Source organism: Bacillus salitolerans (assembly GCF_042680805.1).
GTDB classification, from domain to species: domain Bacteria; phylum Bacillota; class Bacilli; order Bacillales; family SA4; genus Bacillus_CJ; species Bacillus_CJ salitolerans.
In genome coordinates, this window is the sequence record NZ_JBHUEM010000055.1 from 139,977 (window position 1) to 196,167 (window position 56,191).

General features: G+C 36.5%; 67 protein-coding genes, 1 pseudogene and 1 riboswitch (1 of these 69 running past the window's edge). Of the genes and pseudogenes, 47 read left to right on the plus strand and 21 right to left on the minus strand.

Annotated elements, in window-relative coordinates; translation table 11 throughout:
* The 13 genes and pseudogenes from ACFSCX_RS23980 to ACFSCX_RS24035 all read left to right on the plus strand — a co-directional run.
* Positions 1 to 850: peptidoglycan-binding protein (locus ACFSCX_RS23980; protein ID WP_377930784.1), on the plus strand; the 850-nt coding region annotated here is incomplete at its 5' end.
* Between the two features lie 9 nt (positions 851 to 859).
* A complete protein-coding gene (locus tag ACFSCX_RS23985) occupies positions 860 to 1,090 on the plus strand; it encodes an Imm74 family immunity protein (RefSeq protein ID WP_377930785.1) in 231 nt (76 codons plus the stop codon).
* 503 nt (positions 1,091 to 1,593) lie between these two features.
* Positions 1,594 to 1,827, plus strand: a complete 234-nt coding sequence (locus ACFSCX_RS23990) for an SMI1/KNR4 family protein (protein WP_377930786.1) — start codon at positions 1,594 to 1,596, stop codon at positions 1,825 to 1,827.
* Positions 1,824 to 2,003, plus strand: a complete 180-nt coding sequence (locus ACFSCX_RS23995; RefSeq protein ID WP_377930787.1) for an SMI1/KNR4 family protein — start codon at positions 1,824 to 1,826, stop codon at positions 2,001 to 2,003. The genes ACFSCX_RS23990 and ACFSCX_RS23995 overlap by 4 nt, the downstream gene beginning before the upstream one ends.
* 164 nt (positions 2,004 to 2,167) lie before the next feature.
* A pseudogene (locus ACFSCX_RS25755) lies at positions 2,168 to 2,347 on the plus strand (DUF7957 family protein); the annotation flags it as partial.
* Positions 2,348 to 2,407: 60 nt separating this feature from the next.
* Positions 2,408 to 2,572 carry a hypothetical protein gene (locus ACFSCX_RS24000; protein WP_377930788.1) on the plus strand — a complete coding sequence of 55 codons (165 nt, stop codon included), beginning with the start codon at positions 2,408 to 2,410 and terminating at the stop codon, positions 2,570 to 2,572.
* Between the two features lie 78 nt (positions 2,573 to 2,650).
* Complete coding sequence (locus ACFSCX_RS24005) at positions 2,651 to 3,481, plus strand: hypothetical protein (protein WP_377930789.1); 831 nt, start codon at positions 2,651 to 2,653, stop codon at positions 3,479 to 3,481.
* Complete coding sequence (locus ACFSCX_RS24010) at positions 3,482 to 3,817, plus strand: DUF7957 family protein (protein ID WP_377930790.1); 336 nt, start codon at positions 3,482 to 3,484, stop codon at positions 3,815 to 3,817. It abuts the gene before it with no gap.
* A gap of 117 nt (positions 3,818 to 3,934) precedes the next feature.
* Positions 3,935 to 4,123, plus strand: a complete 189-nt coding sequence (locus ACFSCX_RS24015) for a hypothetical protein (RefSeq protein ID WP_377930791.1) — start codon at positions 3,935 to 3,937, stop codon at positions 4,121 to 4,123.
* A gap of 19 nt (positions 4,124 to 4,142) precedes the next feature.
* Entirely contained in the window at positions 4,143 to 4,472 is a 330-nt protein-coding gene (locus ACFSCX_RS24020; RefSeq protein ID WP_377930792.1) for a hypothetical protein, read from the plus strand.
* Positions 4,473 to 4,629: 157 nt separating this feature from the next.
* Complete coding sequence (locus ACFSCX_RS24025; RefSeq protein ID WP_377930793.1) at positions 4,630 to 4,842, plus strand: peptidoglycan-binding domain-containing protein; 213 nt, start codon at positions 4,630 to 4,632, stop codon at positions 4,840 to 4,842.
* A complete protein-coding gene (locus ACFSCX_RS24030; protein ID WP_377930795.1) occupies positions 4,826 to 5,335 on the plus strand; it encodes a hypothetical protein in 510 nt (169 codons plus the stop codon). The genes ACFSCX_RS24025 and ACFSCX_RS24030 overlap by 17 nt, the downstream gene beginning before the upstream one ends.
* A gap of 92 nt (positions 5,336 to 5,427) precedes the next feature.
* On the plus strand, positions 5,428 to 5,799 hold the full coding sequence (locus ACFSCX_RS24035) for a hypothetical protein (RefSeq protein ID WP_377930796.1): 372 nt from the start codon (positions 5,428 to 5,430) through the stop codon (positions 5,797 to 5,799).
* A 262-nt stretch (positions 5,800 to 6,061) separates the two neighbouring features.
* Here ACFSCX_RS24035 and ACFSCX_RS24040 read toward each other — a convergent pair whose 3' ends face one another.
* A complete protein-coding gene (locus ACFSCX_RS24040; protein WP_377930797.1) occupies positions 6,062 to 6,937 on the minus strand; it encodes a helix-turn-helix domain-containing protein in 876 nt (291 codons plus the stop codon).
* 122 nt (positions 6,938 to 7,059) lie between these two features.
* On the opposite strand from ACFSCX_RS24040, the gene ACFSCX_RS24045 reads away from it, so the two are divergent.
* Positions 7,060 to 7,182 (plus strand): hypothetical protein, encoded by a 123-nt coding sequence (locus ACFSCX_RS24045; RefSeq protein WP_377930798.1) that lies wholly within the window; start codon positions 7,060 to 7,062, stop codon positions 7,180 to 7,182.
* 406 nt (positions 7,183 to 7,588) lie between these two features.
* Complete coding sequence (locus tag ACFSCX_RS24050) at positions 7,589 to 8,824, plus strand: MFS transporter (protein WP_377930799.1); 1,236 nt, start codon at positions 7,589 to 7,591, stop codon at positions 8,822 to 8,824.
* Positions 8,825 to 9,186: 362 nt separating this feature from the next.
* Here the strand turns inward: ACFSCX_RS24050 and ACFSCX_RS24055 are convergent, their stop codons facing one another.
* The gene (locus ACFSCX_RS24055; protein ID WP_377930800.1) at positions 9,187 to 9,738 is read right to left on the minus strand and encodes a GNAT family N-acetyltransferase; all 552 of its coding nucleotides are present in this window, start codon (positions 9,736 to 9,738) and stop codon (positions 9,187 to 9,189) included.
* Positions 9,739 to 9,788: 50 nt separating this feature from the next.
* On the minus strand, positions 9,789 to 10,154 hold the full coding sequence (locus tag ACFSCX_RS24060; RefSeq protein ID WP_377930801.1) for a VOC family protein: 366 nt from the start codon (positions 10,152 to 10,154) through the stop codon (positions 9,789 to 9,791).
* 98 nt (positions 10,155 to 10,252) lie between these two features.
* Here ACFSCX_RS24060 and ACFSCX_RS24065 point away from each other — a divergent pair, with 98 nt between their 5' ends.
* Positions 10,253 to 10,813: a DUF1697 domain-containing protein gene (locus tag ACFSCX_RS24065; RefSeq protein ID WP_377930802.1), complete on the plus strand. Its 561-nt coding sequence runs from the start codon at positions 10,253 to 10,255 to the stop codon at positions 10,811 to 10,813.
* A gap of 172 nt (positions 10,814 to 10,985) precedes the next feature.
* Positions 10,986 to 12,020 carry an alpha/beta fold hydrolase gene (locus ACFSCX_RS24070; RefSeq protein WP_377930954.1) on the plus strand — a complete coding sequence of 345 codons (1,035 nt, stop codon included), beginning with the start codon at positions 10,986 to 10,988 and terminating at the stop codon, positions 12,018 to 12,020.
* A gap of 241 nt (positions 12,021 to 12,261) precedes the next feature.
* Here the strand turns inward: ACFSCX_RS24070 and ACFSCX_RS24075 are convergent, their stop codons facing one another.
* The gene (locus tag ACFSCX_RS24075) at positions 12,262 to 12,906 is read right to left on the minus strand and encodes a 2OG-Fe(II) oxygenase (RefSeq protein ID WP_377930803.1); all 645 of its coding nucleotides are present in this window, start codon (positions 12,904 to 12,906) and stop codon (positions 12,262 to 12,264) included.
* A gap of 240 nt (positions 12,907 to 13,146) precedes the next feature.
* Positions 13,147 to 15,315 (minus strand): HIRAN domain-containing protein, encoded by a 2,169-nt coding sequence (locus tag ACFSCX_RS24080; RefSeq protein ID WP_377930804.1) that lies wholly within the window; start codon positions 15,313 to 15,315, stop codon positions 13,147 to 13,149.
* 114 nt (positions 15,316 to 15,429) lie between these two features.
* Here ACFSCX_RS24080 and ACFSCX_RS24085 point away from each other — a divergent pair, with 114 nt between their 5' ends.
* The 7 genes from ACFSCX_RS24085 to ACFSCX_RS24115 all read left to right on the plus strand — a co-directional run bounded on the left by ACFSCX_RS24085 (position 15,430) and on the right by ACFSCX_RS24115 (position 26,505).
* The gene (locus ACFSCX_RS24085) at positions 15,430 to 17,514 is read left to right on the plus strand and encodes an ATP-dependent helicase (RefSeq protein WP_377930805.1); all 2,085 of its coding nucleotides are present in this window, start codon (positions 15,430 to 15,432) and stop codon (positions 17,512 to 17,514) included.
* A 57-nt stretch (positions 17,515 to 17,571) separates the two neighbouring features.
* A complete protein-coding gene (locus tag ACFSCX_RS24090) occupies positions 17,572 to 17,853 on the plus strand; it encodes a hypothetical protein (RefSeq protein WP_377930806.1) in 282 nt (93 codons plus the stop codon).
* A gap of 194 nt (positions 17,854 to 18,047) precedes the next feature.
* Complete coding sequence (locus ACFSCX_RS24095) at positions 18,048 to 18,515, plus strand: hypothetical protein (protein ID WP_377930807.1); 468 nt, start codon at positions 18,048 to 18,050, stop codon at positions 18,513 to 18,515.
* A 514-nt stretch (positions 18,516 to 19,029) separates the two neighbouring features.
* Positions 19,030 to 21,147 (plus strand): peptidase M6, encoded by a 2,118-nt coding sequence (locus ACFSCX_RS24100; protein WP_377930808.1) that lies wholly within the window; start codon positions 19,030 to 19,032, stop codon positions 21,145 to 21,147.
* A gap of 641 nt (positions 21,148 to 21,788) precedes the next feature.
* Positions 21,789 to 23,219, plus strand: a complete 1,431-nt coding sequence (locus ACFSCX_RS24105; protein ID WP_377930809.1) for an alanine/glycine:cation symporter family protein — start codon at positions 21,789 to 21,791, stop codon at positions 23,217 to 23,219.
* A gap of 447 nt (positions 23,220 to 23,666) precedes the next feature.
* The gene (locus ACFSCX_RS24110) at positions 23,667 to 25,565 is read left to right on the plus strand and encodes a bifunctional diguanylate cyclase/phosphodiesterase (RefSeq protein ID WP_377930810.1); all 1,899 of its coding nucleotides are present in this window, start codon (positions 23,667 to 23,669) and stop codon (positions 25,563 to 25,565) included.
* Positions 25,566 to 25,926: 361 nt separating this feature from the next.
* On the plus strand, positions 25,927 to 26,505 hold the full coding sequence (locus ACFSCX_RS24115) for a CBO0543 family protein (RefSeq protein ID WP_377930811.1): 579 nt from the start codon (positions 25,927 to 25,929) through the stop codon (positions 26,503 to 26,505).
* Between the two features lie 187 nt (positions 26,506 to 26,692).
* Here the strand turns inward: ACFSCX_RS24115 and ACFSCX_RS24120 are convergent, their stop codons facing one another.
* The 7 genes from ACFSCX_RS24120 to ACFSCX_RS24150 all read right to left on the minus strand — a co-directional run bounded on the left by ACFSCX_RS24120 (position 26,693) and on the right by ACFSCX_RS24150 (position 31,390).
* Positions 26,693 to 28,093, minus strand: a complete 1,401-nt coding sequence (locus ACFSCX_RS24120; RefSeq protein ID WP_377930812.1) for a bifunctional metallophosphatase/5'-nucleotidase — start codon at positions 28,091 to 28,093, stop codon at positions 26,693 to 26,695.
* Positions 28,094 to 28,222: 129 nt separating this feature from the next.
* Positions 28,223 to 28,522: a spore coat protein gene (locus ACFSCX_RS24125; RefSeq protein WP_377930813.1), complete on the minus strand. Its 300-nt coding sequence runs from the start codon at positions 28,520 to 28,522 to the stop codon at positions 28,223 to 28,225.
* Positions 28,523 to 28,536: 14 nt separating this feature from the next.
* Positions 28,537 to 28,734 carry a hypothetical protein gene (locus ACFSCX_RS24130; RefSeq protein WP_377930814.1) on the minus strand — a complete coding sequence of 66 codons (198 nt, stop codon included), beginning with the start codon at positions 28,732 to 28,734 and terminating at the stop codon, positions 28,537 to 28,539.
* 17 nt (positions 28,735 to 28,751) lie between these two features.
* Positions 28,752 to 29,888, minus strand: coding sequence for a zinc-dependent alcohol dehydrogenase (locus ACFSCX_RS24135; RefSeq protein WP_377930815.1), 1,137 nt, complete (start codon positions 29,886 to 29,888; stop codon positions 28,752 to 28,754).
* A 17-nt stretch (positions 29,889 to 29,905) separates the two neighbouring features.
* Positions 29,906 to 30,274, minus strand: coding sequence for a spore coat protein (locus tag ACFSCX_RS24140; RefSeq protein ID WP_377930816.1), 369 nt, complete (start codon positions 30,272 to 30,274; stop codon positions 29,906 to 29,908).
* Positions 30,275 to 30,288: 14 nt separating this feature from the next.
* Entirely contained in the window at positions 30,289 to 30,534 is a 246-nt protein-coding gene (locus ACFSCX_RS24145) for a spore gernimation protein GerQ (protein WP_377930818.1), read from the minus strand.
* A gap of 235 nt (positions 30,535 to 30,769) precedes the next feature.
* Positions 30,770 to 31,390, minus strand: coding sequence for a CBO0543 family protein (locus ACFSCX_RS24150; RefSeq protein WP_377930819.1), 621 nt, complete (start codon positions 31,388 to 31,390; stop codon positions 30,770 to 30,772).
* 499 nt (positions 31,391 to 31,889) lie between these two features.
* On the opposite strand from ACFSCX_RS24150, the gene ACFSCX_RS24155 reads away from it, so the two are divergent.
* The 9 genes from ACFSCX_RS24155 (at position 31,890) to ACFSCX_RS24195 (ending at position 37,750) form a co-directional block, all read left to right on the plus strand.
* Positions 31,890 to 32,348, plus strand: coding sequence for a DinB family protein (locus ACFSCX_RS24155; RefSeq protein ID WP_377930955.1), 459 nt, complete (start codon positions 31,890 to 31,892; stop codon positions 32,346 to 32,348).
* Positions 32,349 to 32,492: 144 nt separating this feature from the next.
* Complete coding sequence (locus ACFSCX_RS24160) at positions 32,493 to 32,696, plus strand: DUF2975 domain-containing protein (protein WP_377930820.1); 204 nt, start codon at positions 32,493 to 32,495, stop codon at positions 32,694 to 32,696.
* 246 nt (positions 32,697 to 32,942) lie between these two features.
* On the plus strand, positions 32,943 to 33,266 hold the full coding sequence (locus ACFSCX_RS24165; RefSeq protein ID WP_377930821.1) for a PadR family transcriptional regulator: 324 nt from the start codon (positions 32,943 to 32,945) through the stop codon (positions 33,264 to 33,266).
* Entirely contained in the window at positions 33,259 to 33,825 is a 567-nt protein-coding gene (locus tag ACFSCX_RS24170) for an HAAS signaling domain-containing protein (RefSeq protein ID WP_377930822.1), read from the plus strand. Before ACFSCX_RS24165 ends, ACFSCX_RS24170 begins: the two co-directional genes overlap by 8 nt.
* Positions 33,812 to 34,612 (plus strand): DUF4097 family beta strand repeat-containing protein, encoded by an 801-nt coding sequence (locus ACFSCX_RS24175; protein ID WP_377930823.1) that lies wholly within the window; start codon positions 33,812 to 33,814, stop codon positions 34,610 to 34,612. The genes ACFSCX_RS24170 and ACFSCX_RS24175 overlap by 14 nt, the downstream gene beginning before the upstream one ends.
* A 33-nt stretch (positions 34,613 to 34,645) precedes the next feature.
* Positions 34,646 to 35,053, plus strand: coding sequence for a DUF6220 domain-containing protein (locus ACFSCX_RS24180; RefSeq protein ID WP_377930824.1), 408 nt, complete (start codon positions 34,646 to 34,648; stop codon positions 35,051 to 35,053).
* 1 nt (position 35,054) lies between these two features.
* A complete protein-coding gene (locus ACFSCX_RS24185; RefSeq protein WP_377930825.1) occupies positions 35,055 to 36,119 on the plus strand; it encodes an ABC transporter permease in 1,065 nt (354 codons plus the stop codon).
* Positions 36,120 to 36,122: 3 nt separating this feature from the next.
* Complete coding sequence (locus ACFSCX_RS24190) at positions 36,123 to 36,845, plus strand: ABC transporter ATP-binding protein (RefSeq protein WP_377930826.1); 723 nt, start codon at positions 36,123 to 36,125, stop codon at positions 36,843 to 36,845.
* Positions 36,846 to 37,060: 215 nt separating this feature from the next.
* On the plus strand, positions 37,061 to 37,750 hold the full coding sequence (locus tag ACFSCX_RS24195) for a GNAT family N-acetyltransferase (RefSeq protein WP_377930827.1): 690 nt from the start codon (positions 37,061 to 37,063) through the stop codon (positions 37,748 to 37,750).
* 75 nt (positions 37,751 to 37,825) lie between these two features.
* Here the strand turns inward: ACFSCX_RS24195 and ACFSCX_RS24200 are convergent, their stop codons facing one another.
* From ACFSCX_RS24200 to ACFSCX_RS24215, 4 genes are all read right to left on the minus strand, one after another.
* Positions 37,826 to 38,317, minus strand: a complete 492-nt coding sequence (locus ACFSCX_RS24200; RefSeq protein ID WP_377930828.1) for a hypothetical protein — start codon at positions 38,315 to 38,317, stop codon at positions 37,826 to 37,828.
* Entirely contained in the window at positions 38,314 to 38,787 is a 474-nt protein-coding gene (locus ACFSCX_RS24205) for a hypothetical protein (RefSeq protein ID WP_377930829.1), read from the minus strand. Before ACFSCX_RS24205 ends, ACFSCX_RS24200 begins: the two co-directional genes overlap by 4 nt.
* 125 nt (positions 38,788 to 38,912) lie before the next feature.
* Positions 38,913 to 39,965 (minus strand): sensor histidine kinase, encoded by a 1,053-nt coding sequence (locus ACFSCX_RS24210; RefSeq protein ID WP_377930830.1) that lies wholly within the window; start codon positions 39,963 to 39,965, stop codon positions 38,913 to 38,915.
* The gene (locus ACFSCX_RS24215) at positions 39,962 to 40,654 is read right to left on the minus strand and encodes a response regulator transcription factor (protein WP_377930831.1); all 693 of its coding nucleotides are present in this window, start codon (positions 40,652 to 40,654) and stop codon (positions 39,962 to 39,964) included. Before ACFSCX_RS24215 ends, ACFSCX_RS24210 begins: the two co-directional genes overlap by 4 nt.
* Positions 40,655 to 41,035: 381 nt before the next feature.
* Here ACFSCX_RS24215 and ACFSCX_RS24220 point away from each other — a divergent pair, with 381 nt between their 5' ends.
* The 4 genes from ACFSCX_RS24220 (at position 41,036) to ACFSCX_RS24235 (ending at position 42,888) form a co-directional block, all read left to right on the plus strand.
* Positions 41,036 to 41,308: a hypothetical protein gene (locus ACFSCX_RS24220; RefSeq protein WP_377930832.1), complete on the plus strand. Its 273-nt coding sequence runs from the start codon at positions 41,036 to 41,038 to the stop codon at positions 41,306 to 41,308.
* A complete protein-coding gene (locus ACFSCX_RS24225; protein WP_377930833.1) occupies positions 41,305 to 41,811 on the plus strand; it encodes a DUF2269 domain-containing protein in 507 nt (168 codons plus the stop codon). Before ACFSCX_RS24220 ends, ACFSCX_RS24225 begins: the two co-directional genes overlap by 4 nt.
* A 460-nt stretch (positions 41,812 to 42,271) precedes the next feature.
* The gene (locus ACFSCX_RS24230) at positions 42,272 to 42,673 is read left to right on the plus strand and encodes a hypothetical protein (RefSeq protein ID WP_377930834.1); all 402 of its coding nucleotides are present in this window, start codon (positions 42,272 to 42,274) and stop codon (positions 42,671 to 42,673) included.
* Positions 42,670 to 42,888, plus strand: coding sequence for a hypothetical protein (locus ACFSCX_RS24235; RefSeq protein ID WP_377930835.1), 219 nt, complete (start codon positions 42,670 to 42,672; stop codon positions 42,886 to 42,888). Before ACFSCX_RS24230 ends, ACFSCX_RS24235 begins: the two co-directional genes overlap by 4 nt.
* A 66-nt stretch (positions 42,889 to 42,954) precedes the next feature.
* On the opposite strand, the gene ACFSCX_RS24240 is transcribed toward ACFSCX_RS24235, so the two are convergent.
* On the minus strand, positions 42,955 to 43,188 hold the full coding sequence (locus ACFSCX_RS24240; protein ID WP_377930836.1) for a hypothetical protein: 234 nt from the start codon (positions 43,186 to 43,188) through the stop codon (positions 42,955 to 42,957).
* A gap of 175 nt (positions 43,189 to 43,363) precedes the next feature.
* Between ACFSCX_RS24240 and ACFSCX_RS24245 the strand changes: the two genes are divergently transcribed.
* Together ACFSCX_RS24245 and ACFSCX_RS24250 are read left to right on the plus strand one after the other, a co-directional pair.
* Positions 43,364 to 43,864, plus strand: coding sequence for a hypothetical protein (locus ACFSCX_RS24245; protein ID WP_377930837.1), 501 nt, complete (start codon positions 43,364 to 43,366; stop codon positions 43,862 to 43,864).
* A gap of 38 nt (positions 43,865 to 43,902) precedes the next feature.
* Positions 43,903 to 44,373, plus strand: coding sequence for a hypothetical protein (locus ACFSCX_RS24250; RefSeq protein ID WP_377930838.1), 471 nt, complete (start codon positions 43,903 to 43,905; stop codon positions 44,371 to 44,373).
* A 131-nt stretch (positions 44,374 to 44,504) separates the two neighbouring features.
* Here the strand turns inward: ACFSCX_RS24250 and ACFSCX_RS24255 are convergent, their stop codons facing one another.
* On the minus strand, positions 44,505 to 45,050 hold the full coding sequence (locus tag ACFSCX_RS24255) for a GNAT family N-acetyltransferase (protein WP_377930840.1): 546 nt from the start codon (positions 45,048 to 45,050) through the stop codon (positions 44,505 to 44,507).
* A gap of 334 nt (positions 45,051 to 45,384) precedes the next feature.
* Between ACFSCX_RS24255 and ACFSCX_RS24260 the strand changes: the two genes are divergently transcribed.
* The 3 genes from ACFSCX_RS24260 (at position 45,385) to ACFSCX_RS24270 (ending at position 47,588) form a co-directional block, all read left to right on the plus strand.
* Positions 45,385 to 46,149, plus strand: a complete 765-nt coding sequence (locus ACFSCX_RS24260; RefSeq protein WP_377930841.1) for a MerR family transcriptional regulator — start codon at positions 45,385 to 45,387, stop codon at positions 46,147 to 46,149.
* 349 nt (positions 46,150 to 46,498) lie between these two features.
* Positions 46,499 to 46,873, plus strand: coding sequence for a hypothetical protein (locus tag ACFSCX_RS24265; RefSeq protein WP_377930842.1), 375 nt, complete (start codon positions 46,499 to 46,501; stop codon positions 46,871 to 46,873).
* 292 nt (positions 46,874 to 47,165) lie between these two features.
* Complete coding sequence (locus tag ACFSCX_RS24270) at positions 47,166 to 47,588, plus strand: hypothetical protein (RefSeq protein ID WP_377930843.1); 423 nt, start codon at positions 47,166 to 47,168, stop codon at positions 47,586 to 47,588.
* Positions 47,589 to 47,860: 272 nt separating this feature from the next.
* Here the strand turns inward: ACFSCX_RS24270 and ACFSCX_RS24275 are convergent, their stop codons facing one another.
* Positions 47,861 to 48,751: an AraC family transcriptional regulator gene (locus tag ACFSCX_RS24275; protein ID WP_377930845.1), complete on the minus strand. Its 891-nt coding sequence runs from the start codon at positions 48,749 to 48,751 to the stop codon at positions 47,861 to 47,863.
* A gap of 179 nt (positions 48,752 to 48,930) precedes the next feature.
* On the opposite strand from ACFSCX_RS24275, the gene ACFSCX_RS24280 reads away from it, so the two are divergent.
* On the plus strand, positions 48,931 to 49,458 hold the full coding sequence (locus ACFSCX_RS24280; protein ID WP_377930846.1) for a histidine phosphatase family protein: 528 nt from the start codon (positions 48,931 to 48,933) through the stop codon (positions 49,456 to 49,458).
* Between the two features lie 164 nt (positions 49,459 to 49,622).
* Positions 49,623 to 50,216, plus strand: a complete 594-nt coding sequence (locus tag ACFSCX_RS24285; protein ID WP_377930847.1) for a kinase — start codon at positions 49,623 to 49,625, stop codon at positions 50,214 to 50,216.
* 214 nt (positions 50,217 to 50,430) lie between these two features.
* Here the strand turns inward: ACFSCX_RS24285 and ACFSCX_RS24290 are convergent, their stop codons facing one another.
* Positions 50,431 to 51,879 carry a S8 family serine peptidase gene (locus ACFSCX_RS24290; protein WP_377930848.1) on the minus strand — a complete coding sequence of 483 codons (1,449 nt, stop codon included), beginning with the start codon at positions 51,877 to 51,879 and terminating at the stop codon, positions 50,431 to 50,433.
* Between the two features lie 395 nt (positions 51,880 to 52,274).
* On the opposite strand from ACFSCX_RS24290, the gene ACFSCX_RS24295 reads away from it, so the two are divergent.
* The 3 genes from ACFSCX_RS24295 to ACFSCX_RS24305 all read left to right on the plus strand — a co-directional run bounded on the left by ACFSCX_RS24295 (position 52,275) and on the right by ACFSCX_RS24305 (position 55,710).
* The gene (locus tag ACFSCX_RS24295; RefSeq protein WP_377930849.1) at positions 52,275 to 52,853 is read left to right on the plus strand and encodes a WxL domain-containing protein; all 579 of its coding nucleotides are present in this window, start codon (positions 52,275 to 52,277) and stop codon (positions 52,851 to 52,853) included.
* 69 nt (positions 52,854 to 52,922) lie between these two features.
* Positions 52,923 to 53,987 (plus strand): WxL protein host-binding domain-containing protein, encoded by a 1,065-nt coding sequence (locus ACFSCX_RS24300; RefSeq protein ID WP_377930850.1) that lies wholly within the window; start codon positions 52,923 to 52,925, stop codon positions 53,985 to 53,987.
* 133 nt (positions 53,988 to 54,120) lie between these two features.
* Positions 54,121 to 54,203: riboswitch (cyclic di-GMP riboswitch) on the plus strand.
* A 79-nt stretch (positions 54,204 to 54,282) separates the two neighbouring features.
* Positions 54,283 to 55,710: a DUF5667 domain-containing protein gene (locus ACFSCX_RS24305; protein ID WP_377930851.1), complete on the plus strand. Its 1,428-nt coding sequence runs from the start codon at positions 54,283 to 54,285 to the stop codon at positions 55,708 to 55,710.
* A 140-nt stretch (positions 55,711 to 55,850) separates the two neighbouring features.
* Here ACFSCX_RS24305 and ACFSCX_RS24310 read toward each other — a convergent pair whose 3' ends face one another.
* Positions 55,851 to 56,191: the 3' portion of a hypothetical protein gene (locus tag ACFSCX_RS24310; protein WP_377930852.1), read on the minus strand. It continues 202 nt past the right edge of the window; the window shows 341 of its 543 coding nt (coding positions 203-543); the start codon falls outside the window, past its right edge — the gene reads right to left on this strand; it ends in the stop codon at positions 55,851 to 55,853.

The window sequence follows — 56,191 nt, forward strand, 5'->3', positions numbered from 1 at the left end:
ACAGGTTCAAACCTTACAAGCACTTTTAAAATCAATCGGGTTTGACAATGTTGAGGTGAATGGGAAGTTTGATAAGAAGACGGAGGATGCGGTTAAAGCCTTCGAGGATAGTTATGGCTATACACCTGATGGAATAGCGGGAAGTAAAATTAGAGAGAAACTTCAAGCCACAAAAGAGTATAATAAACTTGCAGACGTTGTACAATCCGAAGAATCTACATGGGATAAAGTATCAGATGCCCTAGTAAAAATGGGTAAAATGGGATTCGATTTTATCATAGGGGACGATATTAAGACTTTATTAGATGAAGATGCTAGTACACTAGATAAGGTGATTGCTGGCCTAGGTTTTGTACCAGGTGGAAAACTAGTTAACACAGGGTTAAAGCTAGCTAAGATTGGTGATAAGGTAGTTTTAGGTTTGAAGACTGGTAAGGCATCTGATAAAGGGATAGATATTTCTAAATTATCACCTTTAGTTAAAACAGAACCCAATACAGCATTTTTTTGGTCAGGGAAAAGTAATGGTATTGGAGGAGCGGAGAAAGCATTAGAGATAGCGAAGGCAAAAGGTGGTACGACCCTTGAAGGAATGATTGATTCAAAAGGTATAATAATGCCAAAATGGGATATTAACGATCCATCGTCGATTAAAGCATGGCAAGATATCTCTAGTGAGTATGCAAATCAAGTATCAGGAGAAGTGCGAGCAGTAGTTGGAAATAGTTTAAGACCAGGTAACATATGGGAGAATGTTGAGCTGCCAAGTTTAATGGAGAATCCGAATGTCACAAAAATAACTACAATCGACCCTGAAACGTTAGTCGAAAAAGTTATATTCGAAAGGTGATGTCAAACAATGAAAATTACAGGAACTTCGTCGTACATTAAAGTTGATGATTTTGAAGGTAAAAGCATGGTTATTGAAGGTGAATTGATTGTTAACGGCTTTGTTGCTTACAAGAGTTCGATGACTCATTGGGAAGGGCCTAATAGACATTTAATTGTCTCAGACGAAGATAGGGACAGATTAATCAAGGCTATTGTTGAGGAAAGTAAGAACAAAGGATTCAGCATAGAATTTGAATAAATAAAACTTGATTTAATGTTGAACTGCCCCCCAATTGTTAGACACCATCTAACAATTGGAGGTGCAGTTTTTATATGGCCAAATTTACTGCAGAAGATAAATTGCAAGCATGTTCACCACTTCTTAGAAGGAAACGAGAGTTCATATTAGAGAGCTAGCCTCATTTCCCTTAAACTGGCCTTTAAAATCGATAAAAGAGATACATGTCGTTCCAAGTAAATATATTGTGAAAAGAGTTTGTTAGTGTGGGTAAATATGTTAAGGATTTAATAAATCAAGTTGGGTTAGGGATGTGATAACTATAATTATTGATAAGTTAGAAGGTTTCGAACGTTTGACTGTTGCAGAAACAATTATTGGGAGATTAAGCATAAGCCACGAAGTGGACTCATTTTTCATGCTTTTCAATTAGAAGATGAGGACCTAGCTAAGGAGTTTATTAAAATTACATATGATTTTATTACTCTTGAAATAAAGGATAGTAGGGAAGTTGGAGGACCATAATGACAGTCGAATTAATAAATGGTATATCCATTGATATGAAAATCGTAAAAGAATTAGAAAGTAAGCTTCAAGTATCCTTTCCTAACGAATATGTAGAGTTCATTACAAACAATAATGGTGCTTATGTGTTTCCTAATGCATTTAGAGTAGGAGATATCATAGAAAGAATAATTAATTTCTATGATGTAGAAAAAACATCCCAATCTCTTGATGAAAGACTCCCAGAGGTGTGATACCGATTGCACGTGTTGCTGGCGATAATCAGCTTTGTTTAGATTTAAGAACAACTGGCTCTGCACCAAACCTATTCTGGGACTATGAAATTGAATATATAGAAAAGGGTTCCTTGTCTTTTGTTGCAGACTCTTTGTTAGACTTCTTAAATAGTTTGTTTGTATCTGAAGAATAAAGGATTATGTTGTTGATATCATTAAAGCTACAACAAATTTCAACTTTTAAATTGAAGCCAACAACTTGATGTACAAAAGTTAATGAAAGGGATGAGATGGGAAAAATTGGGACTAGTAAACTCTTTTATGTCCAAAGCCTTAGGGAGAGTCTAGAATACTGACCATAGTATTTGCTAAACAAGGAAATCAATTAATCATCAATAATCAAAGTATTAAATTTGAATACCCAATACGGTTTGTAAAAGAGGTATCAGATACACTCATTGTTCTACTTGAGATACCTAGCAATGTAACGTATCTAAATAATGTCTTCGGAATTTCTAGTACAGGTGAAATAAAGTGGAGGAAAGACACGGGGAAAGACACGGGGACAGGTACATTGTCTTTTTATCATGGAGGTATCATGAGGGTAGTATTCTCGGACTATGGAATCGGGATCAGTGAAGAAGATGGACGGTATTTCTTAAATTTTGATGAAGAGACACGGGGACAGGTACATTGTCTTTTGAAGCCTATTCTGGATACAATGCTGATGGTATTGTGGGATGGCGCATCAAAAAAGATTTAGAAGGATTTTTAACGAAACGAAAATATAACAGAAGACGAAGGCAACTTTAAGGTCTCTGGAATTAATGCGATTGGAATCATGCATGGAATTGCAGAAGAACTATGGTCATCTGTAAAAGAATCCTTTGCTCTTATACATTCATTTGACGATATGATCTATCAAACTGCTAAGCTAACAAGCAGTATTGTTTCTGGTGAAATTACAATTCAAGATATACAAGATGGATTAAAGGAATCTTTAAAAGAAGAATTTGTAGAGCCATTTGAGTATATTAAGAAACACGGAAAAGATCTTGACTCAGCTACCTATAAAGAATCGAAAGAGTTTGGTCATCACCTGACAAAAGCAATATTTACAATCGGGGCCGTCCTAACCGCGGGTGTTGGCTCAGCTGCCTTGTTGGCGAAGTTAGGTACAAAATTAGGCGGCACGCTTAAGGATATTGCTGATATTGGTAGTGAGAAAGTGTTGGATGATATAGGGAAGGGAATTGCTAATAATATAAAGAGTATAGGTAAAGACATTAAGCATGTTTCTGCAAACGATGTAAATGCTAAATACCCAGATGGTTATGAACCTCCTTATAAATCCGGTACTTTTGTAGCAGAATTTACAACGACAACTGATATACGATTTGTAAGAGTACATGGTTCAAATAATAGAGAGCGTTCATGGGTTATGAAAATGGAAGAGATTGAAGGACTTACTCCAGAACAAATTAAGGAAAAATTTGCTCTACCTGAAACCCCACACTATATAACAGATGTGTATATTCCTAAAGGTACGCGGATGAGAGTAGGTATAGCTGGTGAAAACAAGTTTGGACCAGGTGGAGGTATTCAATATGAATTATTACAAAGACTAGATGATCCTTCAATATGGCAGAACACAAGGAAGTTGAGTGATTAAATGAGTATAAATTATGATGGAAATCAGCTATTTATTTACGGAAAATCATTAAGTTTTAATGATCCAATAAGGTCTATAAAAGAATATAAAAATCTTGTGTTAGTTCTTCTTGCTGTACCTTCTGGGAAGATCAATAACAGAAATGTTTATGCAATAAATAGAGAAGATACGGACATTTACTGGCAAATTGAAGAACCAGATTTAATCTATGAAGATTGCCCATATACTAATTTTATAGAAAATAATAATCAAATAATAATTGGCAACTGGAATGGTATAACATATCTTATTGACGAAAAGAACGGTAAGAGAATTGGGGCAATTCAAACAAAATAAATATTACAACATAAATTGGAGTAAACAGGATCCAGATTCATATATTGCTAGAGCAGGTAAAAATTCAACATATTTTGACCTCGGGACAGAATTTGAAAAAATAAAAAGCAATACGATTTGTCAAACGATGATATTTTAGAATTATTTAATAAACCTTTTCTTGAGGAAGGAATCAAACAAGGAAAGAAATTTGTATTCTCTCATAATCCAATTAATGACCGTGGTTTTCTGGGGAGGGAATTAGATTACTTGGAATCAAAAGGGTATTATTTTGATGTTGAAACAATGAGTGCTAGCAAATACTAAAATATATGGAGGAGCCCATATGGATATTAGGGACTTATTGAAAATAATAGAAAGCTTTTTTGGTAAAAAAGCTAAGCAATATATGATAGAAAGTGAAAAAAGAGAGATCTCTTGTTTATTATATGATTCATTCCAATTTAAGTGTGGATTTGAAGGTCAATACGGAAATTTTAATGGCGGAATAATTGTTGGAGATAGTTATGTAGTAACTAAGTTTTTTGGAGAATTTTTATCCTTAAATAATGATGAAGAATCTATAATAAAGAGTTTAGAAAAAGTTGATCAATATTGTAGGTTAAGGTTACCTGATAAGTTTTTAAATGCATATGAGGAAGCATATTTAACTTAAACTAATACTTATAAATATATATTGAGTTATTAAGAGCTCATAGTTTACTGAATGTGAGGACTGTAACTAACTAATAAATTTTATCTACAAAAAATGTCGAAAGACACGAGGACAGGTGCATTGTCTTCCACTTAGTTGAATTATATTTTTCAAATGGTTGAGACTTCAGCGCATTCTCAATAAACTAGGATTTAATGCAGGTGCAGAAGACGGAGCTTTTGGAGCAGATATGAAAGACGCCGTTCTGCTGTTTGAGCAGTTCATGGGAAAAGCTCAGACAGAGTTGACGATAAAGGTTTATTTTATGAATAAAAAAAAATCTACACATTATTTTCCATGTGGTAACAATCCACATGGATTTTTTGTATAAAATAGACATGGGGAAACTAGCAGACATTGTACAATCCGAAGAATCTACATGGGATAAAGTATCAGATGCCCTAGTAAAAATGGGTAAAATGGGATTCGATTTTATCATAGGGGACGATATTAAGACTCTATTAGATGAAGATGCTAGTACACTAGATAGGGTGATTGCTGGTCTTGGATTGACGCCAGGTGGAAAACTAGTTAATACAGTGTTAAAGCTAGCTAAGATGGGTGATAAGGTAGTTTTAGGTTTGATGTCTGGTAAGGGTAAGGTTAATTTAAATGTTACATCATCAATAGATAAAGACCCTAGATTAGTAAAAGCAGCTGAGCAGATGGGGAAGAATACAAGATTACAAAAAGAAGCTGATGATTTAGTTTCTAGACTACAACAAGGCAATCTTAATCCAGGTAAAGGAAATAATTCTTTAGGATTTGGGGGTATACATGAATTAAGAGGAGCTAATGGAGCTAGAGTTTATTTCCGAAGTTGAGATATTGGCAAAGTCGTCAAAAGATAATCAGGACACAGTTATCATAGTACTAAGGGAATTATACGGAAAATAGTTGTGAGGGGGAAATTCTAATGAAGATTATTGAAATAAAGTATCCAACATATTTTGATGAATTAGATAAATATAATGGTAACCTTGATGTCTTTGTAACTTTGGAAGATGGAATGACTTATACAATGGTGGTTACTACTCCCAACAATTATTATTGGTATATGGATAAAGAAGAGATAGACTATATACCTGCTTCTCCTCCAGACATTATTGTTAGAACGTTAACAAAAGAGAATATACAAAAAGCAATAGAATCATATGTGGGAGATAATGCTTATTGGTTAAAATTGTATTTTCTGGCAGGGAAAGAAGACGGTGTTTTTCAACAGGAAGAAATGGATAAAATGATAAAGAAAATAATGAAAGAAATTGACGAGATTAAAAAGCTTTAACTATTCTTGGAAACCCTAGGTATACACTGGGGTTTCTTTCTTTAATGGGCTATCCAGTGCCGAATAAACGAACTACCCCATCATCCAAAGACACGGGGACAGGTACATTGTCTTTAGGTAGAGCTAAAAAATAATAGTTTCTCTTTTATAAAAAGTGCGAACCAAAATTTTACAAACCCTAAATAAAAGTTCACTCAAAACAGGTGATCTTTTATTAGGGTTTTTTTCATAAGATTTAGTTCATATCCCCCACTTTTGCTAATTAGTCAATTAAATACTGCCCTTTTTTATCTAAAACCATCTGAATAAAATTCTCACGATTTAAAAGCTTAAAAAACAAATAAGATTTCTTATAACACTCTTTTATATCATTCTCATAATTTAATCTTTCAAAACATAGTCCCTGCTGAAAGTATAATTGACCCAGTGAAGACATATCTTCATTTTCTAAGGAAATTTTTATTCCTTCTTTTACATGATAAAGAGATTCTGAATAATAATCCTTTAAAAAATATAGTTTAGAGATATTATAATGGACTTTTATATAAAACTTAGGTTGATGGTATAAGAAATCCTTAAATGATAGAATTTCATTATATTCTTTTAAACTCTTATCATACTCCTTTTTTTCTGCATAAATAATGGCGATACTATTCTTAATTCTCATATCTTCAAAGTCTTGACCGAATAATGGATGTGACTGGTCTATAAGGTTATTTAACCCAATAATACATTGTTCCCAGTCCATTTTTTTTAAGTTATAACTTGTAACAATATATGTCCATTTAATTAGCTGATCAAATCTGTAACCTAGATTTCTACTCTTTTGCTTTAATTCAAAAGAACTTATATCAAATGCATCTTGATAATCCAAGTTCTTCATTAGGTGCTCAATATGGTTAACAGTTTCTTCTATATAGTGTTGTGTTTCATTTAACAAAATTTTTATAAAATAGTCTAGGTTTACTTTAAGCCTTAGAGATATAGAATATAAAATGTCTAAACTAGGATAAACTTTTCCTGCTTCTACACCGCTAATAGTAGGTTGTGTACAGATTCCATCTGCCAATTGCTTTTGAGATATTTTATGTTTTTTTCTGAGTCTTTTAATTTCCTTTCCCAATAGAATAGTATCCATTTTACCCTCCCAAATATAAGAAGCTTTATATTATATTGTTAATTACTATGACAATGTAACAAAAAATGCTATAATTCGCCCTATTTAGAATTAGAGTCCAAATTCATATTGGAGGAGTTAAAGTGAAGAAGGTTTTTAAATCTGTATTAATAATCATGGCTATCCTAGTAATTTCTCAGTATTCAGACATAAGCTCGAATATAGTTAACTTAGCTGAGGATGAAGGACTGCCATTTATAAATTAAAGTAACTAAACAAATTTTACCATATAACTACCAATTTTGGGACCCTATGGATTGGAAATCAGTCTTTTTAAGAAAGTAACTAAAGAAAAAATAAAGACCTCCGAGAGCAAATTGAGCTCAGGATTCCTGATAAGTTCTTAATGTATTATGGATGGAAATAGCAAAGCCTTGCCTAAATACGAGCTATATAGAGCTTGCTTTTAACCACTTCGAAAATAATGATGGAAATAACAATAATAGAGGAATAATATGTAAGTAAGAAAAAGTCTAAAAAAGAGGTGACTTACATGTCAGTACAAAATAAAGGTAGCTGTTAATCTAGAGCTAGCACGACTGATCAGGCTAGACCTCCTCCCTAAAGGTTGTTAGTGAGAAAAGTAAACTAACATCATGGAGGAGAAGGAATATGTTGTACGCTCGCTTAAACAGAAACATTAGCAAAATATTTTTGATTGTAGGTTGCCAGTCCTTTATTCTGGCATATGTAATTGAGAGGATATTTGCGCTTGAGAGAGGATTAAGCATTCTAGAAATGCAGTATATTTTGATTATCTATTCCACCACCAGTTTAATTCTTGAGGTTCCGTTTGGCGTGCTGGCTGATAAGTGGAAGAAGAAATATGTGTTATCTCTAGGGATATTCTTTTGTTGCTTTGAATTTTTCATTAGTATCTATGCATACAGCTTTACGGTATTCAGTCTTGCCTTTTTATTAGCAGCGATTGGTGGAAGTCTCAAGTCAGGGATTATGGACAGTATTTTATTTGAGACGCTAAAAGGAATAAAGAGAGAATCGGAGTTTGAAAAGTTTAAAGGGTATGTCAACCTTTTAAAGTATATGACGTCAGGGATAGCTGGGATTGTTGGAGGATATGTTGCTTATTACTACGGTCTTGAATATAGCTATTGGTTTTCCTTATTCGGTCTTATTCTAGCCGCACTAGTGAGCCTTACTCTTTATGAACCGGTTGCCCTATCAAATAAGCCAACTGAAGATGAGGGCTCAAAGCTAAACAGCTTTATCCTTCATATTATGACTTCAGTAAAAATTGTTCGAAGCAAGCCTGGGTTATTTCAGGTTATGATATACGGAAGTATAATAGGAGCCATTCTCTATGGTCAGCTCCATGAAATGAGCTCGATTATTTATCCAGACATCGGGATACCACTTAGCCACTTTGGTTATATAAGCTTGACGATTACTCTATTTGGCGGATTAGCTGGGGTATGGGCTTATAAGGTAAGAGAAAAATTAGGCTACGTGACTACTTTTGGGATGATTCTCGGCATCTCCATTATTAGCATATATCTGTATAGCGAAGCTACAATGTGGTGGCATGTTGTATATCTTGTAGTTGCTATTTTTATGATGGAGTTGGTCTCACCTTTAACGGCAGGCTACGTTCATCATCGAATTGAAGATCAGTATCGTGTAACGATTAGCTCGCTTGATTCATTTTTAATCAATGCACTGACAATCTTAGTCAGCTTATTGTTTGGTTATGTAGCCGAGCAGTGGTCAATCTATGTAGCCTATAAGATGATGGCAATGATCCTAATGGTATACGGAGTGTTCATCGTCATGTTAAAGATCAAATCGAGGGTACGTGGCGGAGCATCAAGTGTTAGGCAGGGTGTTTAGGGTTTGAATAGGTAGGGGGACGGTTATTGGGACCGTCCCCTAATTTTTTATTATGCAGCAAATAGTTATTGGAATAGGTTTTAGCTACCTTATAAATCAGATAGATATATCTCGGACTTTTCATCTGTTAATAAGACTATTATATTTCCAAGAGAAGTGCCGTCTGGGACATTTTGGTTGATAATCTGACTTAAAATGTCTGAGAGAAGAGGTATCAGAGACATTTGACGCGGAAATCCGCCTTGAAATGTCTGAGAGAGCTGCCGTCATAAATATTTTTTTATAAATGTAGTACACCCTCAAATAGAAAAAGGACGAACCTTCTCCTTCTAAATAGGAGGTCAGAATTCGTCCTTTCACGATCACGCTTTTCCGATAAGATCCTTTTCAAGCAAAGAATACATAATATGGTCTTCCCATGTGTCGTGAATTTTTAAATACTCACGAGCAATACCTTCTCTAACAAATCCAACTTTTTCTAGTACTTTAGCAGATCCGATGTTTCGTGGCATTACTCCAGCCTCAATTCGATGAGCACCTATTTGCTTAAAAGCAAACTTTACCATCAACTGGACTGCCTCGGTCATATATCCTTTTCCATACAGATCCCTATCCAAAGAATATCCTAAGACATATTTATCACCTGGAACAAATTTATAAAGTCCAATACTACCGATCAGCTGATTCGTATTGTTTATAAATATTCCAAAAGTAATTCGTGATTTCTCTTCGTAATCTTTACTCCACTTTTCAACCATCTGCTCATGATTTTCCAATGTATAATAGCTGTCTGTATATACCATTGGAGATATGGCTTCAAACTCAACTCGATTCTTTCGATTTAGGTCTAGTAAATTTTGTGCATCTGATAACTGAAATTGTCTTAGATGAATGTTAGTCGATTGAAGATTCATAGGAATTCACCTCGATGAATGATTTTTATGGAAGTAGAACAGATTCACCTTTATTTAATCTGCGTAAACGCCCATTGATGCCCGTCTGGGTCTACTAATTCAAATTCAACATCTCCCCAAGGGCGCTCGACTGGTGCATCGATTCGTTTGCTGTCTTGCTGATGATCAAGGGGTTCTAGTCCCTGGCTTACAACATGCTGAAACATTTCTTCCACGTTATGTACGCCAGCATGAATAGCCGTCATGCCTGGATTCGTTGTATCAGATGGATGCAGCATGATGTATGTACCGCCAAGCTTAAACCAATGCATTCCATCAAACCCATTTACATATGTAAACCCTACCTTCTCATACCATTCCTTTGATAGTTCAGTTTCCTTACAAAATAGAACAATGTGATGAATACTTTCTAGCATATGGCCCCACTCCTTATATGATAACTTATACTATTAGATTCTATATTTTTTGAGAAATACCTTTTATACTATAGATAAAAGAATGGAAGGAGATTCCAATGACAATTTACATTGCACTACTACGTGGGATTAATGTTGGTGGAAAAAATAAAATGAAGATGGATGAATTGAGGAAATTGCTCGAATCGCTTGGCTTAAAGAGTGTTCAAACGTATATTCAAAGCGGAAATGTGGTGTTTGAATCAGAGGAAGATGCCGATGCGCTTCAAGAGAAGTTAGAGAGTGAAATCCTTCGCGTGTTTGGGTTTTCGGTACCTGTAATCATCAGAACGGCAAACGAGCTTGCGTTAGTAAAGGTAGGCTGTCCATTTTCTGAAGAGGAGATTTCAGAAGCTGATTTATCGTCAGTAGGAGAGAGTCTGTACGTAGCCTTTTTAGAGGATGTTCCTAATCAAGTAGATGTTGATCGACTGGATGCCTTCAAAAGTGAATATGAATCCTATCATCTTGCCGGCAGGGACATCTACCTGTTATTTGGCCAGAGCATTCGGAATTCCAAGCTGGCAACCAATCTACAAAAGCTAAGTGTAGCAGCAACAGTGCGAAACTGGAAAACGGTTAATAAGATTGCGTCGATGGTAGAGGGGATAAAGGAATAGTCGTAAACCATAGAGGGGGCTTGAGTGTAGAGTCCTCTTTTTTATTTTCAAAAATACTCATGAATGGAAATAGATGTTAAAATCAATGTATCTACCATCTTACTAAGAGAAAATTTAAAGGAGTCTTATCTTGACTACAAAAATACGAAGGTTGATTAAAATTAATTTAATCATGCTCACCCTATTAATCTTACTAGGATTCGTGCTTCCAACCTGGACCCCAAGTATAGAAGGGGAATATAGTGTAAGTACATTAGAGCAGGCCGAGATTAACGGTACGGAGCTTGAAGTCATGATAAGAGGAGTTGATCGTCGTAATCCGATTATCGTCTTTGTCCACGGGGGACCAGGTTGTTCTGAGATTCCATATGTAAGAAAGTATCAAGATTTGCTTGAAGAGCATTTCACGATTGTTCATTATGATCAGCGGGGAAGTGGGAAGTCGTATCACTTTTTCGAGGATTACACTGGCATCACAACCGCTCAACATGTCGAGGATTTACTGGCCATAACCGATTATGTGACAAATATGTTTTCACAAGAAAAGGTAGTACTCATTGGTCATTCATTCGGTACTTATATCGGCATGAAGGCAGCAGCAGTAGCACCGGAAAAATTTGTTGCTTATATTGGAATCGGCCAGGTTTCGGATAAAGTTCAAAGTGAAGTTGACAGCTTAGAATATACACTGAGACAGGCAACGCTTGCAGGTAACGAGAAAGATGTGGAAAAGCTTAAGAATCTGAGGGACTCCATTGAAGGTGGTGAACGCATAACCCCTAGACACGTAGTCCGTAAATATGGTGGTGGTGCTAGATTAATAGATGATAACTTGGATTACTATACAGGATTCCTATTCAATCCTGAATACAATTTACTGGATGTTGTTCGTTATGTAAGAGGAGTTTCGCAAACTCAAGGAATTTTAATGGATGAAGAGAAGCGTCATAATCTGCCATCACTTGTTGATGAACTAGAAATACCGACCTTTTTTGTGATGGGTAAGTACGATTATATGACCTCTACAAATCAAGCAAAAGAGTACTTCGATGAACTTAAAGCACCGGTAAAGGAATTTGTTCTTTTTGAAAAATCAGCTCATTATCCACAATTTGAGCAAGAAGAAGAATTTAAAGAGTGGCTGGTGACAGTCACCACCCGTATTTTCTTGTTTCACAAGAATGTTTCACGAACACAAACTGATTAAACAAGTATCACAATAAAGCGTGATATAATACGCTTCAAGTCGCAGGATGTGGGAGAAGGCCACTAGAACTGATAAGGAATTTGAAAAATATAAGAGAAGAAATAGTTAAGGTTGCATAATACCTTAACAAACCATCCTCTGTTATTTCCTCGAAAAAATACTCTACAAATCATTCAACCCAATAAACAAAAAGAGAGACTTATCACTTCTTTTCAAAAAGAAAGTGAAACGTCTCTCAGTTTTATTTATATCGTTTTCTCCTCATCCATTGTGTTGCTGCCCATTTATCTCCGATGACAACAGGTGCTCCGCCATGCAATGTTAGGTCGTTTAACGCCTGATCCTCATAGAAGTATTCGAAATACACCGCCATCCCTTTTTGAGGGGACACTGCCAATTTTAGGTGAGGAAAATATGTTTCTCCGCCATACTCGACGTCATTGAGGTACATGACGAGTGTGCTAATTCGAGGATTATTTACTACATTACTCTTGGATGTAAAGAAATCATAATGCGCTTTATACTCTTGGTTGATTTGATAATTCAAAACCTGTAGCCCTTCACCATGTTCAACTGGGATATTCATAATTTGAGAGATACGTTTTTCCACTCTTGTTACAACATCACTTTCTCCCTCTGGCAAGAAGGTACTACTACTTGTTCTTAGTTCGTTTTCCTCCCGAACGGAACCAATCTTGGAACGCTTCATTCTGTCTTGCGATAATCGAATGAGCTCATCACATTCTTCATCGCTTAGTACATTTCCTAAAACAACAATCAGTGGTTCTTCCATTCTAACAATAATTTGTATGTCACGATCCTCTGTCTTTATCTTGTTACCCGAGTGGTTAAAAATCGTGAGCTCCTTTGTTGTTTCTACTGTCAATTTTCATCAGCCTCTTTAATATTTTTAAATTTCTGAAAAAAGAGAAGAGATTTGGTTAAAAGATAGTATGAGTGATTTGCTTTGTATCCAGGGAATCTGGATTTAACTTTACAACTACCTCCATTAAATTGACGGTTTCGATGAATCATTTTCCTTTCAATTTTAATCTGTGTAAGCTGTAATTTCTACAATTTTTTGATGGAAAAAGGACGGTGCTTCAGAAAGCACCGTCCCTTTTTACTAGACTGTCAGTTGGATTTCAACGAACATTGAATAATCGTCACAACGAACCTCTGTTAGTTTACTTGAAATAGTAAGTCCATTATCTACCTCAGGTGATAAAAAGACGGCGACTTCTCTTGGGATCCATCCAATAGAATTACCAGTAGATGTATAGACACCAATCGCATTTCGGTCATGCACATTTTGTGGATCTCTTTTTAACACAATCGGATCGGTTAGATGTAGATTTCTAATCGTTTCTGGTCTTCCTTCAAACGAGATACCTGCTAAGGTTTCCTTCGAGTATAATCGTACACCCTTCGTTTTTAAATAATAAACGAGATTCTTTGATTCTCTTAACAGCGGGAGCAACAAATTGACGCTAAATCCTGGGGTAGTGACAAGACCATTGTTATATAGTTTTAGCACGGAGAAATGCTTATTTTCCCCGCGCTGTAATACGGCTTCAAGCGCACGATCCCCGTACTCGGGTATTGTGATAAATTTTGTACCATTCGAATTCATAAGAGTTAAAAAATCTTCCGCATCTCCTTTATGTATAGATGCTAGAAACATTTCGTCTTCATTTTGAAATTGACAATAGTGTTCAATCACTTTGATAACCCGATTCGCAAACGGTGACTGACGGTTTACTCTCATTAAATAGGACATAGGGTCTTGCCTGTGCTTGTTCGCGGATAGGACATTCTTTAGAAACAATTCGTTAAATTGATCAATCGCTACATGCATGGCACTCTCTGAAACAACGTCAAATTCATTTAAAATAAGAGAAGTAATTCGGTCATATCGATGGGCAGCAACTGATAGAAGGTGCTCATCGGTTAGTTGAAATTGGATATCTCCATTTTGTTTCCGCTTAAACAGCTGCTCCAAGAAGATGGTATTCCCTTTACGAAGAGCTGCCGTAATCATGTTACTTGGTACGATATCCATCTCGTTTACGAAGAGATTTGGAATCGCAACCCGGTGATAGGTACAATCCATTGTTTGTTCGAGCATCTTATCGCTTACAAAAAAGAATGAAGGATTTTTACGTTTTCGGGCAATTATTTTTTCTAAAAACGGAATATTTTCTTTTTGAATGGCGACTATAATAACCTGTTCGGAAATTGAATCGCTATGACGAAGCAGGAGCTCATCGACCTCTGCTGATTTTGTTTTGATGGCTTCCATAAACAATTCATCGGTCATATCAAATGAAAGTGTCCCTTCACGTTTTAATTCAAAGGCACTTTCTAAAAATACAAAATTAACCTGGTAAATAGCCTGCTTCACAACTATAGGTGATAGGTGGGTTACTTCTTTCAGAAGTAGGGAGAGATAATGTGCATAACGAGAATTATTGATTGAACGACAATTCACGACGTTTATTAAAAATTCCTCTCCTATTGTTGAGCCCACACTGCCTGCCTGTCGCAATTCTAAGACTCTTTCTAAAAACGAAAAACAATGATGGTCTACAGCTACTTTCATCGTTGCAGGAGGCAAATCAAATTTTCTTCCATGTTTATGATGAGGCATTAGGAATTTTTCAAATGAACTTTTTACATGTTGAAAAACATCACTAATAATGGTAGTCGCAAAGGAAGTAGCCTGTTGTTCTACTATCTTATCAGGAACGAATTCATTGTAAGCATTTAGTAGATTAACAGCAGATGTATCACAAATTTTTAGCGCTTTCTCTAGCATTTGAGGATCGAAGTCTTGTATCTGACTTACAAAATAACGAGTAGCTTCATGCTTTTTATTCAAAATCGATAGCTTTAAGAATTCGTTTAGCTCCTGCTGATAAGTTGGGCTATAACTCTCATAATAGCGAAGTAACGTTGCATCATCAATCGGTGATTGGAAAAGCTGCTTTACGATTTGGGATTGCTGACTTGAATCTACTTTTTCGAGTAAGAGCTTCACAGCTGTCATATTGCCGTAACGAATGGCAACACGTATCGGATTATCCTGTTGATGGTTCTTCTTATTGAAATCAGCACCATTATCTAGTAAAAACTGTATCATCTCTATTTTATCTAGCTTTGACATGAAAATGATCAGGGGTGTATTCCCTTTTTTGTCGGTTAAATCAGGTGTCCCCCAGAATTTTATAATGGCAGAGGCTCCTTGTGTGTTGCCATTCAACAAATGCTCCATCAGGCTTTCAAAGTTGTACATGTCAGACACTCCCATATAAATTTCTTACTACTCATTGTAAAGGAAGAATCGCGATAATGGTATACTAATAGACAGAGTATATCGTGAACAAAACAGCTTAGGAGTGTAACTACCATGGAGATTGCAAATCGACAACATTATCGTACGACACCCATCGGAGCAAAGGGAACGACGATTCCATATTCCGAGATTGTGACTCACCAAACGACGATGGATCTTGTCTCAGATCAAGAGGTTGATCATCATTATTTTCGTGCATTAGAGAAGGAAGGGGTATTTCTAAACCGTGCACAGCTTGAAGCCGTTCGTGCTTCAAGAGGGCCACATCTGATTATTGCGGGAGCTGGAAGTGGAAAGACTAGAGTGTTAACGTCTAGAGCTGGTTATTTGTTAACCTATGATACTACCATCAGACCAAACAATATGATGCTAGTGACATTTACGCGAAAAGCGGCATTGGAAATGCTTAGCCGAATTCAGCGACTTCCTGGAATTTCAAGAAAGATGGCAACAGAGATGGTAAGTGGCACCTTCCACTCTATTTTCCTCAGAATTCTTCGTAAAATGAAGTATGACCAGCAAATCCTTTCCAATGAAAAGTGGAAGGAAATCATGGTGAAGGGGATACTGAAGGAAGAAAGGCTTCATGATTCGTATGAACCAGAAACGATTTTATCGTGCATTTCCTCCTTTAAAGCAAACTTACAAAGACCAGGGGATGTACTGGCGAAAACGCCCATTGAACGTGAGATACAGGGGATTTATGAGAAATATGAGCATGTGAAAAATTCAAAAAATCTTATGGATTTTGATGATATCTTAATGGAGTCGTATTACTTGCTTAAGGAGAATGAATCCTTGCTGGAACGAATTCAAGGTACGATCCGCTACGTGCAGGTTGATGAGTATCAGGACGTGAATAAAGCTCAGCATGAGCTAATTAAATTGATTGTGAAAGCCCCAGATCAAAATGTGTTTTTTGTAGGGGATGAGGATCAGGTCATTTACAATTTCCGTCATGCCACGCCGAAGTATATTTTAAACCTATCAAAGGAGTACCCAAATTTAAAAACGATTACCTTAGGGACGAATTACCGAAGCACGGATTCAATTGTGGGGCTTGGCAATGAAATCATTAAACATAATAAATATAGACTTGGTAAACAATTGACGGCGACAAAAACTAGTCATACGACGCCATTTTATATGCGACCTTCTGATACGTTAGAGGAAGCGGTGCAAATTGTTGATAATATTCAAGCAGATGTGAGTTTACGAGAAAGAGAGTATAAGGATTATGCAATCTTGTATCGGACACATAATAATAGCCGGAACATTTTTGATGAGCTCGTATTAAGGGATATCCCGTTTGTGACGAAGAATGAGAAGGTGTTCTATGAGCATCCTCTAGTGAAACCGGTCCTTGACCATTTGCGCTTATCCCAAAATCCGAATCTAATAGAGGCGATTGAAAGTGTCGCTCCGAGCATGTATTTGAATAAGGAGAAGGCTGTTCAACACGTGCTAGAGGCCACCCTTGGTCAACAAAAGAAAAATATGCTGAGGTCTCTCTTAGTGGTACCTAGTTTAAAGCCTTTCCAAATGCAGAAAATTTATGATCGAATAGAATTCATCGAAGGGTTAAAAGATAAAAAGCCAGTGGATGCGATACGTGAGGTTCGTAAAGGACAGCCGAAATATGATGAGTATCTAGAGAGTGATGAACGGAAGACTTTGACACAGCAGAAAGAGATGGTTCGGGAAACGATGGATGAGTTAGAAGCTTCCGCAACCAGGTTTAATACGATTGAAGAGTACCTTGCCTTTATTGATAAGATTCTCGATAAGTATAAAAATATGGAACAGCTTCGTAAGGAACCGAATGCTGACTGTATACAGCTCATGACGATTCATTCTGCGAAAGGATTAGAATTTCCAGTCGTATATGTCATTGGATTCAGTCAAACAATCCTGCCCCATGCATCAGCCTTTAGTGCAAACGACAAGCAGGACCGCTTAATTCCCGAAGAAAACAAGGAACAGCTCGAAGATAACGCCTTTGAAGAAGAACGACGCCTAGCCTACGTAGCCGTCACCCGTGCTCAAGAAGAACTGTACCTCTCCTCGCCACAGGAATACCGAAACAAAACCGTCGACGTATCGAAGTTTTTGTTAGATGCATTCTCTAGTGCAAAGTGACAGTCACCACCCGGTTTTTCTTGTTTCACAAAATTGTTTCACAGGGAGATGAACAGCGTGGGAAATCAATGGGATGACTCTTATGAACGGTACGGGAATGGATATAATCGAACTAGACGAAATCCATCCTACACAAATAGCTGCAGAGTATGCCAGCAAAAATTTAAAACTACCGAGTCCGGGAAGACTATTTGCCAAACATGTGAGGAGGCAAGGCAGTTAGCTAACGAGCGCTTCGCTAAGATGAATCTCTCTACTAGTGAATACGAGAAACAAAAAATGCAAAAGCAGCGAGAGCGGGATGAGAGGGAGAGAGCGAAAAGAGAGTTCGGGTGGTGATCTGTACTAGGAATCATTAAAGTTTCTAGCTTGTAAACCTCGGTCTATGCAATATAAATACAAATGAAAAGCCGTAAAGTACAAACACTTTACGGCTTTTTTTTGTTGAGCTAGAAGATGAAAACACCCATCCAAATGGTGTATATTGGAAGTTAAAGGATTTATAATAAGTAAATAATAAGGAGATGTTCAAAATGAGAGATTATGTACTTCGCCTAATCAGAATATTTCCAGTTTATATTTCACTCTATGGAGTTAGTTTTTTAGTAGGAGTTTTTTCGTATCAATTATTTCTTGGTGAACCCATTGACCATAACATATATTTATCAGGTGGACTCATAGGGTTATTAGTTTCATTACTTCCTGCTTTATTATTAGGGAAAAAGAGCAGAGACATCTCAAATAACTTTATCCTTGCTTTACTGGGCTATTTACTTTTAAGTCAAATACTTTGTACTTTGCTACCAGTGCTTATTGTACGCATGCTAAATACAAGCCTATCAGGAACATACCAGATGTTATCAGAAATATTTCCATACTATATTTATGGGTCCCGTTATTTACTCTTAAATTTGGTGTTATCATGTCTATTCTTTTTGCTTGGAATAGCGCTTTTAGATAATAAACAAGTTTTTGGGAAAATTCTCAAAAAAATTTTATGACAATATAATAAGAAGGGGGGAGCATGTTGCTCCCTTTATGAAACAAGTGAACGCAAGTGGATTTTGATTTAGTGGAACAAGCCAAGCTAAATCTATAGCGTACGGGGATTTGACTTTGTAAATTTAAAAAGGTCGTCAATAGTCGGAAGTTTGAGAGACTCATAGCCGGAGCCATTTTATTAAATATAAGGAAAGCATTCTTAAAGAGGGGCCAAAAAGGGTCTCTCTTTTTAATTATTTCTCCATTACACCCACATATTGGAAGGTTTTCGTATGGGCAAATTCTTGTCTATCAAATAGTTATAAAAACCTAGTAAGTATATAGGTTTTAAAGAATGAATGTCGAATTTACTCGAAACTATAGGAAATAAGACAGATTAAACTTTTGTAAATTATAAAAAAATTGTCGAAAATTCGACGTGAGTTTGGTTGCGTGACAATTGACACAATATTCAATATGTTATGATATTTCCGCAATATTATTTTTATAAGAAATAAGAGAGGAGATTTGTGAATGAATAAGAAAAAATGGCTATCTGTTCTATCTACCAGTGCGCTAGCTTTATCTTTATTAGCTCCACTAGCAACTCCGGCATCATCTGTGAATGCTTCTACTACAAGTCCGAATTGGGATGTAGAGCGATATGGGGACCGTATTGATATTGATGGTGTGCTAAATCAGCTTTCTCAAGATGAAAATTATTTAAAGCAAGCTGAGGAAAAGTTGAAGGTGCAAGCGAGTGAGATTAACTTCAACGAAGAGGGAAGCGAGAACTCTAACAGTGGAGACAGCAGCTTCACATATGATGGAGGCTCTAGATTCTTCTTGGACAGAGATCTTGCATTTAAGGAATTCACGCTCAGAAGTGAAGGAGAGAATGTGGAAATCTGGGTGGCAAACGACCTTAGCTTCCCAGCAGGTGATCCTCGTCCAGCCCATGTTGTAACACAAGAGCAGGTGGACAAGCTGCGTGATGAATTCGATTCCAATATATATCCAGTAGCAACTGAGTTCTTTGGTATGCCAGATGTTCATGATGGATCACATTCACCACTTGTTGATATGGGATATGTTCCAGAAGGCTATTATGAAACGAGTGATAAAATTGTCATGCTTGTAGACAACATTAAGGATGACAACTTTAATGACCCAACGTATCCATTCTTTGTTGCCGGATTTTTCTGGGGAACACTAGAAAGCTATATTGACAGAAATATTATAACAATTGATACAAATAATTGGGAAGAACGCTTAGAGAGCACGTTCTTCGCAACGACGATTCATGAGCTTCAGCACTTAATTCATGCTGATAATGATGGTGCTGAGGAAACTTGGTTAAATGAAGGGATGTCCACATTCTCTGAGTATCTAGGTGGGTATGGACACGGTGAAGGTTCGATTAATTTCTATTTAGATCATCCAGAAAATTCACTTGTGAACTGGGATGAGCACCGTGTAACAGAAACAGGTCCAGAAACGATTGCGGATTACGGTCAAGTGTACCTGTTTACCCTTTATTTGTATGACAAGTATGGAAAAGAATTTATACGCCAGCTTGCAACAAGTGATATTGTTGGGATGGAAAGTGTAAATAAAGTGTTAGCAGACTTTGGGGCTAAAGAAGATTTTACGAAGGTTTATCAAAACTTTATTACCGCTCTAGCCTTAGATGATGGATCAGGTGGAGTTTACGATTTTAATAGTATCGATCTTCGTGACCTATCCGTAGATAGTAACGGAACAAAACGCGGGTTAACGGTTAACTATGATAAAGCACTTACGTATGAAAAAGAAGGTGTTCCTGCTTGGGGTGGAGACTTTAAAGTATTGGACTTTGAAGACAAAATTCGCAGCATTTCCTTTGATGGAGTAGATTTCTTACCTATTCCTTGGCAGTCCGTTCAAGATCCGCTAGGTTCAGGAAACCAAGTATTATGGAGCAATTCATCAGATGAGGCAGACAATGCACTTATCTTTGAAGCAGATCTATCGAGTGTACCAACCGCTACCTTAACGTTTGATCACTATATTGATATTGAAGAGCAGTGGGACTTTGGAGTGGTTCAAGTGTCAACCGACAACGGTCAAACGTGGACATCTCTAGCTAATGAAAACACTCGTTCAGATGTCGTGGCAGAAGGATATCCAAAAATTAAGGAAAACGTTCCAGGCTTTACCGGTCACTATGAAGACTGGCAAACAGAACAATTTGACTTAAGTCAATATGCGGGTCAAAAAGTACTTGTTTCGTTCCGTTACTTAACGGATTGGGGTTATACTGATTCAGGATGGTTTGTAGATAATATTGCAATCCCTGAAATCGGCTATAGTCAAGATGGAAATTCGACAGATGCCTTTATGTCCATGAACGAGTTGCTTGGTCAATTCGTTGAATATACCGTAACTTTTATTAATGAAAAGGAAGTCGGAAATAAAAAGGCTCCTAAATACAAAGTCATTACAGTTGATCCGTTTAACGTGACGGAAGAGGACGCACTTCAATTACGTCAACTATTCCAAAACGGGAAAAACTATATGATTACGTCATATGCTGCACCAGCGAGTGACAAAAACCCGGTTGATTTTACGTACGAAGTACACCTAAAAGAAAAGGGTAAAAAGAAGAAGTAATTAAAGAATGAGCTAGACATTCATTACGAGTGTCTAGCTTTTTTACATATATAAAAGAAGGAAGAACTTGTTTGTTTTTTGAAATGAACAAACCTATATGATTTCCATCTTATGCAAACTAATAAACATGTACCAATAACTTCCACGATCAAAAGTTGTCAAAAATTTTGGTTCGACTTCAAATCCATGTATGAGTTCTTAAAAGCTTGTAATACATGCTTTCTTCATGTTGTAGTTATACATTTATGTTTAATTAAAGATATATTAAGAAAATATAAACTCACTCTAATCAAAAGGTGAAAACTAGTTGTATTCATCACTCTTTAGGTGCCTTTAAACAGGATGAATCCTTATGTATAATGCTTTGGATAGGATAAAACAAATGGAAGGGTACTAGTAAGCTACCTTGCTATAGTATAACGATCTTTTAAGGAGATAGTAGAAGTTCTTTTTGTTTAGTACGCATAAGTAGGTTGAAATTGAAATCTCCGAAGCAAAGTGCTGGAAATATTTTAAATTATATGTTAATATTATCTATTTTTACACTTTGTTAAAATAATGTTGACTCCAAGGTTGATTTTTTAGATAATTCTTATTAGTTAAGCGTTTACAACAAATTTCGACAACAGGAGGAGCTGGAGATGGAATTTATACATGGCTTAATTGGACAAGCTAATACTTTACTATGGTCTTATATACTAATAGGGCTTTTACTAGGGCTAGGATTGTACTTTACAATCAAAACAAGGTTTGTACAACTTTTTAAAATGGGTGAAATGTTCCGAGTATTGAGAGATAAAAATGAAGGGATACGAGGAGAGAAATCAATCACTTCATTACAGGCATTCTTTATTGGGGCAGCGACTCGTATTGGAACAGGAAACGTAGCCGGTGTGGCGATGGCTATTGCTCTAGGTGGACCAGGAGCGGTTTTCTGGATGTGGATAGTAGCCGTTTTAGGTGGGGCTAGTGCCTTTGTTGAGAGCACATTAGCTCAAATTTACAAGGTAAAGGACAAGGTAGGATTTAAAGGTGGACCTGCCTATTATATACAAAAGCAATTAGGTGCTAAATGGTTGAGTTCCATTTTTGCCTTTAGTATCATTCTATCTTTTGGATTAACATTTAATGCCGTTCAAAGTAATACAATTGCAGCAGCGTTTACGAACTCTTTTAATGTAAACGGAGCTGTAATAGGAGGAGTATTAGTAGTATTAACAGCTGTTATAATATTTGGTGGAATCCAACGTATTGCTAAATTTTCGGCTATCATCGTTCCAATCATGGCAGTTTTTTATATTATATTAGCAGCAATAGTCGTAGTTACAAACATCACATCCGTTCCAGCTGTTCTCTCTTTAATCGTGAAAAGTGCGTTCGGATTTGAGCAAGTATTAGGCGGTGGAATTGGAGCAGCCATTATGATGGGAGTAAAGCGTGGTTTATTCTCAAACGAAGCAGGAATGGGAAGTGCACCAAATGCAGCTGCAACAGCAGTAGTGTCTCACCCTGCAAAACAAGGGTTTGTACAAGCCCTAGGAGTTTTCTTTGATACAATCATTGTGTGTACAGCAACAGCCTTTATTATTCTTCTATCAGATGCTTATACAACAGGTTTACAAGGAATTGAATTAACACAGGCATCAATGGCTGAGCACTTTGGAGGATGGGCAAGTATTTTCGTAGCGGTAGCAATCTTCATGTTTGCATTCAGTTCAATTATTGGGAGCTACTATTACGGTGAAGCCAATATTGAGTTTGTAAATAAGAGTAAAGCAGGTTTACTTGTCTATCGTATAATCGCTCTAGGATTTGTTATGTTTGGAGCGGTAGCAAGTCTACAAATTGTTTGGGATTTTGCTGACCTGGCCATGGCAATTATGGCATTAATAAATCTAATAGCTATCGGTATTCTTGGGAAATTTGCATTTAAGGCTCTTGATCACTATTTAGAGCAACGTAAACAAGGGTTAGACCCAGTTTTTTATGCCGATGACATTCAAGGACTAAAAGGTGTTGAATGCTGGCAAACTCCGGATAAAGAGCAGGCTAAAAAAGTAGCCAATATATAAGACGAGGATACAAATGTAGAAGTTTAATAAATTGGTAATGAATGGTAGGTATTATCCAATAAATACACAAAAGTGAAAAAGATAATAAGCCTGAGGATAAAAAAATAACCCCAGTATGTGTACTGGGGTTATTTTTTTATTACCTCATGAAAAACGTTGATTTGGCTTTAGAGAAATATAAAAGGTAGAGAGTAAATTAAATCCTTTCATTTTTAGGTTTACTATCTTTTAAACAGTTCAATAGAAGTTGTCAAAAAATGTCGAATAAAGTAGAATAAAGTAGAATGGTGATTAAACACTGAATATTATATGAATAATTTTATTACATTCCAGCAAGAGCGTCTAACGGGAGAGTTATACGTGTTTTATATGGAGACAAAGCTTTCAACGGATAAATTAACAGAAAATTCGCTTAGAATAAGCCATGATGAAGGGGGGGAATAATAGATGAAATACAGGGGAAGAATCTACACATTTTCAGCAGTACTGATTTTTGGAATGTATATATTTTTAGGGCATTACTATCTTCACGAACTAGATTCTTTTATTCCATTCCATGAACCTATTATGCTCACAATCGGCCTCTTCATTTCATATGTACTCGGGAGAAATTTTGATATAAAAACATATAACCATGAGAAAAAACTCATAGAAAAACAATTAGAATTAAAAAAACTAAATGACCAACTCTATCATGTATTTCACAATGTTGATGCGGGAATTTGGATATTTGATGTCCAAGAGGAAAAAATCCAAGTTTCTTCAGGAACAGGCAAAATATATGGCGTAAATCCAGAAGCGTTTTCGAAGAATATTACGTTGTGGAAAGAAGTTGTACACCCCGAAGATGTAACGATTATAAATGAAATAGAAGAAACCCTTAGTGCTGGGCAAAGTAGTGTCTTTGAATATCGTATTATACGTCCAAATGGTGAGGTTCGCTGGGTGGAAGCTCGTTCAACTCCTACATTGGATGAAAATATGAACGTATCCATAGTATATGGTGTCGTTTTTGATATTACCGATAAAAAAGAAACAGAAAAAGAAATTGAATATATGGCTTATCATGATATGTTGACTGGATTGCCTAATCGATATATGTACAACCAATATCTAGCTAAATCCTTAAGTCGTTGCATACGAAATCATAGACAATTGGCGATCATGTTACTAGATTTAGACCGTTTTAAATTCGTGAATGATACGATGGGTCATGAGTTTGGGGATGTTTTACTACAGCAAGTATCCGAGAGATTAGTGAAAAGTGTTCGTGAGGGTGATTTAGTCGCACGCCAAGGAGGCGATGAATTTATCATATTGATGGAAGAGGTTAATGAGACTCAAGTTAGAGAAATAGCAGAAAAAATCTTAAATAGTTTTAGTACACCTTTCACCTTAAATGAGGAGGATTTTTTTACGTCTCCAAGTATTGGAATTAGCTTGTTTCCCGCAGATGGACAGAATATTAACACCTTGATTAAACATGCTGATACCGCTATGTATCTAGCCAAGAAGCGTGGCAAAAATAACTATCAGTTTTATATACAAGAAGATCAGAATATCCTAGATCGAAAAACAAGAATAGAACAAGGTTTGAAAAAAGGACTCTATAATAATGAATTTTACCTGCAATATCAGCCTAAGGTTAACTTGGAAACGGGTGAAGTATATGGCGCGGAGGCACTACTCAGGTGGCAACACCCAGAACTTGGTGTAATATCCCCAGTAGAGTTTATTCCGATTGCTGAAGAAACGGGAATGATTATTCCTCTTGGTAAATGGATTCTAAGAAATGCATGTAAACAAAATAAAAGTTGGCAACAATCTTTTGGTAGTAGGATAGAAATGGCAGTAAATATTTCCTCTTTACAATTTGAAGACAGCCAATTTATAGAAACTGTAAAAGAAATTCTAGAGGAAAGCCAATTGTCACCTCAATATTTGGGACTAGAGATAACGGAAAGTGTCATGCAAAATATCGATTATTCTTCTTGTATCATTCAGGAGTTGAAAAATCTTGGGATCAAAATATCCATTGATGATTTTGGTACTGGCTACTCATCATTGAGTGTGTTAAATCAGTTACCGATTGATGTCGTGAAAATCGATAAATCATTTGTAAATGAGATTATGACAAATTCTAATACGGCATCATTGGTAAAAACGATTATTGAGATGGGAGATAACTTTAAATTTGATTTAGTTGCAGAAGGTATTGAAAATAAACAACAGGCAGAGTTCTTAATTCAAAATGGTTGTCAATTTGGCCAAGGGTATTATTATAGTAAACCACTTCCAGCTAATGAGTTTGAAAAATTATATTTTAAAAGCTCCATGTCGGATTAATTGAGGGAATTTGGACGTTTCGTCCATTTTTTTTTGTAAGTTAGGAAAGTTACAGGTGTTTAGTTTATATACTGTTACTCTAAATCCAGCTCTAGCGCCCAGCCAAGATGAAATGGCGACGATCTTTGCCAGTTCATCCTACTCGAGGGGGAAAAAGAAAAATCCTTTTTTCCTTGATCAAATAACCTGTTTTGAATAAAAGGAAAAACCACTTTTTTTTCGAAACAGAACATTTGTTCTACCTGAGGCTAAACGGGGCGCATGCGCCTTTTGTTCCAAAAATGATATAAAAACGAGGATACGGAGCAACATCAATGGATATCTTATTATCATGTACTAAGCAAAATAAAGGATGGTTACCTTGGCAGATCGTAGACTGGAGCATTTTAATAAGGCAGTAGAGCTTCGAAAAGAGTCGACTGAAGCCTTTTGGGAATATTGGCATGAGTTTGCTATTTATACGAGTCTAGAATTTTGGATCATGGTTTCGATACTTGTCGTTCCACTCATCATTTTGTGTTTCAAAATTGATAAGAGTAAGATCTTCTTAATTGGATTTTTTGGTTACAGTATACATGTGATTTTTGCATACACGGATAGTTACGGAATAGGCGAAGGGCTCTGGAATTATCCATTTCAAGTAATTCCAGCTTTGCCTAGTTTATCGTTAGATTCAAGTCTTGTACCGGTTGCGTTTATGCTCCTCTACCAATGGTGCTTACATCATAAGAAGAATTATTATATGTATGCCGTGATCCTATCTGCAGTATTTTCCTTTGCCTTTAAACCCATCATAGTCGCAATGGGAATGTTTGTGATGTATGAGAAGATCAACTATCTCCATCTATTTATCGCCTATGTTGGTGTAGCCTTTTTAGCAAAGATACTGACAAATGTATTTCTATGGATGGAGAAAAAATTTAAAAAGCCAGCATCGTGATGCTGGTTTTTTGTTAAGTTAAGTTTCTGGTGTATAGTTTATACAATGTTACTTGCTAAATCCAGCTCCAGCACCCAACTAAGACGAATCGTTCTGTTTGTGATTCGTAATCTTTTGTCTCGACAGATTTTACTCTTCAAAACGTTTCATTACTATCGCCTTCAAATTTGTTTGCTATATCTTTTTGCTAGACAAAAATGCTTTCTTTATAACTTCTTAGATACTCAATAAACACATCTTTAATCATCACTGATTTGCCAATATCGAGCATTTTACATCCTTTCACAGAAGGATATCCGCAAACCTCTTCATACAACATCGGTGTACCAGTTCCAACACGATATATGTTCTCTCTTAGTAGCGGTTTACCGTGTATTTTTATGTTGAAAATATTACCGTGCTTGTGTTCCCAAGTTACTCCTGAGAATCCCAACGTTCCAAACGCAATGCCGTGTGGTCGGAATCCATTTCCGTATATCTTTTTTGAAATAATCTCATCTTTATAGCTATCAATAATCAGACCTTCTATTTGTTGTCCAGTCAATTCAATTAATACAGGTGAATGCATGCTTTTACATAAGTCAAAAATGGCCCCTTTTGTGATTGGTCCATGCTCCAAACCCCCAAGAGCTGCTCCACCATACATCACTCCAATATCCGCATTCCAATAATCCTGCACTCCACTAGCCATTAGAGTAATCATTTCCTTATGCGTAAGGGGATGATCAAAGCTACATAAAACTTCAGACATAAATTTTCTAGTTTGTTCTCGTCCCCTTTCAACTATCGATAACATATCGAGATCTACTTCTAGCTCATCTGAAATTTCTATTAATTTGCCATTATAGGTATCTATTTTTCTATTCGTAATGTCGTACTCTAGGCGGAGTTCCCCAACGTATCGTCCATGTGAACCTGCCTGTACAATTATGACATCTGATACAACGATTGGTTCTTCCAGTATAGTGTGGCTATGAGCACCAACAATTACATCGACGATACCACTTAATCCTTTTGCTAGTTCTAAGTCTGTATCATACCCCATATGTGAAAGATAAATGATTAAATTTGCACCGTTTGCTTTTAGCTGGTAAACTGCTGATTTTACAGAATCTAATGTATCACGGTTTAGAAATTCATGCTTATTTTCATATAGATCTCCATATTGGTCAGTAGTTCCTACCATTCCAATTTTTAAATTGTCCCCTATTTCTACTATATGATATTCCTTTGTACCACCTATAGGAGTACCATCCTGTTCAACTAAATTTGCTAGTAACCAAGGGACTTTAGATTCAATGCTAAGACTGCGAATTAATTCAGGTGTTGATCGTAACAACTCATTATTACCAACAGACATTGCATGATAACCTAAATTCTGAATCATTTCCAAGTGAATTCGTCCTTGTGTAGCTAAACATTCATTGATACTCATATCCATATGGTCCCCACCATCTACTAATAGATAATGTTCATTTTGGGCTTCTAGCTCTTTTATCCGTTTTTTTATATAACCTGCTTGCCTAATTAATTGATCATAGCTCCCATGAAGATCATTTGTATGTAAAAGTGTAATGTTTTTTTTCATTGAATCTTCCCCTTGCATGACGAATGGTTTACTTATAACAATCCATATTATACCAGATTAGTAGTATGGAAAAACTCTCTATATACAAAAAAGGGGAACAGTTATGACTCACTGTTCCTCAATCCATAATTATAAAGTCGGCAAATTCAGTGCTGTATCTATGTTTTGCAAATTTAACTTGATTTGCTCGTCTGTATTCCAAGCATGATACCAGCCTTTTTCCGTCATATAAGTGGAGATTTGTTCGTGCATATCAAGGGCTTCTTCTAAATGACGGATAAGGATTTCTTTTACTTCTGGTGTACCAGCTTCAGTAACGGCCATCGCGTAATTTCGAACACCACTTTTTGCAGAGATAAGTAGGTCCATTGCAATAACTTGGTCTGTTAATACATTCATACCGGTTAAGTATTCGATTATTGCATTCATGTTTCATCATCTCCTCATTCGTGCTTTGCTTTGGATAAGATAGAAGAAAATTCTTTCAGCTGCCTAGTCGAGATATCAACATCTTGCTGCATAATGTCTTTTAGCTTCTCATCTGATACGAGAGCTTTCATTGTTTTTGACTTGGTCAAACAAAGCGTCTTAAATGCAGCCATTTCCTGTACCTCAAGCACTTCATGTAATCCATAATTCATATAATTGCCTCCTTCGTTTACGGCTTTAACACAACTTTTATACAATTATCCATTTTCGTATCAAAAATTTCATAACCATGCTTCGCTTCACTTAGTGGAAGAACATGACTTACCACATCACCGGGGTCAATTTTTCCGGTTGTCACTAATTCAAACATATACGGCATGTAGTGAATGACAGGTGCTTGTCCAGACCGGATATTGACGTTTCGTTGCATAATATCTCCTAGCGGGAAGCCATTGTAACGGCCGCCATAAATGCCTGTGATTTGAATGGTTCCACCTTTTCGGACGGCTTGTGATGCCATAATAATCGGATTTAAGGTACCGCCTTGAAGTCTCATTCCACTAGCAAGAAACTCTAAGTCGTTCATTTTGCCATCCATCCCGACAGCATCAATCACAACACCCGCCCCGCCCTTTGTGATTTCCTTTAGGTGATTGCCGACATTTTCGAAGTTTTCAAAGTTTATGATTTCTACATTATTTGTCCGTTTTGCGTGCTGTAATCTATAGTCTACATAATCAACCGCAATGACGCGCTTTGCTCCTTTAAGCCAGCAGAACTTTTGGGCAAACAAGCCAACAGGACCACATCCAAGAACGATAACAGTATCTCCATCCTTAACACCTGCATTGTCCACACTCCAAAACCCAGTTGTCATAGCATCAGATATAACACTAAGTTTTTCGTCAGGCTCTTCACATGTTTCAGGAATTTTAAAATGAGTAAAATTAGCAAACGGTACTCTTAAATATTCTGCTTGGCCACCAGGATAACCACCTGTATTTCCTGAATATCCGAAATAAGCGCCCATTTCTCCATTATCATTCGCATTGTCGCACTGGCTCTCTAGTTGACTTTTACAGTAAAAGCATTCGCCACATGCAATATTAAATGGGATGATGACGCGGTCCCCCTTTTTCACCTTTGTCACTTCTGGCCCGACCTCTTCAACAATTCCCATAGGTTCATGACCAATCACATAGTCTTCTTGGAGGTTAGGGATTAAGCCATGGATTAAATGTAAGTCAGATCCGCATATTGCGGTACTTGTTACTTTCACAATCATGTCATCTGGTTTTTGGATCTTTGGATCTTCAACTTCTTTCACGACGACATTTTTGACGCCTTGATAGGTTACAGCCTTCATCTCTTCAACCTCCCATGTTAGTGTTCATCAGGTGTCCGATCAAACATGCCTTTTCGATTTGTTTCACCAGGGAATAGATTCATGTTACCAATCATCCTTGTATTTTTTGCAGAAAGCTGATCAAGCTTGTACTGTTCACGTAGCTCATATGGATGGAACCATTTTTTTTCGATCATAAGCTCAGTAATTTCTTGATGCATCGCAATTCCTTGCATGAGTTGCTTCCTCAAAACGGCTCTAAGATCAGGTGATGCAGTTTCGGTTAAGGCCACAGCAATATTTCTTACTCCTTCTTTCGTGCGAATGAGAAAATCCACAGCAAAGGTTGTATCAGCAAGCTCGGGCATATTTAGGGCATTGATAGGATCTAAATAATCTTGGTTCATGAGTTTCCTTCCTTTCAATTAATAATCGGCGTGGGGCGGCTTTCAGGAACTGGTGCTTCAAAAGGTGAACGTTTATAGATTTCCTGCAGCTCAGCAAGATCCTGTATGGATTGTTCTACATCCTTTTGCATTAGTTTTTTTAGATCTTGGTCAAAAACAAGTCCTTGCATTAACTTTGACTTTGCAATACAAAGTGTTTTGAAGTTTACAATCTCATGTAGGTCGACCGACTCATGTGCGGCTAATGTTTGTTTGTCCATTTCTTGGACCTCCCTTACTGTAAATTGCTTTTGTTATTTTCCCCTTTGCAGCTGGTTACACTACTGAGAATTTTTTCAAGTAACATAAAGTCCGAAAATGTCCCCGAAAACGAGCTTCCTGGATGTTGGGCAGGTGATTCACCCCAAAATGTCCAATGGGATCACAATCGCGGACCTTTCAGAGGACGTTGGGACAATGTCCAAGAGCTCTTTTTATTCGAAATCCTTTAACGCCTCAGCTCGTACTGTCATGAAATGTATGGGTGGGGGTAGTGACTTTATTTACAATAAATAAGTGAAATACTCGAACGATCATCGAAAGAATGAAAAACCAAATAAACGAAATAAGATGTGACCATGGTATGCTTCCATTAAGAAACCGAAGCATGTGAAAGTGTTCAAAAAAGGGCTCGATCACATAGGAGAAAACAGCAGCCACTATCACTGAGAGAATGATAAAATTTGTCCATCTTCTACTATATTGATATAGAAGCATATAGGTGACTGGGATAACGGCCATATCTGCAGGAACTAAAGGTGGCATTAAATGCGTGAGTTTAAGCGGGTAGGCCCATATGCTTAATGAAACGCCAAGAACATCTAGAATCGTCGCAATCACTAACCACCAAAAGCCAAAGGTCATAATTTCAAAAAAACGTGTTTTATCGACAAGAATCCACCAAATAACCCATGGGATTATCGTAGAGAATAAAAGAAACCACCACTGCCAAGAGAATAAGACATTTTCAGACCAGTACGCATGCTCTAGCTTATTTAGGATTTCTCGTGTCGCTTCAATCTCATTGTAAGTGGATGAGTTTAATAAACTTAACTTGTATATGAGCGAATCGTTCATTCACTTTTACCCCCCTTATAACATGGTCTTACCTATAGTTTTTGTCATTTTAATAAAATCAAACAAAAATATGTAAGAATGGTAAAAAAACCTAATGCTTGTTGAATTTATTACTCTCATTTGTTATTCCTTTGAAAAAGGGAGCCACATAAAAATGCCAATAATTGGTAATGTGAAGACTTACTTAGATTAGGTGGCAATAGGAAGTCGGGTACAAACATGTAGTTGTACGACCTATACATTGTAAGGAAAGAAAACAAGAAAAAGGGCAGAACTGATTGTATCAGTTTGCCCTTTTATTATCATTAATTACCATTGTTCAAACACCTTATAGTAGTGCTCAGTTAAATTATACCATATGCACCTTACTATTTTCAGTCTTGTTCTTCTTTATTTTCTTGGTAGTCTTAATAGAGCAAAGAAATGGAGGAGATGATCGTTGGATTATAGGGTAAAGGAAAGAGAAGGTTTTGATGGGAGAGTCGGAGAGCTTGTTTCCATGCTGGAGTATTCACGAGAGATATTATTGGATGATATAAAAGGTTTGGATCAGGGGGATTTAGATTATATAGCGTATGAAGGTGCTAACTCGATTGGTGCTCTGTTAGTGCATATCGTAGCAATTGAGTTTGTTCATCAAGTGATTACCTTTGAAAAGAGAGATCTAAATGAAACCGAACTTGCCTATTGGGAGTCCGCTTTGTTTCTAGGTGAAAAAGCAAAAGAGGCAATCAAAAACAAACCGATTGAATACTACGTAAACCTATTAAGTGAAACTCGGGAAACAACATTAGCACTTTTGCGCTCACAAAAAGAAGAGTGGTTATTTGAGGAACATAAATGGGAGAATGGTGTTACTCATAATTATTACTGGCTCTGGTATCATGTCATGGAGGATGAAGTTAACCACCGTGGGCAGATTCGAATGATTAAGAAGATGCTGTTCAATACGCCATAAAAGATTAACGTGAAAAACATCTCTTAGGCAAAGAGATGTTTTTTGGTTGAAATAATTTAAATTTATTGTTTTAAAATTAATAATTTTTGATAAACAATATAAAAATATTTAAGATAGACGTAACAACGGATGGTGAGGTGCTTTATGAAAAAAGGAACGACTACATTTTTGAAAGCGGCTATTATAATCATTGGCTTTTTCGTGTTTGCTTTGTGCATCTGGGTGCCAGGGTTAGCGAGAAGCGCAGCAGAGCTGAATCCAGAGTATCCGTATTTAAAGATTCCGGTACTCGTCGGCCTGTACATTGCGGTGATTCCATTTTTTCTTTCTTTATACCTATTTGTTTGACTACTAGGAGGGGTACTAATGTTTAATAAGAAGGTTAGAATTTATGGAATGATGATGACCTGTTTTGCCAGTGATTTTTATTTATTTTGATATAGACAGTCACAGGGAGGGGGACACTTACTACCACAGAATAAAAAATTCAGTACCTTGCAATGAACAGTAGTGTATGATATATTGTTTTCGAAAGGTATTTTTTTAGTACAGTACTGTTTATTGCACAGTAGTGAAAAGAGGTGAAAATCCGCGGTGAATATACAATTTAAAAAAGGAGCTTTAGAACTATGCGTACTTGCTTTACTAAATAAGCAAGATCGATATGGGTATGAGCTCGTTCAAAAAATTTCTGACCAAATCGATATTTCAGAAGGAACTATGTATCCCCTTTTAAGAAGATTAAAAAAGGATGAGTATTTAACAACCTATTTACAAGAGTCTACTGAGGGACCTCCTCGGAAATATTATCAGCTTACGGATAAAGGAAGAGACTATCTACACATTCTTTCGGATGAGTGGAAACTATTTTCAGATGGAGTGAATCAAATTATAAAGGAAGGTGTTTATCTTGAATAAAGAACAATTCATAAAGAAGTTAACAACTGGATTACAAAAACTTCCTCAAGAGGAACGTGAAGATATTATCCGAGATTTTGAAGAGCATTTCTTCATTGGTGGAATGGAGGGGAAATCCGAAGAGGCTATCTCCTATTCTCTAGGATTACCAAAACAGATAGCTAAAGAACTACTTGCAACTTATCGCCTTGAAAAAATGGAGGAATCTACAACAGCCGGAAATTTAATCCGAGCGACGTGGGCCGTAATAGGATTAAGTTTTTTTAATATTGCCATCGTTCTTGGGCCATTTATTGCATTAGTTGGAATTTGGTTTGCAGGTTGGGCAACAGGACTTTCCTTTATCGTTTCTCCATTGCTCGTTCTCATTAACGCCTTGTTGTATCCAGTAACATTTGATTTGTTTGAACTCTTCCTATCACTTGCCTTTACAGGTGTTGGCCTATTTATTGTAATCGGAATGCTGTTTGTTACACGTGGATTAATAAAGGGATTTCAAAGATATTTAAAATACAATGTAAAACTAGTCAAAGGTGGTATGAATTATGAAAAGCATTAAAGTAATCTTAACAATTGCATCTCTGTTGTTACTACTTGGTGTAGTAGGTAGTCTCTTGACCTTGAATTTAGTAGATCAATCGGCATCTTCAATCGAGAAAATGTTTGATTCTAAAAAAATCACAAATATAGAAATAAATGGAAGTAATGAAGAGATAGAGCTTGTTTCTACAAATGATACAGAAATAAAAGTAGAACTAACTGGCAACAGAACAAAGAATTTAGATGAGCGGCTAGATGTTAAAGTTGTGGGGGATACACTGACCATTCAAACGATTGAACAAAAAAAGCTATTCAATATTAATATATTTGGAGAATCGCTAAAGTTAACGGTGTTATTGCCTGAAAAAGTATACGAAGCATTACAAGTAGACATTGATAATGGGAGTTTGGAAGCGACCCAGTTAACAATCAATGAAATTCGAACCGATTTAGACAATGGACAAATCAAGATGGGGGATATTCTTGCTAAGAGTGTTACTATTCTTGCAGCTAATGGAAAAGTATACCTGGATCATGTAGAAGGGGAAATCAAAGGAAAAACAAATAATGGTTCCCTCTTCCTTACAACAAGTCATGTAGACCGTCATATTGAGTGGGCAATGAGTAATGGAAACATCAGTATTGAAACAGAAAAAAAACCGACAAACACTATCTTAGATATAAAAACAACGAATGGGAAAGCAACGGTTTTCGGTAGTTCAAATTGGGATACTGTCTCTGGAAATGGCGATCATGTCATAAAATTAACCGCTACAAATGGAAAAATTACTATTGAAAACAAATAAACAACTGGATGATCTTTTTAAGGGAGGTGAATGATGATGGAAGAGACGAGGAGACGCAAGTTGTGGGGAAGAATGTTCTTTATTTTCGCTGTAGTTTTTCTAATCACAGTTTCTATACAAGTTTATTTAGCGGGATATGCCACGTTTATTAATCCTGTAAAATGGCAATCACATGTTGTCTTTGTTAAGGTAATAGAATTTTTGCCGGTCTTTATGTTAATCATCAGTTTTATAGGGAAGCTTCCAAACATTTTAAAATGGCAAAGTGTTGGTCTATTTATTCTCATTATGCTTATGTATGCAACGGCTAATATTCCGAATGCAGGGGCCTTTCATCCTGTAATCGCTCTGATTATGTTTTGGCTTTCCACATTAGTCGTTAAGAATACTTGGCAATTAATATTTAAATACAAGATAAAAAATTCTATAAAGGAGAACTAACATGTTTTTAGCAATAAGAGAAATAAAACGATCAAAACTAAAATACACATTATTGAGTGTGACGATGGTTGCTATCCTATTTCTAGTATTCTTCATTACCGGTTTGGCAAATGGATTATCTTTTGCAGACAGCTCTTCGTTACAAAATTTATCAGTGGATTATGCAATCACGAACAAAGAAGCGGATGGGCAAATTGTTATTTCCGAATTAACGGAGGAACAAGTACAAAGTATAAGCAAGAATCTCAATTATGATTCGACTCCAATGGATATGACGTTTGCTCAACTTAAATTAGAACAAGAGAAAGATTTAGATGTGATCTATTTTTCCGTTGATACGAAAAAATACCCCGATTTGGAGGTCACCGAAGGAAAAAATATAAGTGAGTTAACGGGAAATGAAGTTATTGTAAATGATAGTTTGAAAAAAGCTGGATTTGAATTAAATGATGAAATCGTGGATGAGCATTCTGGGAAGATTATGACCATTGCTGGTTTTATCGAAGGTCATACGTATACGTTTCTACCGGTTGTCTATGTTGACTTCCATTTAGGGATGAATCAACTGTACGATGAGGAAATTTTTTATAACGCAGTGCTATATACGGGTGCCAAAGAAAACATTAGTGGATTTGATACATTCAATAAGGAAGAACTAGTTAAGTCGATGTCAGGGTATACCGAGACACAAGGTTCTTTCATGGTAATGACTGTATTTATGTTTATCATCTCTGCTTTTGTTTCCACCGTATTTTTCTATGTGATTACCATACAAAAAACCAGTCAATTTGGTGTATTAAAAGCAGTTGGAGCAAGTACAAACTATATTTCTAAAAGTATCATGATTCAAGTCATTCTACTTACCATTATAAGCTTAATTGTTAGTGTTTTCGCCATATTTGGGATGGTTCAAGTATTGCCTGAAGGAGTTCCGTTTAAGACTTCCTTTTCAATTATCATGGGTACAGGTGTATTGTTTTTAGTACTAAACCTATTAGGTTCATTACTATCTGTATTTAAAGTTGCGAAAATAGATCCATTAGAAGCAATTGGGAGGGTTGAATAATTCATGAATAATGAAATTCTTAAATTGATGAATGTATCTAAAGTATTTGGAGATGGGGATTCATCAGTAAGTGTTTTAAAGGATATCTCTTTTTCTATCTCCAAAGGAGAGTTCGTTGCTATTGTTGGGCCGTCAGGATCTGGAAAAAGTACACTACTTTCCATTATTGGAGCTTTATTAACACCGAGCAACGGAAAAGTTATCTTAAGTAATGAAGATATAACAGATCTTAAATCTTCTAATCTAACATCAACTAGGTTAAAGAAAATTGGTTTTATATTTCAAGCATCCAATTTAATCCCTTATCTAACCATTAAAGATCAATTAATGCTCATTGCAGATATTGGAAATGGGAATAAAAAGGAGAGTATGAAAAAGGTTGATGGATTATGTCATGACTTGGGAATTAGTCACCGATTAAATCATTTTCCAAATAGCCTCTCTGGTGGAGAGAAACAACGAGTAGCGATTGCCAGATCATTTATGAATGATCCTGACATCATTTTAGCCGATGAGCCAACTGCTAGTTTAGATTCCGAACGTGGAAGAAAAGTTGTCGAAATGATATCTCGCGAAGTGAAATCTAGAAAAAAAGCAGCAATTATGGTGACACATGATGAGAGAGTATTAGACTTATGCGACCGAATTTTACACATTGAAGATGGAAAAATTCACGTGGCCCCCGTCATAAAAAAGGAAAACCACCCATCCTCATCACAAGAATAAGGTGGCTCCCAAGAAAGAGAATAAACGCCTACTACCTTAGTAAATAGGACATTCAGAGAGAAGTGTTGCAGCACTTCTCTTTTATTATTATATAGTAAAGTGGTAAGGAATTACATTTCCTTATTGAATATAGATGCTATATCATAAGAGCAAAAGAAGAATAGAATGATATCCTTCACTATGGAGTTTAATGGACGATATTTAGGGGTGAATAAATGGATAAAAGGGAAGTAAAGAAAGCAATAAAACGTGATGTAAAACAATCTGAAAATGTGATACCAGATAAAAACCTTTTTATGATATGTTCGGATCTAAAGGCAGAAGCCCTACGAAAGCTTCCTACGGGGTTTCATATTCGAAAATGCCGGAAGAGTGAGTTACACATTTGGATGAACTTTCCCTTTGATGACCCTTTGGAGGCAGAGCAACATAGGGATTTTATGACTAGCTACTTTCAAGATGTTTACGCTCATAATGAAGATTCATTTTATGAAAAATGTCTGTTTGTCTGCGATTCAGAAGATCGTCCGGTCGCGACCTGCTTTGCATGGAAGGCATATGATCAAATCACAACCATCCACTGGTTCAAGGTATTAAAAGAATACGAGGGGAGGGGAATAGGTAGAGCGCTGCTTTCGGTAGTGATGAAGTGTCTTTCTGAAGATGAGTATCCAGTGTTTCTTCATACACAGCCATCGAGTTATCGAGCAATAAAATTATATTCGGACTTTGGTTTTTATTTGCTGAGCAATCCAGTGATCGGGACAAGAACAAATGACTTGGAGGAATGCCTTCCAATTTTACGAGAATATATGCCGGCAAAAGCCTACCAATCCCTGAAAATAATGGAAGCTCCTGCATTCTTTATGGAGGCTGTCGAGTCATCCAAAACGGTCCAATTTTAATCGTGCCTTCTAGTAGGCACCATTATCCAAAAAGGAAAAGTACATCAAGATCGGTAACTATGATGATAAATTTTTTCAGGTTAGTTTGAGTTTCTTCTTAACGAGTTCAAAGTATAGAGCGGTTGTTGTTTGAACAACTAAAAATACAGTCAATGAAAAATGGATTTTATACCCGTTTTGGTAATGGGTCACTCCCATTAATGAAGATATTTTTTCCATTAGTAAGCCAACAATGGCCCAGCCTAAAATATAAAAAATAAAACGCTTTTTATTAATATTTAATACTTTATAAAAATAAATAAAAAAGTAACTAAAAGTTGCAAATAAAAAATAGGTTAACAGGTCAGTCAGTTCATATTTATTAGAATCATTCACTTTATAAAAATCTAATAATCCTCCACCAATCGTAAAGTCAAATAAAGTGGAGCTTGCAAATCCCCAAGCCAACAACATCATCGTTAAATGTAGAGGCAGTTTTTTGGGAAGGATAAAAAAAGCTGTATAGGCAAGAAGAAACATGACTAAAATATAGATTTCATTTTTATTAAAGGATTCCCATAACATCATTGGTTTTTCACCACATTTTTAGAAATTTTATGAATGAACGTATAAGAAAGAAGGGCAACAATGTTTAAAAATAAGTAGTACGCCGTTTCATAAAGAAATGTCCATCTTTTGAATTCTGTAATGTTTAGTTTCATTGAAATAAAACTGATCATGACCAATATAAATATGGAGGAAATGAAGATCATTGCCTTCTTAGTAAAGGTTTCAACTTTTATGTAGAGATTTACGTGAATTAATATGATGAGAGGAATAATGATGCTACGGTTTAATAAGTAGGCTGTGTAGGGAAGCCACTTTTGGGTTACGGTCATTAATTTTAATTCATCATTGATAATCCATGAAAAATTGATACTAACGATTAGTAGTATTAAAAAAATAAATGTATTTTCTATAATATTGATCCTTTTGTCGGTGACTGTGTAAACCGAAATTACTAGCCATGATAGAAAGAAAAATACGACAAACTCCATAAGTACCTCCCAATTAGGGTTTGTTAGTAGTATCCCATTAAAGTTAATAGTTCATTCAGATTATAAAAAAACATTAGCAAAGGAGTTGAGCAATAGTAGGGACAGAGGTCTGATCCCCTGTCCCACTAGTTACTAGATATAGGGAGTTTAAAAGTGAAAGTAGTACCTTTTCCTATTTCACTTTCCACTCGAATGTCAGTATGATGAAGATCTAAAATGTGCTTAACAATAGATAAACCGAGTCCTGTACCCGTTTTGTGTGTTCGAGATCTTTCTGCTTTATAAAATCGGTCCCATATAGACTCTATATCGTCTTGTCTAATCCCCGATCCATAATCTCGAATAGAAATCTCCGCTTGTTCTTCTTTATTCAAAATTACTTCTACATAGCTGTTATTTGAGGAAAATTGTACTGCATTTTGAATTAAATTAACGATGACCTGATCAATTTTATTAGGATCGGCATGTGCATAGATGTCTTGCTCACAATTAGATATGAGTTCCACACTGACTTGTTTTTTCACGAACTCAGGCTCCATACGAGCCACGACTTGACGAACCAGTTCGGACAAATTAAAGCTTACTGTTCGAATTTCCAATTGGCCGGCTTCAATTCGCGCTACATCAAGAAGATCATTGACGAGCTTTAACATTCGCTCAGATTGTTCTTTCATAAGTGTAAAATAATGGTGCTTTCGTTCCTCTGGAATGGTTTCATCTAGAAACGCTTTGGAAAATCCAAGAATTGAAGTTAGAGGGGAACGTAAATCGTGAGATACATTGGCCACAAAATCCTTTCTCATCTGATCTAAACTTGACAATTCATTAGCCATATAATTGAACGTTTTCCCCAATTCTCCGATTTCATCACGATTCTTCACTTCGACTTGTTGATTAAATTGCCCTTTAGCTATTTGGAGTGCAATTCGGTTCATTTCTCGAAGGGGTGCGGTAATTTTTTTCGAAAGGTAATAAGCAAATATACCAGTAATGATAATCGAAATAAAAGAGGTAAACACAAATAAGGACTTCATTTCATGTAAATGGTTAAGTTCTGAAATCACATGAATGCTCGTGATATTGTGTTGGAATAGCAGGTATGAAGCGACATGCGATACTATCAATATGGCAATATAGGTAATAAATAGCTTCAAGAAAATACTTCTTATCCAAATCAATGGTTTTTCACCTCAAATTTATACCCAACTCCTCTTATGGTTTTCACCTCCCAAAAAGGACTTGAATCTCCTAATTTTTCTCGAATTCTTTTAATATGAACATCGACTGTTCGCGGATCCCCCTCAAAATCGAACCCCCATATTTTTTCCAGAAGTTGCTGACGAGTAAATACTTGATTTGGATAGGAAGCAAGAAAATATAGTAACTCCATTTCCTTGGGGGGCAACACAACCTCACAATTCTTACAGATGACCATATATTCTTTAAGATTAATCTTTAATAAGGGAAGGTCAATAACCTCATTTGTATGTAACATCGGATTGGTCCGTTTCAGTAAGGCTTTTATCCGTGCCATTAGCTCGTTTGGATCAAAAGGCTTTACTAGGTAATCATCCGTTCCTAAATTGAACCCTTTTAATTTATCGTAGCTCTCTCCTCTCCCAGTTAACATGATAATCGGGGTTTGATCAAATCTTCTAATTTCCTTACAAACTTCCCATCCGTTCATTTCAGGTATCATAATATCTAAAATGACAAGATCTGGAGGATTATCATAATACATTTCTAATCCTTTCATTCCATCGTTCGCAATGCTCACTGTATACTTATTCTTCTCTGCATATAGAATAATCAATTCACCAATATACGGATCATCTTCTATTACGAGAATGTTAACTTCTTTTTGCATTCATGTGCTCTCCCTAAATTTATCTCGCTCCAACTGGCGCTAAGACCCCCACTTCAAAACTTTAGATGAATCGAGAAGTTTAAGTGGGGGATAAGCGCCAGTAAGAACCCTGAAAAGGAACACAGACTAAAGTCGCCACCTCTTGTGGCAACGTCTGTGTGACCCACAGTGTGGTCCTCATCTAACAATCAGTGGGGATGAGGAAAACCCCCACTGATTGAGTTTCACTTTATTACAACTATACTAGCATCCTAATATGAACAGAGTGTGAACAAAAAATAATAGGAAAAGGTATGCGTGTTCATCTTCTGTTCATAAAACCTTATTATACTAATTTTGCACTAAGATAGGATAAAAACAAAGAGGAGGGTATATCAATCAATGAGTAAATCACTAAATTCAAAGAACGGTACTGAAAATCGACCACCTAGTCCACCACGGTGGGTGAAGATTTCTGGAATTATTGCCATCGCTATCATTTTTATGGTCGTTATCATTTTGTTCATCCATGGCGGTCAACACGGTCCTAGTCGTCATGGACTCGGGAACCACGGGACGGAAGGAGAACTCCGCAAGCAAATCGGGCAGAATTTCGAAAGAGAGCAGTCAACGCCAATTGTTGTCCGCAAGACGTTTGGAGGTAGATACTCATGATTATGAGACCTGCACTACGTAAGCTCGCACTTATTGCACATATTGGATCATCGGTCGGTTGGTTCGGTGCGGTGATTGCCTATTTGGCACTTGACATTACCGTCTTCGTTAGCCAAAATATTCATTTTTTGCGTGCAGCCTATATCGCGATGGGGATAACGGTCTCATGGGCCATCGTGCCACTAGCCATAACCTCCCTTATAACAGGACTCGTTGTATCTTTGGGAACTTCGTGGGGGGTGTTCCGGCACTATTGGGTCATCTTCAAGTTGCTGCTTACTTCTTTTGCCACCATCATCCTACTTCTAGCGGCACCATCAATTAACTCCATGGCGACTATGGCACTGAATCCCAAGATGGCGGGCACCCATCTCAGTATGATGGGGAACACCTTGCTTCACTCTGTTGGTGGCCTGGTCGTGTTGCTAGTGATCCTATTATTGTCGGTGTATAAACCAAAAGGCTTGACTCGATATGGATGGCGTAAGCAGCAGGAAAAGTAACAGATTTAAAGAAATAAATGATTGTAGGGAAACTAAGCAATCATTCTGGTTTTCCAGATTCGAAATGTTAATATCGAACGAAGTAAAGTAGAAACTAACACATTTATTGAAAAAACAACAAGCCGTTACTAAAAGAAAGTAACAGCTTGTTATTTTTCGGAGTAAAGTTTTTCTTTCATTAATAGCGAACGATATCATTCCTTACCTCAAAAAGCCGAAACCATTAGTATATAAGTTTATGGAACTAAAAGTAGAGATTGTAGAAACGACCGAACATGGTGAAGTGATTATAAGGTATACTCTATTGATCCTGTCATTTTTATGAATAGTTTAGAAAAAGGTATAGTAGATAAATATTTGATTGAGAGGTGTGGAGAAAACAAGCCAATTGGAGAGGTCTCTGCAGAGGTAGAACGTCAATTTGAATCCTATTTAATGAGCTGAAGGGAGTGATACATAAATGGAGTTAGTAGCTTGCACGAAAGAGGAATTTGAACATTACAAAGAAATGTATCTCACCTTGCCAACTTGGGATATACTGAGCTTTGATTTCATAGATGACTTAGAACTATGTAAGATCAAAATGGATGGGAACATTGTCGGTCTTATTGAATTTTCATTGGGGATGATCCCCAATAGCATCCATATAGATAACCTTGAAGTGTTTCAAAAAGGGAATCGTTTTGGAAGTAGGATTATCGCTGGGCTAAAACAAGAGTTTAAAGGTGTCATACTTGAATTATATTCGTCCTCAAATAAGAGCGCTTCGTTTTGGAAAGAACATCAATTCAAGGAAGAGGATGATGGAACAGGAACCATCATTCTTCGTTATGTAGTAAGTGAGGAAAGGAGAAATGCATGATTATATTTACTTTATTTCTATGTATTGTTTCTGGGTACTTTTTCGTTATTTATTTAATTCATGCCATTCATAATGATAATGACCCCGTGAATAGTAGATTAGCAGCTCTATTCTTTATTTTGTGGACATTTACAGTTGTTGAGATGATTGGAGAGATAAATGGAGTTAGCCTGTTAGAAATGATCATAATGGGTACAAGAGGGTTATGGTTATAAGATACAAGTCGTTCTTTTATCCAGTTACGTAAAGTAGTGCCATTATTAAGTCCTTCTGTGCAAGGGCTATTTTTTTTGCTTCTCCCACCTTATAAACTTAGTAGTAAAGAAATAGGTTAGCACTCCCGCAATTATTGATATCACTAAATTTCTAATACTTAACAATCCGTGTTCATGATAATAGGAGACTAGGACAAAAGGATCTTCTTTATAAAACATCATCAATATGGTTAAGGCAAGTTTATGAACAAGTGGAAAAAAGAAGGCAAATAGAAGGGTAAATAAAAAGTACTTCTTCATAACGCTCATCCCCCATTTTCGGTAGCGATTTACCTAAATATATGTAACAAGCCTATGAAATAAGACAAAATGTGATATTTAGTACGATAAATAAAGTACGCTTTTAAATTATGGAGGTATTCCCACATTTTTACAGAATAAGTATAAACTAAGCTGTAAGTAAGGAGTTGTGGGAATGCCAAATGAACGTGATAAAAAGGTCATTAATCGAAAGACAGTGCTACTTTCTCTTTTAGTATTTAATGTCTTTCTGATGTCTCTATGGGACGTGTGGAACACAAAAGTGACAAAATGGCAATTGAATGGGATTCAGTTACATCTTAGTAAAGAGATCATGAGTGACCAACAAGTGCTATTAATAATAGAGACAAATAAGCCATTACCAGTCCTGACAGTAAAGAACGAGTTTTTTGTATTTCACACTTCTCCTAAGGTAAAACCTATCAAAGTTTCAACCAAGGAGATTCATTATACGCATAGTAATAGATGGGAGGATATGCATTATTATCAAGTACATGCAAGAAAGCATGTATATACAATTCCTTTTGAGGCTCAGGATGTAAAAGCAAGTGAAAGTGTCCATTATGGGGTTGTCGTTTTATCTAAGCCCATTACGTTTTTCCCTATTAATAGCTACCGATCATCAACGTTTAATACCAATTCCATTTTCAATTGATTGAATTAACGCAAGTCATAACCTAAGGAGATACGCTTATGAAAATAAAACATATATTTTCATTAACCATTCTTTCATGTTTTATTTCATCTATGATGTATTCGGTTCCCGCATCTGCAACCAAATGGGTGCATCCATTTGTAGTTTGGAATGACTACGTTTATGTCATAACAGAGGAATATGTAACAGATGTCGAAACAGAGATTGGACAGGTAACGAGCTATTCTGATATGGAGCGAAAGGTAGGAAATTTTTCAAACGTTTATAAAGAAGGAACAAAATATTATTCGATCAATGGAATTAGTACAGATGAGGCAATTGCTGTTCAACTAGAGGGGAATCTATATCAGAAGGCAGTAAGGGAAGGGATTTATAAATTTGGAGTAAATGCGAAAGAGTCTATCAAAAAAGAACCATCTAATTTAACTTCATTTATTGCACTTTTAGGAACGGTTTTCGTGTTGATGCTAGTCTTTACTTTTATCGTTGAAAAAAGGGTGAAGCGATAATCTTATTAAACTAATACGTTGCTAACTTGTCTTGAGCAAGCTTCTACAAACTCCCCGGAAAAATGGTCAAACAAATCGAGCGGTTTGACCATTTTCGCCTTAGTTGATTGAAAAAGCATATCAAAAAACTGTTATGGTAAGTAGTCATGAACATTTATTCGCCAAATCATATGATGAAATCCGTCTCCCCAATAATCCTTGATCACATAGTCTGGTTCACCAAATTTCTTTTTCCAAATAGTTTGAGCCTGTTGATATCCTGAATCTAAGCAGAATTCTCCAATTCCTTTATTCTTTAATGTAATGTACATTTCTTTAAGTAACCTATTACCTACTCCTTGCCTTTGATAGTTTGGGTGAACAAATATGGTACCTACTTCCATTAACTCCTTCAATGCATGGTCTGTGCAACTGTTTATTAGTTCACTGGCTGGACCATATTCGATTGTTCCAATTATCTTCTTATTATTCATTGCGAGTAGAAAATACCTATCTTTCCCATGGCTTCTAATATCTCTATTCAAATAGTTAATCTTGGCTTTCATTTCATCTTCCATATCTTCCACCAAATCCCCTATACCTTCTCTTTGAAAAGTATCGGTTATTACAGTTCTAAAAAACGTCTCTAACTCTATTACATCCTCTACAGTAGGTCTTCTTATCAACATAGTTTTCATTTTAACATCTTCTCTTTCCTCTTAACTTAACTAGATCGTACATTCCTTCAACAATAAATGGAACGAATCCTGCATGGTTCCACTATTGCATATTCACCCCCGATTGTTCATTTTTACATTTAATTTAATAATATAAAGATGATTCTTTTTCAATCCTCTGGTAATTGTAAGAACATAACTTATTTTTACTTCCAAATAACCTTAAGAAACGTGATAGTTGTAGCTAAATAAGGTCTTACAACAAATAAAAAAATAAAGAGAAACTTTTTCAAAAAAACCCATTTACATTGACGTAACGTAAAGGTGTACAGTTAAGTTGTCAGGAGGTGAATGCATGGAATATACCGTTAATAAACTTGGGAAGTTGGCGGGTGTTAGCACACGTACACTACGATATTATGACGAAATTGGTCTATTAAAGCCGGCTAGAACTAATTCGTCTGGATATCGAATTTACGGGCAAGCGGAGGTTGATAAGCTGCAGCAGATTCTATTTTATAAAGAGCTTGGCCTGGAGCTGGAACGGATCATGGAGATTCTCACTGATCCATCCTTTGACGCCATTTATGCCTTAAGAGAGCACCGAACGAAACTATTGGATAAACGAGAGCAGCTTGATTTGTTAATTGCCAATGTAGATAAAACGATACATGTAAAAGAAGGGAGAACCACTATGTCTGATCAAGAAAAGTTTGAAGGATTTAAACAGAAATTAATAGATGAAAACGAACAAAAATATGGTAAGGAAATTCGCGAAAAATATGGAGATGAGGCGATCAATCAATCGAACCAAAAGCTTCAGAACATGACACAGGAGGATCATGAAACAGTCACTAAACTAGCTGAGCAGATACATGAGACGTTAGCAGAAGCTTTTAAAATAGGAGATCCTTCAAGTGATATTGCACAAAAGGCTGCTGATTTGCATAAACAATGGCTGACCTTTTACTGGTCTGAATACAGTAAAGAAGCACACGCTGGTGTTGCTCAAATGTATGTAGACGATGAGCGATTCAAGGCCTATTATGATAAAAACCAAGAGGGTGTGGCGGAATTTTTGAGAGATGCCATCCATATTTATACTGGAATGCAGAAGTAAGGGAGAGAAAAGAGTGGCGTATGAAGAATCGCCACTTTTTTCATACATAAAAGAAAAGATCAAATTAAAGGAAAATTTTTACTTTGTATTGAATTATATATATAACAATCCAGTGATGCCGATAATGAAGATCATTATTTTGCAATGATGAGGAAAGGGTAAATAATCGAAAAGTGGTTAACTAGAAGCAGGATAGTCAAAAAAAACTAAACTGCTTTTTTACGGTGGGCTATAAATTGTATTTTACATAAATTACTCGGAGCCGAAAAATGAAGAGGTGAGTCTATGTGGAAAAAGGCTTTAATAGTTACGGTGACAATGGTTGCTGGAATAGTAGAATTAATAATAATTGGATTACATTCAAAGCAGTATGACTCCATCAATTTATTCCCTTATTCACATATCATCTTCGGATGCATTTGTTACCGTATTTATGTCTATTTCTAGACTAGATTCTGCAAAGAGTAAATTAATAAATAATATTGTTTTGTGTGTCAGTGCAGTATTGATTTTTTTACCGATTCTTTACTATTTGAATGTCCCGAAGTATACCTATCAAGAAGCTTTAGAACAGCTAATAAAAGAAGAACAGATCATTACATCAACAAATGAACCGAGAAGTATAATCGTTGACAAGCAGAAATGGTATTTGATCATAGATAAGGATGAGGTTTTGTTTGCAGTTGACCCATTTTCAGGGGCGTATAAGATGTTGTCTGAGTAGAAAAGCTTAATACATCCTGGCGCTAAGACCCCCACTTCAAAACTTTAGAATAATCGAGAAGTTTAAGTGGGGGATAAGGCGCTAGTAAGAACACTGTATAGGAACAAGACTAAAGTCGCCACCTTCTGTGGCAACGTCTGTGTGACCAACTGTGTGGGCCGGGGCTAAAACCCCCACTGATTGAAGTTTCACTTTATGTGGATGCCTTCCTTCCATGGAAAGTGAATGTGTAGCCGTAGACATACCTATTAAACTTTCAAAACCATGAAGGTTGCAGGAGGAAGTGATAGCGATGAAGAGGGTATTTGTATTCATTCTCTTTCTTATCCTATTAGGATGTTCAACAATAATAAGGATTGAAGAGAACGATCATTACGTGAAAAATAAAATTGTCATGGAACAGCTCGTAGGTGAAGAGTACAAGACAACAAACGTCATCAAGGCAGAAAGTAAGGTCAAACTCGTTATGGAAGCATTAAATGCTACACATTGGCGGGAGGATATGAGAGTCTTAATGATGCGAGAAGAAGATTACCGATTTTACCTTATGCCTCTTCATTCAAAAAGTAAGGAAGAATCTGAAGTATATAGAGTTTGGATTACCCCTAACAAGGATCGATTGCAAGTGCTAGGATTCAATCAGTTTGCAATTATGAATGAAGAAAACTCTGCTATTATACATGGGGTGTTGACAGGTGAGAATCTTGGTGAGTGATTTCATATACAAAAAGACTCTTACTATTCCGTACCCCCATAGCCAAGTTGATAATTAGCAAAGTTCCACTCCCAATGGAGTCCTATGCTTATGCAATTTCTAAACGACGGCTGAACAGGAGTGTTATTTATGTTCGTTACGATGAAAATGATGGTGATTATTTTTTTTCAATTCAGCTACCATGATACATATAGCTGATACGAACAAGAGCTAGTAAATTAGTAGAAGCCCACTACCTCATGCATCAATCTGAGGGTGAGCTTCTTTTTCATTTATGCCGTGACAGCTTTTTTCTTCACTGGAATATAAATATCCATCTCTTTATTTTCTGATCCATAGCAGCGCTCATCATACAATTCGAATTCCGTAGTTCCGCTATGCTCATAGCCTGATTGTGGGAACCATTCTGTGAAAACATAGTTCCATGTCGATTGGATGGAAGAGGTAAACGTCGATTCATCTGCTTTCGGTGTCGTAAACACCGCATATTCCAATTCTGGGAAGCTTCTGTACACTAATCCTTCAGGTGCTGGAGTTCCTTCTTTTACTTCCATTCCAATCAGGTAAACAAACTCACCAGTATCAGGACAGAAGTCGGTACAAATTCCAAGCTCATTATTATTTAGAGGACTTGGGATGTTCTCACCTAATCGTTTTTGCATATACACCTGCCAAAATTCAGGAATGTCCTTATTATTTTGACCGTCTACTGTTTTTGTTTTTAGTTCGTATCCAATGATGTGAAAAGCTGGCTTTGTAATAAATTTTGGTTCCATTTGATTTCCTCCTTGAACGACGATAGTTTTCAGGAAGGCTTTCCCGCGTAAAGGGCCAGATAGTAGTTTTTGAGAGCGGTACTGATTTGGCGACACGCCGTAGTATTTTTTGAACGCGCGGTTGAACGATTCCTGATACTGAAACCCCACATCAATCGCTATATCAATCACCTTTTCATCGGTGTAATATAGCCTCTCTGCTGCAGAAGTAAGCCGTCTTTTTCTCACATAATCCATCACAGACTCTCCAACCATGGCTTGGAATACGCGATGGTAATGAAACGGAGAAAAGCAAGCAATCTCTGCGAGTGATTCTAGTGTAATGGGGTCATGCAGATTTTGTTCAATATAATCAAGCGTTCGTTGTATACTGGCGAAATAATCCATTTACATCACCTTCCTATTCACAATATAACAGCAAACAAACATTCGGTCTTAACATTTTTTGCTATATTCATTTCTACATTAAGAATAAACGATTACATCCTTTATAGGGAAGATTAAAGGAGATTTTTGTCAATATACTGAATTAGTATAAAAACTAGACTCTAGTAGGAGGTGCAAGGATGATTTATGTCATAAGGCACGGTCAAACAGATTTAAATAAAGAACGAAGAATGCAAGGTAGGTCAGGTTTACCATTAAATGCAACAGGATTAGAACAAGCGGAGTTACTTCGAGAAAAGCTGAGCGGGATAACATTTGATTATGTATATTCTTCTCCGCAAGTAAGGGCGATCCAAACGGCAGAATTGGTAACAGGAATGAAAGCTGTGGTAGATGATCGCCTTAATGTGTTTGACTTAGGGGAGGCAGACAGATTACATGTTAGCGAAGTGCAGAGAGTAGGGGTTTTGCCAGATTCAAATGTCTATCATGGTGTTGAAGACCCAACTCGTTTTGTCAAACGAGTCTTTCAGTTTATGAGTGAATTAGAGAATAGGTTTTGTAATCAGGAGCTTAATATTCTACTGTCAGGACATCGATGTACGACTGGTTGTATCGGTGCCTACTTTGAAGGGCTGCCAGAGGATGGGAATCTATTAAAATATTCATCAGATACTGGGGAGTATAAAGTGTTTCAGTTTAAGTAATGGTAGTTTCGCCGATAAATGTTCAATTTCGGCCGGTAAGCAGCAAATGAGACCTAACAGAACCCGAAACTGGGCTTTGGTTTTACTATATAAATACTAAGTGAGCTTCATTTTAAACAAGAAAAGCTACGAAACTTCATACCAATTGTAAGGAGAGAATCACATTGAAAGAAACAATCCAGTTGGCCTTACAATCAATACCAAAACTAGAAAGTGGCCAAAGAATCATCCTCGGAATCGACGGATTAAGTCGATCTGGAAAAACGACCTTTGTCAAAAAAGCTCAAGAGTATCTTCAAGAGAAGCAAGTTCCGGTTTGTTTATTTCATATAGACGATTACATTGTAGAGAGAAAAAAGCGTTATAACACGCAGCACGAAGAGTGGTATGAGTATTATCAACTGCAATGGGACATAGAGTGGTTAAAGGAGAACTTTTTCATGGAGCTAAAGAAATCAAAGGAGCTTCACTTATTAACTTATGACGATCACTCCGATACACAAAGCGTACGGACGATTCCGTTACCTGAGACTTGTCTACTCATGATTGAAGGCGTGTTTCTGCAGCGAGAAGAGTGGAGAAGCTTCTATGATTATATGATTTATCTGGATTGCCCTCGTGATAAAAGATTCCAACGGGAAAGTGCTAGTACCAAGCAAAACCTTGAAAAATTCGAAAATCGGTATTGGAAAGCAGAAGAGTATTATGTAGAGACTGTATCTCCAATGGAGCAAGCTGATTATGTAATTCAGAGTTGAGTAGATCCAGTAATGGAAATTAGTGAGTAATTGGACTGATAAAAGGAACAAGGTGCAGTAGGACTCATAAAAAATAAGGTTATTAAGGTATAAATGAGTTTTCTGATCTATATTATGATGTTCTTCTCAACCTTCCTAAAAAAAATTTGAGGGCTATTCATTTTCCCTAACGAAAAAGAACACCCGATTTTTTCAGGGTGTCCTACTTAAATGGCTATCTGACACTAATTTTGACTCTTGAAATACTGTTCCTATAACCTTCTTTTGATGTTTGAGACTCTATTTCATATGTTCCTTTTAATGAAGTCCACATAGATGTTGAGTGAGCTACTTTGAATTGTCCTCTTGAGTCTGTGATGCCTTTGTATACTTTACCAGTGCCAAGCGGGTCGTAAACAACAACCCTAGCGTTAGCTCCAATTAAAACTTTTCCATTATGATCATAGGCAGTCATGGTTACATTGATTTTTTCTCCAGCTTTATATACGGATTTATTCGTAACTACCGTCGTTTTAGTATCATAAAGAACCGTCTCTTGAGCTGGAGCTGGTTCAATTATCTGTTCGGCTTTGGGAGCTTGAATTAAACCATATCCATACCAATGATCTATACCTGCAGTACCTAGATCAACTACACCTTGTTGTAGTTTAGTACGGAGTTCTTTTGCGCTTAACGAGCTGTTTGCTTGTATTAATAATGCTAAATTCCCAGCTACATAAGGAGCTGCCATAGAAGTCCCACTCATACGTCCATATTGATTGTTTAAGTAGGTGCTTAACACACTTACACCCGGAGCAGCCACTTCAATTGTACTTCCAGTCGCTGAGAAAGAAGCACGACGGTCAGAAGAGTCTGTCGCAGAAACCGCAATAACTGAGCTATAGCGAGCCGGATAGTTCACCGTATCTCCACTTCCGTCACTTGAACCGTTGTTCCCAGCCGCGGCTACAATAAGGATGTTTTGGCTGTATGCTTTATCTACGACTTGTTGTAGAGTAGAAGAGTGAGTGGTTGTCCCTAAACTTAAGTTGATAATGTCCATTTTGTTGTTAATAGACCAATCAACACCTGCGACGATGTCTGACAGGTATCCAGAACCATGTTGGTCTAACACTTTCACCGCATAAATATCTGATTCAGGAGCAATCCCAACTGAACCAATAGAGTTATTTCTCGCCCCAATTATTCCTGCTACATGCGTTCCATGTCCGTTATCATCATGGAATGAAGTTGTGTAAGATACAAATGATATACCACCAGGTATGACTAAATCGTCATGTCTCGCAATACCAGTATCCACAACCGCAATCTTTACACCCTTACCAGTAAAGTTAGCTCCCCAAGCTTTTGGTGCTTCTGTTCTTGTGATCCCCCAATCAGCGGTTTGTGATTTCACCTTAAGAACAATGTCTTTTTCCACTGCTTTTACATTAGGATTATTTTGAATGCCCTTAATTGCGGTAGAAGGTAATGTAATTGAAAGAGCCGGTACATGTTTGTACTCACGATTCACTTTTCCTTTTGCTTTTGTAACGATCGTTTTATCGACTTTGTCTTTAAAAAGAATTAACACGCGTTCTTGTTGAACTTGAGCGCCTGCAAATGAAGGTATAAACGTTAAAGTAAGTGATAAGGCCGTAAGAATTGATAGTAACCTTTTCATAAATGTTCTCCTCTCATTTGTAAGATCTAGCTGTATATATGTCTATCATAATCTCGAGGAATGATTATGCCTATATGCTTTTAATTACCAATGTTGCCATAAAAATGGCCACGAGGATGTAAACATACACTAATCGAAGAAATTCTCATTGTTTCATATAAAGAGATACTATTAATTAATGTAAACAGTTCCTGTGACAAATGATTATTTACCAGCGAAATCCTCATTTGGAAATGGAATCTATCTATTCAATAATCTCTAAACCTCGTATGATTACGTTGTTGATGAAATTCAAATTCACCTTCTAAGTGAATGCGAGCCAAATCAGCAAATATGATTATTTGTTGTCTAGTCGTTCGTGTTTTGATCTCATATACTTTAGGAGGAATTCATAGATGAAAAAATCTCTATTTAAAAAGTTTATTGTTACTACAATGGCTTTTGGTATTGTTGCAACTGCATTTAGCACGCATTCATTTGCTTCTACAACTTCAACCGTTCAAGGCGGGACTTTATCTGGAGGATCCATGACATTTACTGGTTTACCAGCAACATTAAATGGTACTCTAGTGAAATCTACTGCAAATTGGGCTATTGGTGATATCACGGATGCAAGAGGTACGGGTGAGGGGTGGAACCTTTCACTAACATTAACTCAATTCAAAGAAGTTGATGGTAATGGAGCTTATGTTATTGGCGGAAAATCTCTTGCTACGAATTCATTAAAAGTAGTCGGAGTACCTACAATTAATAAGAAAGACTCGACTTCATCTGACATTACAACCATCACTCCCGTTGCTTCAGGAACAGCACTAGATAATGGAAGTACGGTTAAAGTTTTATCCGCGTCACTAAATGGTGGTATGGGTTCCTACACAATTGGTAACCTAGGTGTAGAATTGACTATTCCTGCTAATGCCTATGCAAAAACATACAAAACAGATGCAACTGTAACTATAAATACAGCTCCTTAATAAATGATTATTTTTTTAAAAGTCCTCCAATACTAAGGGGGACTTTTTAATTTTTAGGAGTGGTTGTTAATGAAACACCTGTTATTATGCTTGATCTTACTAGCCTTTATGTTTATATCTTACCCAATTATTTCAGTATATGCAGAGGAAAATAATTTTGAATTCCGTGTGGAACCAATCTTTCCAGATTCACAAATTGGTAATAAAGGATATTACCATTTCAAAGGAACACCTCATGATACTGTTACGTTACAAGCACGTATTATCAATGACAGTGAACAGAATTTGAATGTTATCATTCGAAGTTTGAATGCTTATAGTGGAAATCAAGGGATCTTATACCAAACAGAGCCTGTTTTAAAAGGAACGGAAATTATCAATGAAAGCTTTCAATTTCAAAAAATAGCCACTACCCCAACTGAAGTAACACTTGAACCTTTGCAGTCTGAGCTCGTTGAATTTACACTAAATATTCCAAATATTAATGGTACGTTACTTGGTAGTGTAGAGTTTAGAGTCTTTAAAGGCACAAAAGAATTGACACAGAAAGAAGAAAACTCACAACTACTGATTGACCAATACAAAGCAATTAACATTGGTGTTCAGATTGATGTAACAGATTATAACGAGACACCTTCAATGGAATTAGACAAACCATTCTTTTCTCCCGAGCAAATTGCGATTATGGTTCCAATGGAAAATAGCTATCCGGTCATTGTTCCAAATATATCGGGAACCTACAAGATCACCAAGAATGAAGATACAACGTTCTCCATGACAGGAGAAATTCCTTCATTTAAAATGGCGCCTATGACGACTTTTCATTATCCGATTAGATGGTCAGAAGGAACATTAGAACCAGGAACATACGATGTTAGTTTATCACTGGATGTGAATGGAAGTACCCAATCTTACGAACAAACCATATCGATTGAAAATAATGAAGTGCAGAAGACACAAGAAAAAATGGAAGAACGGGGAGAAGTCGCAATTGCCCCTAAGACATTTCCATGGACAACCATAATGATTGTTCTATTTATCATTGTTTTGATCTTAATATGGATGATAAAAAAACCAAAATCCAAAAGAAAAGATCGAAAGTATCCAGGACAAAATCCAAATGATTCATACTAAGCTTCATCATTTGTAGGAAGCCGCCGTCCTAAAAAAGGATTTTACTTTGAATGGAAAAAAATATGCATATTCTTTTTAGAAAAGATACTGTATATTCTTACTAATATGAAGAATGAAATATCGTCGTTTCTTCATTTGAAAAAGGCAAACCTATTGAAAGATAGAGACGCAAAGGTACAGACCTACGGTTTATACTAGGGTGGCTGATCTGCTGAAGAATTGAGATACTTTACTTATTTTTAAGTAGAATTCGAAATTCTTCCGATTCAAATAACTTGTGTTGGAGGGATTTTTTATGATGTTTAATAAGAATATTCAGAATGTGCTTGCAACAAGTATAGTTACATCAGTTTTTGCTTTTTCAATTGGAATTGGACAAGCCTATGCAGATAATCATGAACAGTCCACGGATTCACAAGTGGAAGAGACGGTTCAACAAGACCAACCAGTCGAAACTGTTGATTCAACAACTGAAAGTTCAGAGCCTACTACTGAGGATGAAGTAGTAGAAGAAGGTACTTCAGCAGAAGAGACGCCAGATGAGATAGCTGCTGAAGCAGACTTGCCCTCTTTGTTACCAGGTGATTTCTTTTACTTTTTTAAAATATTACGTGAAAATGTACAGCTGTCTTTAACCTTTGATTCGGTGAAAGAGGCTGAACTACTTTCAACATTTGCTGAAGAAAGAATCAAAGAAGCTGAAGTATTAATTGCAGGCGGTCAAGTGGAACTAGCACAAGACATTCTTCAAAAGGCAATTGAGCAACAAGAATTGGCACTTGCTACTTACGAACAATTGCAACCAGCGGAAACACCTTTATCGGAAGGCGATGAAGGTCAAGTTGCAACAGAAGCTCCAGTAGACCCTATACGTGCTGAACTTGAAGCAAAAATGGCAGCTAACCTTGTTGCCTTAACAACTGCTCTAGAAAAAGTGGAAAATCCACAAGCAAAAGAGGCTCTCGTAAAGAATATATTAAAAGCACAAGAGAAGCTGGAGAAGAAGATCAACAAGACCCTAGCAAAGCTTAATGAGAAGGAACTTGCAATTGAACAAAAGCGTGCTGATCTTGAAGCAGAACTAGATGATGGCGAAATGAATGAACAGGATTATAATGAAGAACTTGCTGAATTGAACGCAGAATTAGCGAAAGAGAAGAAAGAGCTTCTTACTGAGATGAATGAAGATACCAATAAAGCAGGTAAAGTAGCTCTTGAAAAAGGTAAAGAGAAGGAAGATCGTGGGAAGGAAGATCCAAAGCAATTAACAGACGAGAAACAAAGTAAGTCTGTAAAAAAAGATGAAAACCAAAAAGCTGATGAGCAAAAACGTGAAGAGGTAAAGAAACAAGAAGAAAAGCAACGGGAAGAATCACAAAAACGTGCTGAACAGGGACGTGAAGCTACGAAGAAGCAAGAAGAGGCAAAAGAGGCTGATGAGAAGCAGAATGAATCAGTGAAGAAAGATGAAAAAGAGAAGCAAAAAGCTGACGAACAAAAGCGTAATGAAGTAAAGAAAAATGAAGAAAAACAACGTGAAGATTCTCAAAATCGAGCTGAACCTGAAAATAAGAAGAAGCAAGATGAGAAAGCAACGAAGGCTGAAGCAAAACCATCTGAGACTGTAAGTAATGAGGAAGAAGGTAATCAACAAGCCGACGAGCGCAAGCATGAAGAATCAAATAAACAAGATGAGAAGAGAAAAGGAAAAGAAAACAAATAGCAGTAAAAAGAGTGGGGCTAGTCCTACTCTTTTTTTGATTATGAAGAAGGTAGAAAAGTTTTCAGCAAGAGAATGGGCTAGCGACTTGGAATTGTATTATACATATAATGTGTAGTACACATATACTATTGGTTTACTTCTTACTCACTTCTTTGCATCGCTTCCAGAAGTTCATCACCATTTAGATCTCGAATTCGTGCTATTTTCCCTTCATCATTTACGTTAATACGCCCTTTCACCTCTGCTGTCTCTCTTTTTGTTTTCCCATCTTGTTGATAGTGAACCTGAACAACAAAATCATAGGCATGATCACTTTCTGAATGAATTTGGATATCGTTCACTGTCATTTCGTATTCACCTACATGCGCAACATGCAGCCACGTTAATGCATAAGAATTGATAAAATTGGGGTAATTCGTCTCTATTACATACGGTTTATAATACTTGGAGTAATAGTCAAATAGCCGCTCGTTCATCTGCC

Excerpts from the sequence above, each read along its gene's own strand:
- ACFSCX_RS23985 (WP_377930785.1), top strand. The coding sequence starts at position 860 with ATGAAAATTACAGGAACTTCGTCGTACATTAAAGTTGATGATTTTGAA.
- ACFSCX_RS23990 (WP_377930786.1), top strand. The coding sequence starts at position 1,594 with ATGACAGTCGAATTAATAAATGGTATATCCATTGATATGAAAATCGTA.
- ACFSCX_RS24000 (WP_377930788.1), top strand. The coding sequence starts at position 2,408 with ATGAGGGTAGTATTCTCGGACTATGGAATCGGGATCAGTGAAGAAGAT.
- ACFSCX_RS24005 (WP_377930789.1), top strand. The coding sequence starts at position 2,651 with ATGCATGGAATTGCAGAAGAACTATGGTCATCTGTAAAAGAATCCTTT.
- ACFSCX_RS24010 (WP_377930790.1), top strand. The coding sequence starts at position 3,482 with ATGAGTATAAATTATGATGGAAATCAGCTATTTATTTACGGAAAATCA.
- ACFSCX_RS24020 (WP_377930792.1), top strand. The coding sequence starts at position 4,143 with ATGGATATTAGGGACTTATTGAAAATAATAGAAAGCTTTTTTGGTAAA.
- ACFSCX_RS24030 (WP_377930795.1), top strand. The coding sequence starts at position 4,826 with ATGGATTTTTTGTATAAAATAGACATGGGGAAACTAGCAGACATTGTA.
- ACFSCX_RS24035 (WP_377930796.1), top strand. The coding sequence starts at position 5,428 with ATGAAGATTATTGAAATAAAGTATCCAACATATTTTGATGAATTAGAT.
- ACFSCX_RS24040 (WP_377930797.1), bottom strand. The coding sequence starts at position 6,937 with ATGGATACTATTCTATTGGGAAAGGAAATTAAAAGACTCAGAAAAAAA.
- ACFSCX_RS24050 (WP_377930799.1), top strand. The coding sequence starts at position 7,589 with ATGTTGTACGCTCGCTTAAACAGAAACATTAGCAAAATATTTTTGATT.
- ACFSCX_RS24055 (WP_377930800.1), bottom strand. The coding sequence starts at position 9,738 with ATGAATCTTCAATCGACTAACATTCATCTAAGACAATTTCAGTTATCA.
- ACFSCX_RS24060 (WP_377930801.1), bottom strand. The coding sequence starts at position 10,154 with ATGCTAGAAAGTATTCATCACATTGTTCTATTTTGTAAGGAAACTGAA.
- ACFSCX_RS24065 (WP_377930802.1), top strand. The coding sequence starts at position 10,253 with ATGACAATTTACATTGCACTACTACGTGGGATTAATGTTGGTGGAAAA.
- ACFSCX_RS24070 (WP_377930954.1), top strand. The coding sequence starts at position 10,986 with ATGCTCACCCTATTAATCTTACTAGGATTCGTGCTTCCAACCTGGACC.
- ACFSCX_RS24080 (WP_377930804.1), bottom strand. The coding sequence starts at position 15,315 with ATGTACAACTTTGAAAGCCTGATGGAGCATTTGTTGAATGGCAACACA.
- ACFSCX_RS24085 (WP_377930805.1), top strand. The coding sequence starts at position 15,430 with ATGGAGATTGCAAATCGACAACATTATCGTACGACACCCATCGGAGCA.
- ACFSCX_RS24095 (WP_377930807.1), top strand. The coding sequence starts at position 18,048 with ATGAGAGATTATGTACTTCGCCTAATCAGAATATTTCCAGTTTATATT.
- ACFSCX_RS24100 (WP_377930808.1), top strand. The coding sequence starts at position 19,030 with ATGAATAAGAAAAAATGGCTATCTGTTCTATCTACCAGTGCGCTAGCT.
- ACFSCX_RS24105 (WP_377930809.1), top strand. The coding sequence starts at position 21,789 with ATGGAATTTATACATGGCTTAATTGGACAAGCTAATACTTTACTATGG.
- ACFSCX_RS24110 (WP_377930810.1), top strand. The coding sequence starts at position 23,667 with ATGAAATACAGGGGAAGAATCTACACATTTTCAGCAGTACTGATTTTT.
- ACFSCX_RS24120 (WP_377930812.1), bottom strand. The coding sequence starts at position 28,093 with ATGAAAAAAAACATTACACTTTTACATACAAATGATCTTCATGGGAGC.
- ACFSCX_RS24125 (WP_377930813.1), bottom strand. The coding sequence starts at position 28,522 with ATGAATGCAATAATCGAATACTTAACCGGTATGAATGTATTAACAGAC.
- ACFSCX_RS24130 (WP_377930814.1), bottom strand. The coding sequence starts at position 28,734 with ATGAATTATGGATTACATGAAGTGCTTGAGGTACAGGAAATGGCTGCA.
- ACFSCX_RS24135 (WP_377930815.1), bottom strand. The coding sequence starts at position 29,888 with ATGAAGGCTGTAACCTATCAAGGCGTCAAAAATGTCGTCGTGAAAGAA.
- ACFSCX_RS24140 (WP_377930816.1), bottom strand. The coding sequence starts at position 30,274 with ATGAACCAAGATTATTTAGATCCTATCAATGCCCTAAATATGCCCGAG.
- ACFSCX_RS24145 (WP_377930818.1), bottom strand. The coding sequence starts at position 30,534 with ATGGACAAACAAACATTAGCCGCACATGAGTCGGTCGACCTACATGAG.
- ACFSCX_RS24150 (WP_377930819.1), bottom strand. The coding sequence starts at position 31,390 with ATGAACGATTCGCTCATATACAAGTTAAGTTTATTAAACTCATCCACT.
- ACFSCX_RS24155 (WP_377930955.1), top strand. The coding sequence starts at position 31,890 with ATGCTGGAGTATTCACGAGAGATATTATTGGATGATATAAAAGGTTTG.
- ACFSCX_RS24160 (WP_377930820.1), top strand. The coding sequence starts at position 32,493 with ATGAAAAAAGGAACGACTACATTTTTGAAAGCGGCTATTATAATCATT.
- ACFSCX_RS24175 (WP_377930823.1), top strand. The coding sequence starts at position 33,812 with ATGAAAAGCATTAAAGTAATCTTAACAATTGCATCTCTGTTGTTACTA.
- ACFSCX_RS24180 (WP_377930824.1), top strand. The coding sequence starts at position 34,646 with ATGATGGAAGAGACGAGGAGACGCAAGTTGTGGGGAAGAATGTTCTTT.
- ACFSCX_RS24185 (WP_377930825.1), top strand. The coding sequence starts at position 35,055 with ATGTTTTTAGCAATAAGAGAAATAAAACGATCAAAACTAAAATACACA.
- ACFSCX_RS24190 (WP_377930826.1), top strand. The coding sequence starts at position 36,123 with ATGAATAATGAAATTCTTAAATTGATGAATGTATCTAAAGTATTTGGA.
- ACFSCX_RS24195 (WP_377930827.1), top strand. The coding sequence starts at position 37,061 with ATGGATAAAAGGGAAGTAAAGAAAGCAATAAAACGTGATGTAAAACAA.
- ACFSCX_RS24200 (WP_377930828.1), bottom strand. The coding sequence starts at position 38,317 with ATGATGTTATGGGAATCCTTTAATAAAAATGAAATCTATATTTTAGTC.
- ACFSCX_RS24205 (WP_377930829.1), bottom strand. The coding sequence starts at position 38,787 with ATGGAGTTTGTCGTATTTTTCTTTCTATCATGGCTAGTAATTTCGGTT.
- ACFSCX_RS24215 (WP_377930831.1), bottom strand. The coding sequence starts at position 40,654 with ATGCAAAAAGAAGTTAACATTCTCGTAATAGAAGATGATCCGTATATT.
- ACFSCX_RS24220 (WP_377930832.1), top strand. The coding sequence starts at position 41,036 with ATGAGTAAATCACTAAATTCAAAGAACGGTACTGAAAATCGACCACCT.
- ACFSCX_RS24225 (WP_377930833.1), top strand. The coding sequence starts at position 41,305 with ATGATTATGAGACCTGCACTACGTAAGCTCGCACTTATTGCACATATT.
- ACFSCX_RS24230 (WP_377930834.1), top strand. The coding sequence starts at position 42,272 with ATGGAGTTAGTAGCTTGCACGAAAGAGGAATTTGAACATTACAAAGAA.
- ACFSCX_RS24235 (WP_377930835.1), top strand. The coding sequence starts at position 42,670 with ATGATTATATTTACTTTATTTCTATGTATTGTTTCTGGGTACTTTTTC.
- ACFSCX_RS24240 (WP_377930836.1), bottom strand. The coding sequence starts at position 43,188 with ATGAAGAAGTACTTTTTATTTACCCTTCTATTTGCCTTCTTTTTTCCA.
- ACFSCX_RS24245 (WP_377930837.1), top strand. The coding sequence starts at position 43,364 with ATGCCAAATGAACGTGATAAAAAGGTCATTAATCGAAAGACAGTGCTA.
- ACFSCX_RS24250 (WP_377930838.1), top strand. The coding sequence starts at position 43,903 with ATGAAAATAAAACATATATTTTCATTAACCATTCTTTCATGTTTTATT.
- ACFSCX_RS24255 (WP_377930840.1), bottom strand. The coding sequence starts at position 45,050 with ATGAAAACTATGTTGATAAGAAGACCTACTGTAGAGGATGTAATAGAG.
- ACFSCX_RS24260 (WP_377930841.1), top strand. The coding sequence starts at position 45,385 with ATGGAATATACCGTTAATAAACTTGGGAAGTTGGCGGGTGTTAGCACA.
- ACFSCX_RS24270 (WP_377930843.1), top strand. The coding sequence starts at position 47,166 with ATGAAGAGGGTATTTGTATTCATTCTCTTTCTTATCCTATTAGGATGT.
- ACFSCX_RS24275 (WP_377930845.1), bottom strand. The coding sequence starts at position 48,751 with ATGGATTATTTCGCCAGTATACAACGAACGCTTGATTATATTGAACAA.
- ACFSCX_RS24280 (WP_377930846.1), top strand. The coding sequence starts at position 48,931 with ATGATTTATGTCATAAGGCACGGTCAAACAGATTTAAATAAAGAACGA.
- ACFSCX_RS24290 (WP_377930848.1), bottom strand. The coding sequence starts at position 51,879 with ATGAAAAGGTTACTATCAATTCTTACGGCCTTATCACTTACTTTAACG.
- ACFSCX_RS24295 (WP_377930849.1), top strand. The coding sequence starts at position 52,275 with ATGAAAAAATCTCTATTTAAAAAGTTTATTGTTACTACAATGGCTTTT.
- ACFSCX_RS24300 (WP_377930850.1), top strand. The coding sequence starts at position 52,923 with ATGAAACACCTGTTATTATGCTTGATCTTACTAGCCTTTATGTTTATA.
- ACFSCX_RS24305 (WP_377930851.1), top strand. The coding sequence starts at position 54,283 with ATGATGTTTAATAAGAATATTCAGAATGTGCTTGCAACAAGTATAGTT.